This window comes from Paenibacillus chibensis, from assembly GCF_004001045.1.
GTDB lineage: Bacteria > Bacillota > Bacilli > Paenibacillales > Paenibacillaceae > Paenibacillus_AQ > Paenibacillus_AQ chibensis.
This window is the reverse complement of record NZ_BIMK01000001.1, coordinates 230687-288357: the sequence shown is the minus strand read 5'-3', so window position 1 is coordinate 288357 and position 57671 is coordinate 230687. Positions and strand designations below refer to the sequence as shown.

General features: G+C 52.2%; 47 protein-coding genes, 1 tRNA gene and 2 pseudogenes (1 of these 50 cut by a window edge). 35 read left to right on the top strand and 15 right to left on the bottom strand.

All coding sequences use genetic code 11. The features are described from left to right. The 4 genes from yjbM to PCH05_RS01295 form a co-directional block, all read left to right on the top strand. On the top strand, nucleotides 1-488 hold the 3' portion of the coding sequence (yjbM, locus tag PCH05_RS01310; protein WP_127599848.1) for a GTP diphosphokinase. The gene continues 334 nt to the left of window position 1, outside the view; only the last 488 of its 822 coding nucleotides appear in the window; the start codon falls outside the window, past its left edge; the stop codon is at nucleotides 486-488. Nucleotides 489-708: 220 nt separating this feature from the next. Next, entirely contained in the window at nucleotides 709-2259 is a 1551-nt protein-coding gene (locus PCH05_RS01305; RefSeq protein WP_127599845.1) for an RsmB/NOP family class I SAM-dependent RNA methyltransferase, read from the top strand. Continuing rightward, nucleotides 2256-3008, top strand: coding sequence for a pseudouridine synthase (locus PCH05_RS01300; RefSeq protein WP_127599843.1), 753 nt, complete (start codon nucleotides 2256-2258; stop codon nucleotides 3006-3008). The genes PCH05_RS01305 and PCH05_RS01300 overlap by 4 nt, the downstream gene beginning before the upstream one ends. A gap of 92 nt (nucleotides 3009-3100) precedes the next feature. After that, nucleotides 3101-3901 (top strand): Cof-type HAD-IIB family hydrolase, encoded by an 801-nt coding sequence (locus PCH05_RS01295; RefSeq protein WP_127599841.1) that lies wholly within the window; start codon nucleotides 3101-3103, stop codon nucleotides 3899-3901. 128 nt (nucleotides 3902-4029) lie between these two features. Here the strand turns inward: PCH05_RS01295 and PCH05_RS01290 are convergent, their stop codons facing one another. Together PCH05_RS01290 and PCH05_RS01285 are read right to left on the bottom strand one after the other, a co-directional pair. Next, nucleotides 4030-5379: an RsmB/NOP family class I SAM-dependent RNA methyltransferase gene (locus PCH05_RS01290; RefSeq protein ID WP_127599839.1), complete on the bottom strand. Its 1350-nt coding sequence runs from the start codon at nucleotides 5377-5379 to the stop codon at nucleotides 4030-4032. A gap of 93 nt (nucleotides 5380-5472) precedes the next feature. Further along, nucleotides 5473-6618: a GGDEF domain-containing protein gene (locus PCH05_RS01285; RefSeq protein WP_246049314.1), complete on the bottom strand. Its 1146-nt coding sequence runs from the start codon at nucleotides 6616-6618 to the stop codon at nucleotides 5473-5475. Between the two features lie 115 nt (nucleotides 6619-6733). Between PCH05_RS01285 and PCH05_RS01280 the strand changes: the two genes are divergently transcribed. Genes PCH05_RS01280 through PCH05_RS01270 form a run of 3 tightly spaced genes read left to right on the top strand, consistent with a single transcriptional unit; the run spans nucleotide 6734 to nucleotide 12362 of the window. Further along, complete coding sequence (locus PCH05_RS01280) at nucleotides 6734-7858, top strand: glycosyltransferase family 4 protein (protein ID WP_127599837.1); 1125 nt, start codon at nucleotides 6734-6736, stop codon at nucleotides 7856-7858. A 12-nt stretch (nucleotides 7859-7870) separates the two neighbouring features. Continuing rightward, nucleotides 7871-9187: a metallophosphoesterase family protein gene (locus PCH05_RS01275; protein ID WP_127599835.1), complete on the top strand. Its 1317-nt coding sequence runs from the start codon at nucleotides 7871-7873 to the stop codon at nucleotides 9185-9187. After that, nucleotides 9177-12362, top strand: coding sequence for an AAA family ATPase (locus PCH05_RS01270; protein ID WP_164766500.1), 3186 nt, complete (start codon nucleotides 9177-9179; stop codon nucleotides 12360-12362). The genes PCH05_RS01275 and PCH05_RS01270 overlap by 11 nt, the downstream gene beginning before the upstream one ends. Here PCH05_RS01270 and PCH05_RS01265 read toward each other — a convergent pair. After that, the gene (locus PCH05_RS01265; RefSeq protein ID WP_127599831.1) at nucleotides 12349-13377 is read right to left on the bottom strand and encodes a YkvI family membrane protein; all 1029 of its coding nucleotides are present in this window, start codon (nucleotides 13375-13377) and stop codon (nucleotides 12349-12351) included. The genes PCH05_RS01270 and PCH05_RS01265 overlap by 14 nt on opposite strands. Before the next feature lie 159 nt (nucleotides 13378-13536). Between PCH05_RS01265 and PCH05_RS01260 the strand changes: the two genes are divergently transcribed. From PCH05_RS01260 to PCH05_RS01240, 5 genes are all read left to right on the top strand, one after another. Next, the gene (locus tag PCH05_RS01260) at nucleotides 13537-14127 is read left to right on the top strand and encodes a DedA family protein (protein ID WP_127599829.1); all 591 of its coding nucleotides are present in this window, start codon (nucleotides 13537-13539) and stop codon (nucleotides 14125-14127) included. 105 nt (nucleotides 14128-14232) lie between these two features. After that, nucleotides 14233-14805 (top strand): xanthine phosphoribosyltransferase, encoded by a 573-nt coding sequence (locus tag PCH05_RS01255; RefSeq protein ID WP_127599827.1) that lies wholly within the window; start codon nucleotides 14233-14235, stop codon nucleotides 14803-14805. An 82-nt stretch (nucleotides 14806-14887) separates the two neighbouring features. Further along, nucleotides 14888-15217, top strand: a complete 330-nt coding sequence (locus PCH05_RS01250; protein ID WP_127599825.1) for a hypothetical protein — start codon at nucleotides 14888-14890, stop codon at nucleotides 15215-15217. A gap of 108 nt (nucleotides 15218-15325) precedes the next feature. Then, nucleotides 15326-15541: a hypothetical protein gene (locus PCH05_RS01245; RefSeq protein WP_127599823.1), complete on the top strand. Its 216-nt coding sequence runs from the start codon at nucleotides 15326-15328 to the stop codon at nucleotides 15539-15541. 118 nt (nucleotides 15542-15659) lie between these two features. After that, a complete protein-coding gene (locus PCH05_RS01240; RefSeq protein ID WP_127599821.1) occupies nucleotides 15660-16004 on the top strand; it encodes a carboxymuconolactone decarboxylase family protein in 345 nt (114 codons plus the stop codon). A 115-nt stretch (nucleotides 16005-16119) separates the two neighbouring features. On the opposite strand, the gene PCH05_RS01235 is transcribed toward PCH05_RS01240, so the two are convergent. Continuing rightward, nucleotides 16120-16560, bottom strand: a complete 441-nt coding sequence (locus tag PCH05_RS01235) for a YhjD family protein (RefSeq protein ID WP_174806212.1) — start codon at nucleotides 16558-16560, stop codon at nucleotides 16120-16122. 204 nt (nucleotides 16561-16764) lie between these two features. On the opposite strand from PCH05_RS01235, the gene PCH05_RS01230 reads away from it, so the two are divergent. Both PCH05_RS01230 and PCH05_RS01225 read left to right on the top strand, forming a co-directional pair. Further along, nucleotides 16765-16849: transfer RNA gene (locus tag PCH05_RS01230), tRNA-Leu, on the top strand. A 128-nt stretch (nucleotides 16850-16977) separates the two neighbouring features. Continuing rightward, the gene (locus PCH05_RS01225) at nucleotides 16978-17880 is read left to right on the top strand and encodes a divergent polysaccharide deacetylase family protein (protein ID WP_246049313.1); all 903 of its coding nucleotides are present in this window, start codon (nucleotides 16978-16980) and stop codon (nucleotides 17878-17880) included. On the opposite strand, the gene PCH05_RS01220 is transcribed toward PCH05_RS01225, so the two are convergent. After that, nucleotides 17855-18559 carry an N-acetylmuramoyl-L-alanine amidase gene (locus PCH05_RS01220; protein ID WP_127599819.1) on the bottom strand — a complete coding sequence of 235 codons (705 nt, stop codon included), beginning with the start codon at nucleotides 18557-18559 and terminating at the stop codon, nucleotides 17855-17857. The two genes, PCH05_RS01225 and PCH05_RS01220, sit on opposite strands and share 26 nt — an antisense overlap. 238 nt (nucleotides 18560-18797) lie before the next feature. Between PCH05_RS01220 and PCH05_RS01215 the strand changes: the two genes are divergently transcribed. Further along, nucleotides 18798-18983 carry a YqzE family protein gene (locus tag PCH05_RS01215; protein ID WP_127599817.1) on the top strand — a complete coding sequence of 62 codons (186 nt, stop codon included), beginning with the start codon at nucleotides 18798-18800 and terminating at the stop codon, nucleotides 18981-18983. Between the two features lie 102 nt (nucleotides 18984-19085). Here PCH05_RS01215 and PCH05_RS01210 read toward each other — a convergent pair whose 3' ends face one another. From PCH05_RS01210 to PCH05_RS01200, 3 genes are all read right to left on the bottom strand, one after another. Then, nucleotides 19086-20072: a hypothetical protein gene (locus PCH05_RS01210; protein ID WP_164766499.1), complete on the bottom strand. Its 987-nt coding sequence runs from the start codon at nucleotides 20070-20072 to the stop codon at nucleotides 19086-19088. Between the two features lie 130 nt (nucleotides 20073-20202). Further along, nucleotides 20203-21132 carry a YqhG family protein gene (locus tag PCH05_RS01205; RefSeq protein ID WP_127599814.1) on the bottom strand — a complete coding sequence of 310 codons (930 nt, stop codon included), beginning with the start codon at nucleotides 21130-21132 and terminating at the stop codon, nucleotides 20203-20205. 1 nt (nucleotide 21133) lies between these two features. Beyond that, entirely contained in the window at nucleotides 21134-22876 is a 1743-nt protein-coding gene (locus tag PCH05_RS01200) for a DEAD/DEAH box helicase (protein WP_127599812.1), read from the bottom strand. Nucleotides 22877-23393: 517 nt separating this feature from the next. Here PCH05_RS01200 and PCH05_RS01195 point away from each other — a divergent pair. The 3 genes and pseudogenes from PCH05_RS01195 to PCH05_RS01185 all read left to right on the top strand — a co-directional run bounded on the left by PCH05_RS01195 (nucleotide 23394) and on the right by PCH05_RS01185 (nucleotide 27661). Beyond that, on the top strand, nucleotides 23394-25982 hold the full coding sequence (locus tag PCH05_RS01195) for an adenosylcobalamin-dependent ribonucleoside-diphosphate reductase (RefSeq protein WP_127599972.1): 2589 nt from the start codon (nucleotides 23394-23396) through the stop codon (nucleotides 25980-25982). Nucleotides 25983-26328: 346 nt separating this feature from the next. After that, nucleotides 26329-26710 (top strand): annotated as a pseudogene (locus PCH05_RS27590) (IS4 family transposase); the annotation flags it as partial. Nucleotides 26711-26818: 108 nt separating this feature from the next. Beyond that, complete coding sequence (locus tag PCH05_RS01185; RefSeq protein WP_246049312.1) at nucleotides 26819-27661, top strand: aldo/keto reductase; 843 nt, start codon at nucleotides 26819-26821, stop codon at nucleotides 27659-27661. 325 nt (nucleotides 27662-27986) lie between these two features. Here PCH05_RS01185 and PCH05_RS01180 read toward each other — a convergent pair whose 3' ends face one another. Further along, nucleotides 27987-28274, bottom strand: coding sequence for a helix-turn-helix transcriptional regulator (locus PCH05_RS01180; RefSeq protein ID WP_164766498.1), 288 nt, complete (start codon nucleotides 28272-28274; stop codon nucleotides 27987-27989). 186 nt (nucleotides 28275-28460) lie between these two features. Here PCH05_RS01180 and PCH05_RS01175 point away from each other — a divergent pair, with 186 nt between their 5' ends. The 9 genes and pseudogenes from PCH05_RS01175 to PCH05_RS01135 all read left to right on the top strand — a co-directional run bounded on the left by PCH05_RS01175 (nucleotide 28461) and on the right by PCH05_RS01135 (nucleotide 37130). Beyond that, nucleotides 28461-29585 carry an NADH-dependent flavin oxidoreductase gene (locus tag PCH05_RS01175; RefSeq protein ID WP_127599808.1) on the top strand — a complete coding sequence of 375 codons (1125 nt, stop codon included), beginning with the start codon at nucleotides 28461-28463 and terminating at the stop codon, nucleotides 29583-29585. A gap of 614 nt (nucleotides 29586-30199) precedes the next feature. Continuing rightward, nucleotides 30200-30625: an Rrf2 family transcriptional regulator gene (locus PCH05_RS01170; RefSeq protein ID WP_127599806.1), complete on the top strand. Its 426-nt coding sequence runs from the start codon at nucleotides 30200-30202 to the stop codon at nucleotides 30623-30625. A gap of 80 nt (nucleotides 30626-30705) precedes the next feature. Continuing rightward, nucleotides 30706-31581, top strand: coding sequence for an SDR family oxidoreductase (locus tag PCH05_RS01165; RefSeq protein WP_127599968.1), 876 nt, complete (start codon nucleotides 30706-30708; stop codon nucleotides 31579-31581). A gap of 840 nt (nucleotides 31582-32421) precedes the next feature. Then, nucleotides 32422-32711 (top strand): annotated as a pseudogene (locus tag PCH05_RS27585) (reverse transcriptase domain-containing protein); the annotation flags it as partial. Beyond that, complete coding sequence (locus PCH05_RS27580) at nucleotides 32668-32874, top strand: hypothetical protein (protein WP_246049311.1); 207 nt, start codon at nucleotides 32668-32670, stop codon at nucleotides 32872-32874. The pseudogene PCH05_RS27585 and the gene PCH05_RS27580, both read left to right, overlap by 44 nt. Before the next feature lie 202 nt (nucleotides 32875-33076). Next, nucleotides 33077-34534: a spore germination protein gene (locus tag PCH05_RS01150; RefSeq protein WP_127599966.1), complete on the top strand. Its 1458-nt coding sequence runs from the start codon at nucleotides 33077-33079 to the stop codon at nucleotides 34532-34534. Next, nucleotides 34531-35508: a spore gernimation protein gene (locus PCH05_RS01145; RefSeq protein WP_127599964.1), complete on the top strand. Its 978-nt coding sequence runs from the start codon at nucleotides 34531-34533 to the stop codon at nucleotides 35506-35508. Before PCH05_RS01150 ends, PCH05_RS01145 begins: the two co-directional genes overlap by 4 nt. Before the next feature lie 2 nt (nucleotides 35509-35510). Beyond that, nucleotides 35511-36581 carry a Ger(x)C family spore germination protein gene (locus PCH05_RS01140; RefSeq protein WP_127599804.1) on the top strand — a complete coding sequence of 357 codons (1071 nt, stop codon included), beginning with the start codon at nucleotides 35511-35513 and terminating at the stop codon, nucleotides 36579-36581. A gap of 192 nt (nucleotides 36582-36773) precedes the next feature. Next, nucleotides 36774-37130, top strand: coding sequence for a DsrE family protein (locus PCH05_RS01135; RefSeq protein WP_127599802.1), 357 nt, complete (start codon nucleotides 36774-36776; stop codon nucleotides 37128-37130). A 213-nt stretch (nucleotides 37131-37343) separates the two neighbouring features. On the opposite strand, the gene PCH05_RS01130 is transcribed toward PCH05_RS01135, so the two are convergent. Then, the gene (locus PCH05_RS01130; protein ID WP_127599800.1) at nucleotides 37344-37733 is read right to left on the bottom strand and encodes a winged helix-turn-helix transcriptional regulator; all 390 of its coding nucleotides are present in this window, start codon (nucleotides 37731-37733) and stop codon (nucleotides 37344-37346) included. 148 nt (nucleotides 37734-37881) lie between these two features. On the opposite strand from PCH05_RS01130, the gene PCH05_RS01125 reads away from it, so the two are divergent. The 5 genes from PCH05_RS01125 to PCH05_RS01105 all read left to right on the top strand — a co-directional run bounded on the left by PCH05_RS01125 (nucleotide 37882) and on the right by PCH05_RS01105 (nucleotide 43805). Then, a complete protein-coding gene (locus PCH05_RS01125; protein ID WP_127599798.1) occupies nucleotides 37882-38400 on the top strand; it encodes a DJ-1/PfpI family protein in 519 nt (172 codons plus the stop codon). 1014 nt (nucleotides 38401-39414) lie between these two features. Further along, the gene (locus PCH05_RS01120) at nucleotides 39415-40413 is read left to right on the top strand and encodes a S41 family peptidase (protein WP_127599796.1); all 999 of its coding nucleotides are present in this window, start codon (nucleotides 39415-39417) and stop codon (nucleotides 40411-40413) included. A 273-nt stretch (nucleotides 40414-40686) separates the two neighbouring features. Then, a complete protein-coding gene (locus PCH05_RS01115) occupies nucleotides 40687-41550 on the top strand; it encodes a type II CAAX endopeptidase family protein (RefSeq protein WP_127599794.1) in 864 nt (287 codons plus the stop codon). A gap of 144 nt (nucleotides 41551-41694) precedes the next feature. Continuing rightward, on the top strand, nucleotides 41695-42150 hold the full coding sequence (locus PCH05_RS01110; protein WP_127599792.1) for a hypothetical protein: 456 nt from the start codon (nucleotides 41695-41697) through the stop codon (nucleotides 42148-42150). Nucleotides 42151-42464: 314 nt separating this feature from the next. Further along, nucleotides 42465-43805 (top strand): sialidase family protein, encoded by a 1341-nt coding sequence (locus PCH05_RS01105; protein ID WP_127599790.1) that lies wholly within the window; start codon nucleotides 42465-42467, stop codon nucleotides 43803-43805. Nucleotides 43806-43950: 145 nt separating this feature from the next. Here PCH05_RS01105 and PCH05_RS01100 read toward each other — a convergent pair whose 3' ends face one another. From PCH05_RS01100 to PCH05_RS01080, 5 genes are all read right to left on the bottom strand, one after another. Then, complete coding sequence (locus PCH05_RS01100; protein WP_127599788.1) at nucleotides 43951-46008, bottom strand: class I SAM-dependent methyltransferase; 2058 nt, start codon at nucleotides 46006-46008, stop codon at nucleotides 43951-43953. A 322-nt stretch (nucleotides 46009-46330) separates the two neighbouring features. Then, nucleotides 46331-48847 (bottom strand): glycoside hydrolase family 38 N-terminal domain-containing protein, encoded by a 2517-nt coding sequence (locus PCH05_RS01095; protein WP_127599786.1) that lies wholly within the window; start codon nucleotides 48845-48847, stop codon nucleotides 46331-46333. Between the two features lie 99 nt (nucleotides 48848-48946). Further along, complete coding sequence (locus tag PCH05_RS01090; RefSeq protein ID WP_164766497.1) at nucleotides 48947-49912, bottom strand: ROK family protein; 966 nt, start codon at nucleotides 49910-49912, stop codon at nucleotides 48947-48949. Between the two features lie 5 nt (nucleotides 49913-49917). Beyond that, entirely contained in the window at nucleotides 49918-51813 is a 1896-nt protein-coding gene (locus PCH05_RS01085; RefSeq protein WP_127599782.1) for a class I mannose-6-phosphate isomerase, read from the bottom strand. A gap of 91 nt (nucleotides 51814-51904) precedes the next feature. Then, complete coding sequence (locus PCH05_RS01080) at nucleotides 51905-52834, bottom strand: AraC family transcriptional regulator (RefSeq protein WP_127599780.1); 930 nt, start codon at nucleotides 52832-52834, stop codon at nucleotides 51905-51907. A gap of 191 nt (nucleotides 52835-53025) precedes the next feature. Between PCH05_RS01080 and PCH05_RS01075 the strand changes: the two genes are divergently transcribed. Genes PCH05_RS01075 through PCH05_RS01065 form a run of 3 tightly spaced genes read left to right on the top strand, consistent with a single transcriptional unit; the run spans nucleotide 53026 to nucleotide 57572 of the window. Then, nucleotides 53026-54099, top strand: coding sequence for an autoinducer 2 ABC transporter substrate-binding protein (locus tag PCH05_RS01075; protein ID WP_127599778.1), 1074 nt, complete (start codon nucleotides 53026-53028; stop codon nucleotides 54097-54099). Beyond that, complete coding sequence (locus tag PCH05_RS01070) at nucleotides 54089-55960, top strand: sensor histidine kinase (protein ID WP_127599776.1); 1872 nt, start codon at nucleotides 54089-54091, stop codon at nucleotides 55958-55960. The genes PCH05_RS01075 and PCH05_RS01070 overlap by 11 nt, the downstream gene beginning before the upstream one ends. After that, nucleotides 55932-57572 carry a response regulator transcription factor gene (locus PCH05_RS01065; RefSeq protein WP_127599774.1) on the top strand — a complete coding sequence of 547 codons (1641 nt, stop codon included), beginning with the start codon at nucleotides 55932-55934 and terminating at the stop codon, nucleotides 57570-57572. The genes PCH05_RS01070 and PCH05_RS01065 overlap by 29 nt, the downstream gene beginning before the upstream one ends. Nucleotides 57573-57671 lie beyond the last annotated feature (99 nt).

Below are 57671 nucleotides of genomic sequence, written 5' to 3'. Positions count from 1 at the left end.
ACAAGGAAAGCGGCTACCGCAGCTTCCATATGATTGTCGAGTATCCCGTGCAGACTGCACTGGGTCAGAAGCAGGTTCTGGCTGAAATCCAGATTCGGACGCTGGCGATGAATTTCTGGGCGACGATCGAGCATTCCCTAAGCTATAAGTACAAAGAGAGCCTGCCGGGAGAAATGCGCAGACGACTTCAGAAGGCGGCGGAAGCGGCCGCGGTTCTGGACAATGAGATGTCGAGTATCCGCGAAGAAATTTTGGAGGCCCAGAAGAAGTTTGAAGATGATTCCAACGTGACCTCCCGCGTGCTGACCTTGATTCATCAGCTGTACTTTTATCATCTTGTCAACGAGGCAATGGAGTTCCAAGAACGGTTTAACCGCATTTGGCTTAACCAGAATGAAAACCGCGATATGGAGGACATGAAGGAATTGCTGGATGATGTGCAGAAGCTGATGAAGGCTTACCGGAAGGATGACTCGCAAGAGGATTAAGGGATAAAGAGTATTGCATTATAGGACGTGAACAGCCTGCAGGTCCTCGCGGATCGCAGGCTGTTTTCGTTGATTCCGCCGTTGCCGACATGCTCTGTATAATCACTGTATCGATGGATTCGTTCCTTATGGATAGGTGCAGGATAGAGAGCTTTTTCGCCAAATATGGTAAAATGGGACGGGTTCAATTAAGCCAAGACAGAACAGGATGATGAATGACATGGCGCTGCAGCTGCCCGCCGCTTTCGAGGAGCGGATGAAGTCGATATTACAAGATCAATACGACCGCTTCATCGCATCGTACGACCATGACCCGTACAGCGGGATCCGGGTTAATACATTGAAAATTTCCGTGGAAGACCTGCTATCGCTTAGCCCTTGGCGGCTCAAGCCGATCCCATGGTGTCCTACGGGATATTATACGGAAACAGGAGAAAGACCGGGAAGGCATCCTTATTACCATGCCGGTCTTTACTATATACAAGAACCGAGCGCTATGGCTCCGGTAGAGATGCTGGATGTGAAGCCGGGGGAAAAGGTGCTTGATCTCTGCGCCGCTCCGGGAGGGAAATCCACGCAAATCGCGGCCAAGCTTCAGGGGCAGGGGCTGTTGATCAGCAATGATCTGAACTCGGAACGCACAAAGGCGCTGGCCAAAAATCTGGAGCTGTACGGCGTGCGCAACGGCGTTGTTTTGCAGGAGCATCCCGAACGGATCGCCGGGAAATTCCCTGGCTTCTTCGATAAAATTCTCGTCGATGCCCCCTGCTCCGGAGAAGGCATGTTCCGCAAGGATGAGGACATGGTCCGGCAGTGGGACGCTCAATCGCCGCTCAAATATGCCGCCATGCAGCGGGATATTCTGAAATCCGCGGCAAAAATGCTGAAACCTGGCGGCCGCATCGTGTATTCCACCTGCACCTTCTCACCGGAAGAAAATGAAGCGATCATTGCGGAATTCATTGCCGAGCATGAGCATTTCCATGTACGGACGCCTGAGCGAAGCGGATGCTTCGCTCAGGGAGAACCGGAATGGCTCAAGGGAAATGAAGAACTAGCCCGGGCCATCCCCGCAGAGATCTGGGAGCAGACGAAGCACACCGCCCGGCTGTGGCCCCATCTTATTGAAGGAGAAGGACATTTTCTGGCCGTGCTTCAGCATGATGGCACGCGGGAAGAGGAGCCTGAGCTTCTGCAAACCACGCCTGCATCCCATGCGGACGGAAGAGAACGGCTTCGCAGCAAGGAACAGATGCGTCCCGAACGGGGGCGAAGCAGCGGTAAAAAGGGCAAGGGGTCACCGAAAGCAGCCGCAGCGCCAATGGCCGATCCTCTGGAAGCCTACGAGCAGTTTATTAAGAGTCATCTTGCCTTTGAGCCCGGAGGATATACCATCGTGTACGGCCAGCATATCTATCAGTCCCCGCTGCCAGCCGAAGCGCTGGACGGGCTGAAAGTGGTGCGTCCCGGCTGGTATATGGGAGATGCCAAAAATGGACGCTTCGTGCCTGCACATCCGCTGGCCACAGCACTGCATCCGGAAGAGTTTCACCGCGTGCTTTCTTTGACATCTGAAACCGGTGAAGCCGTCCGTTATTTAAAAGGCGAGACGCTGGATGTGGAAGCACAGCGCATTGCATGCTCCGAAGGCATGGCGGCAAAGGGCTATGTGCTTGTATGCATTGACGGCTATTCGGCTGGCTTCGGCAAATGGCAGGACGGATTTTTGAAAAACGAATACCCTGCAGGGTGGAGGTGGACCTCGATATGAGCGGAAAAGGAAGAACGACGCTGAGGCTCGACAAGGTGCTGACCCATATGGGGTACGGCAGCCGCAGTGATATCAAGAAGTACGTGAAGCAAGGACTGATTACTGTAAACGGCATCCGGGCCAAAGACAGCGGAATGCATGTCCAGCCTGAATCGGATGTCATCCTGCTGGAGGGGGAGCAGATCGTATACAGAGAATTTATTTACGTGATGCTGCATAAGCCGCCGGGCGTGGTATCGGCAACAGAGGACCGGCGCGACCGGACGGTGCTGGATCTGCTTGCTCCCGAGCTGCTCGCATTCGAGCCTTTTCCAGTAGGGCGCCTGGATAAAGATACGGAAGGTCTGCTGCTGTTGACCAATGACGGCAAGCTGGCGCATGAGCTGCTGTCCCCGAAACGGCATGTGCCCAAGACGTACACGGCGCTGGTCTCCGGGGATGTGGGCGAGGAAGATGTGCGGCAGTTCGCCAAGGGCGTCACGCTGGACGACGGCTATGTCACATTGCCGGGCGAATTGACTGTTCTGGACAAGGAACAGCAGGGAGAAGAGGTGCTGTCCCGGATCGAACTGACCATCCATGAAGGCAAATTTCATCAGGTCAAACGGATGTTCGAGTCGGTTGGCAAAAAAGTCCTTTATTTAAAACGAAACCGCATGGGCAATCTGAGTTTGGATCCTTCACTCAAGCTCGGGGAATACCGTGAGTTAACAGATGATGAGCTAGGGCTTTTGAAGGGGAATGAGTAAGCATATCCGACTTGGTAAAAAAATACAGGTTACACTTCGATAACACACCTGTATTACAATAGACGAAAAGACATAAAAGGATGGATGGAGAAGTGAAATACAAGCTGATCGCACTGGATGTTGACGGAACCCTGCTGAATGACAATCATGAACTGAGCGAACGGACGAAACAGACGATTCAGGAAGTTTCCCGGAGCGGAGCCGAGATCGTGCTCTGCACTGGTAGAGGCCCGCAAAACTCAATTCCGTTCATGGAACAAATCGGACTGACCGGTTATGTGATTAGCCATAACGGAGCTGCCACGGTAGATGTCGTGACGAAGGAAGTCGTGCATCAGTTTGCGATGGATACCCAGGCGCTGATCCCGTACATGGATTATTTCCGTGAGCAGCGCATTCATTTCGATGTGAATACCGCTTTTCATATGTATGTAGACAGCGTGGAAGGCATGGCCGTCGAGGTACGCAGCATGTACGAAAATTTCCTGATGCTGCCCGCAAACCTGCCGCGTTTGCAGGAATTTAAGGAGCCTGTCGTGAAAGTGACGGCCTTTGATCATGCCGATGTTCTGGATAAGCTGTATGAGGAGATCGTGCAGTGGAAGCCTGAGTTCAACATTTTGCGCAGCGGCGAGTATTTCGTGGATCTGATGCATCCCGATGCGTCCAAAGGCAACGCGCTGAAGCAGTTGGCCGAGCGCCGGGGCATTTTGCCGGAGGAAGTGCTCGCGATCGGCAATTATTTTAACGACATTACGATGCTCACCTTTGCGGGACTCGGCATCGCCATGGACAACTCCCCGCTGGAGGTCAAGGCAGCCGCCAATGAAGTGACAGCCTCCAATAATGAGGATGGCGTGCACGAAGCGCTTCTCAAATACTGCCTGTCCTAAACATAAAAGGTTACCCCGGCCGGATATTCGGCTGAAGGGTAACCTTTTTTGATATATGGAATGATTTCAGGGCTTCCGCCTAGTACCTGAATAGGCTTTGGAGCAGGGCCGCGATTTGATGGATTGCTTTATACCTGCCGCAGTCCTTTGGGGACATGATTCTTCAACTGTCCGCCGCTGGCTTTGCCCCAGCCCAAAGGAAGGCCGTCGACGGTAACCAGGGTCCAGCCCCGCAGGGAAGGATCGACCGGCAGGATTTCTCCGCGCAGATACAGGTCCACATGCGGATCATCTGCCATGAGCTGGACCGTATTTTTGGCTTGCTGCGGGCTAATCGCCATCGCAAGGGCATGCGCGGGCTCGATCCGGTTTTTCTTCATGTGAGCCAGGTGCAGACCGGCCCTTGGAAGCTTGAGTCCGGCGATATCAAGCATCTCTGGCACAGGGACGAGATAAAGGGCATCGCCGAACAGAACCGGGCTGCCTGCCGGCACTCGGTAGCCGGGAAGCTCTTCAGCCGCCCATGAAGCAAAATCACGCAGCGCGGCTTGCTCCGCCGTCGTTCTCCCTTTATCCTGCGTCTTCCGCGGCCGTTTCCGGTCTTTGCCGCCGCCCTCCGGATCAGAAGCTTCCTGCTTGCTCAGCAGAGCTACGAAATGTCCTTCTCCCGCCTCGTGATGCGGCCATAGCCTTCTCATCTCCACGAGCGTCATATCCGGATAGGCTGTCGTAAAATGCTCCATCATATCTTCATTTTCACTGCGGTTAAAGGTGCAGGTCGAATAGGCCAACGTTCCGCCGGGTTTGAGCATCGCATAGGCATGATACAGAATGTCCCGCTGACGGGTGGCGCATAGATCGACCATGGCCGGGGACCATTCCTCCATCGCTTTCGGATCCTTGCGGAACATGCCTTCTCCCGAGCAGGGAGCATCCAGCATAATCCGGTCAAAGGCTGCCGGGAAACGCCGTGACAGCTCATCGGGAGCCGCGCAGGTGACGAGCGCATTGGAGATGCCCATCCGCTCCACATTTTCCGCGAGAATTTTGGCGCGATCGGGATGTATTTCGTTGGAGATGAGCAGGCCCTCTCCATTCATTTTGGAAGCGATATGGGTGCTCTTACCTCCAGGTGCGGCAGCGAGGTCCAGAACGGTTTCGCCCGGCTTGGGATCCAGCAGCTCGACGGCCGACATCGCGGAAGGTTCTTGGATGTAATAGAGGCCTGCCTGGTGATAAGCGTGTTTGCCTGGTCTTGAGCCCTCGGGGTAATAATAGCCGCTCGGGCACCACGGAACGGGCCTCAGATCAAACAGGGATATAACGGCTTGCTTGAGCTCCGGTGTGGCTTTCAGGTTATTAAAGCGCAAACCCTGCGTGCGCGGAAGGTCATAGCTGTGCAAAAAGGCGGGAAGATCCCCGCCAAGTATCGGTTTCATTTCTTCAATGTATGCTGAAGGCAGTTTTTCTTTGCCCATGCTTCAAACTCCTTTGTGAATCATTGATGTAAGGGGAATATAAATTCCCTATGTATGGAAGCATTTCGTTGTAATATGTCTTATTTCTTGATGTCATGTTCCTGTTTCTTCGATTTCTTTTTTGGAGGAAGGGCTCCGGTAAGGGGACACCTTGTTTTTTCCGGTGGTCTTGGAGCGGTACATGGCCTGGTCGGCCTGTTGTACCAACTCTTCCCCTGTTACGTTCTTGCGCAGGGTGCTGTAGCCTACGCTTATGGTGACGATCGTTTCTTCGGCTACCCGGGCGCGGATGCGTTCAGCGATTTGTGCAACCTTCGCCCGCTTGTCGACGACAAGCGCCACAAGCTCCTCCCCGCCAAATCTGCCGCTTAACCCGACCTCTGCGACTTCCTCGTCAATGATGGCGGCGACTTGCTTCAAGACAAGGTCCGCCTGATGGTGGCCCTGGGTATCGTTCAGCTTCTTGAAATTGTCGATATCGCAAAAGATCATCGATACTTTGGCGCCTTGATCCACGTAACGGTTAAGCTGCTTCGTAAAAAATCTCCGGTTGTACAAGTTGGTCAGCCCGTCTGTAATGGAGGAACGGTAAATGGATTGCATGAGCTCCACAATCCGCTCGAACAGAATCAGAAAGATGACAGTGTAATAGACGAGCGGCAGCCATACCTCAGTCGATTCCATCCAGGAGCTGTGATGCTCCGTATAACGGGACAGCATCCCAAGAGCGATGTAGACGAAGTAGACCGCCATTCCTGCAGCGAATTTCCCTCGTTGGCCGATCCGCCGCCAGATAAAGGCAGCTCCTACGACTAGAATACCCAACGGGTAGACATCCAAGTAAATCGACTGCCAGCCAGTCCCCATGGAAGGAAAGAAATCTGAAAGCAGCGGCAGCAAAAACAGCAGCAGCATCGCCGAAAATATCGCATAAGCCGCCTTGTTCATCCGCCTGTACAGCTGATAAACCGATATATTCAGCAGCAGGAAGGAAATAATCCGGATATCCGCGGCCCATTCGAAGCTTCTCCCCGGATGGTTCGAAAAAGCAAAATGGATGTTCAGACTTTCGTATGTCATAATGAAAAGAAAGGCAGTCACCATCGACAAATAGGCTTTTTTTCGCTGTTTGCTGTACATAATGAGGCACATCAGCGTCATGATGAGTATGATGTACAGACTGCATGCTGACGCAATGCCCGCCGCAGCGGAAGGAAATGATACAGAAACGTAAGGCATGATCATAGATCGGCTCCCGATAATGGTTTTCCTTTACTGAAACATATGTTCCAATATATCATAATTCCAAAGATCCTGAAACGAAAAAGAGAATACGGAAAGGGGCGTTTTCCCCATGAGATTACTGCAAGCACTCTTCTTTCCACCAGAGCAGCCGGGTGGTGTATCCTCGATGATTCCTTATATGCAGGAGAGATTTCAATCATCGAGATGGGATATGGAGATGTTCTGGCTGCCGAAGCGCATCCGCAATAAAGGGCAGGAAGAAATCCGATTCGAAACCTTCGATTGGAGGGAGTACGGGGACAGTCCCACGGTGCAGAAATACATCCAAACCTACAGGGATTACTTGTGGTGGACGAAGCTTCGTATACAAAAGCCGTACGATCTGATTCACGCCCATCATCCGATCGCGGGCCTGGCCATGAAGCAGGTGTTTCCGGAAGCGCCGCTGATTCAAACCATCCACTCGAGCTACGAGAAAGAGCTGATATTGAACGGGAAAATCAAGGCTGATGGTCCGGAACACCGCTTTCTCGTCTCCCTGTACCGGGAGCTGGAACTAAAAAGCGAACGGATGCTGACCGTGTCGCGGTCATTCGCCGACTATTTGAGCCCTTATGTGGAGCATCCCGAACAGATCGGCGTGACCCCAAACGGATTCGACGAAAAACGTTTCAAGCCTGTACCGCATGAGAATGAAGTGCCGCAGCTGATTACGGTTTGCCGCCTGGTGCCGGCCAAGGGACTCGACATTTTACTTAAAGCCTGTGCGGAACTGAAAAACAAAGGCCTGGACTATGTACTTCATATTATCGGCGACGGCCCGTACCGCACGGAGCTTGAAACGCTGGCCAAGCAGCTTGGCATTTACAACGAAACCATTTTTTACGGATATACGCTTCATCCCGAGGAATTTATGCCATTCTTCGATATCTTCGTCCTGCCGTCGCGTGCGGAGGCATTCGGCTCCGTATTCGCCGAGGCGGCGCTCAGCTGCCTTGCCCTGGTCGGTACGGATGTCGGAGGCATTGCCGAGCAGATTGAGGATGGCGTAAACGGTCTGCTGGTGCCGTCTGAGGATTACATCGCGCTTAGCGAGGCTTTGGAGAAGGTCATCACGGATCCGCTATACCGCTACGATCTGGCCCGGACGGCCTGGGATAAGGCGAAAAGCCAATATTCCCTGACTTATGCCGTCAACGAGCTGAAGAAATTATACTTACAATATTCTTCATGAAAGAGGGATTGAATGGTTCCTTTTAAATTCATCCATACGGCGGATCTCCATCTCGACAGCCAATTCAAAGGGATCAGCGGGCTGTCTGAAGGGATCCGCTCCTTTCTGCGCGAATCGACGTTTGCAGCGCTGGAGCAGCTGATTCGTTTGGCGATTTCCCGGCAGGTCGACTTTATCGTGATCAGCGGCGATGTTTACGATGCCAAGGATTCCTCTTTGCAGGCGCAGCTCCGCTTTCACGAGGCACTGGACCGCTTGGGGGATCACGGCATCGGGGTGTACATCATCCATGGAAACCATGATCCGCTGGACAGTCCACGCATGACGACCGCCAAGAAGGAGCATGTGCATGTATTCGGGCCCGAATTCGAGCGCGTGACCGCTTTCAGGAGGCAAGACCACAGGCCGGTAGCCGTCATCGGCGGCATATCGTACCCGACGGCCAAAGTCATGGATAACACCTCGCTGCGCTTTCGGAGGGACAAGGATCAATCCTTGTTCCATATTGCGCTTCTTCACGCCAATGTGGACGGGGATCCGGCTCATGAAACCTATTCACCCTGCACCCGCCAGGATTTGACCGAAACGGGCTATGATTACTGGGCCTTAGGGCATATCCACAAAAGACAGATAATGCAGGAATCTCCTTACATCGTGTACCCCGGGAACATTCAAGGGCGCAGTATCCGCGAGACCGGAGCGAAAGGCTGCTATGTGGTCGAGGTCGATGAGGCCGGAACGGTTCACATGCGCTTTCATGAGCTCGACGCTGTAAGGTGGTGTCATGAAACGCTCCCGATCGACGGCCTGGCAGGGGAAGAAGCGTTCCAGCAGCAGGTGGAGGACAGGCTGCAGTCGATTGGAAGCGATAGTCCCGACCGCATGAGCGTTGTCAGGTTTGTTCTTACGGGACGGGGCCCCCTGCACGAGAAGCTGGAGGATGGCCGGGCTGCGGAGGACCTGCTGCACGAGCTGCACCGCAAAGCCATTCGCATCGCAGCAGAGACAGGCGGCTGCGAAGGGCTTGTTTGGGTGGAAAGCTTTGAAATCCGTTCGGGTCCATGGCTTGACCGCGAGGCGCTGCTGCAGGAAAACAGCTTTCTAGGCGAGTTGCTGCGCTACGGCCGGCAGGCCAGAGAGGAGAAGAGCATCCGGGATGATATTTATCGCAGGGCGCTGGATCCTTTAATGACCAGCCGGGAGCTGAGAAAACTCCTGAATGAGACGGATGATGAAGAACAGGCAGGCTGGCTGGATCGTGCCGAGGAATTGGCGATGCTGCTTTTATCCGGACATGGTGAAGAAGGAGGCGGGCCGAATGAAGATTAAGCGCCTGCAAATTCACGGTTTCGGCAAAATGAAGGATCAGGATATCCAATTCAGCTCGCCGGTCACGGTTCTGGCCGGCCCGAATGAAGCCGGAAAGAGCACCGTTCTGCAATTTGTCCGTTCGATGCTGTACGGCATTCCGAGCCGTGCTTATCCTGCTGAAAGATATGAGCCGCCCGGGGGCGGCCGCCATGGCGGCGTACTGACGGCCGAATCGGACGACGGCTCGATCTGGAGCGTATCGAGGCATGCTTCCGCGGATCAACGGGCAGCCTCCGGCCGCGCAGAGCAGCTGAGCATCGTCAAGACGACTCCGCAGGGCGCGGCTATACCTATGACCCAAAGCGATCTGGAAAGAGAACTCCTGGGCGGCATGTCGCGCGACATGTTCAAGCAGCTGTTTGCCGTTACCTTGACGGAGCTGCAGGAAATCAGGACGCTGCAGTCCGAGGAAATGGGCAGCTATCTTTTTCATGCCGGCTTCGGCGGAGGCGGCGAAATCATGCGCGCGGAACGAAAGCTTATTCAAGGGATGGAAAAGCTGTACAAGCCCCGCGGCCGCGTTCAAGAAAGCGCCAAAGTACTGCAGGCAATTGAACAGCTGCAGCGGGAAATTGCGGAAAGCCGTTCTTATCTCGGCAAATACATGGAAGCGGAAGAGCGGCTGCTTGAAGCGGACCGGAACTTAAAAGAGTCGGACAACTTAAGAGAAGCCGCATCCGGGCAGCTTGCCATACTCCGTAAGGCATTGGAAATCCGCCCGCAGTGGCTCGCATGGAAGGAAGCAGCGATGGAACGTGATGCCCTTCCCGAGCCCGCGCCGTTCCCCGAGGAAGGGATTCAGCGTTGGCAGCGGCTGCAGGAAGATCAGACCAGGGTAGAGCTGAGGCTGCAGGAGCTGGAACACTCATCCGAGGAATGCATGCAGCAATTGAACCTCCTTCCGCTCGATAAACGGCTGATCGGCCAAGGCCCTCTGATCGACAAGCTTACGTCACGGCGCGAATACGTGGAAATGCGCCTGAAGGAACAGCAGGAGTTATCCGGAGAAGCGTCTGCGCTGACGGACCAGCTGCAGCGTCTGCTCCGGCAAATTCATGCGGGCTGGGAAACGGCTGAGCTTAGGGAATTTTCCGGATCGGTATCCGAGAGGGAAGCGGTTCGGCGGTATGCCGGAGGATTTGCCGGTTATGACCGGCGCATGGAGGTGCTTGCGCAGGAACGGGAGCAGAAGACCCGGCAGCTGGAGTCTGCAGAGCTTGAGCGCACCCAGTCCGAAGCCGCATACAAGGCTGTGGAGGAAGCAGGACGAGAGCGATTCCGCATGTTCATCCCGCAAACCAGGTCCGAGCTGATGTCCGCCTGGACTGAATTGCAGCTGGAGTCGGACAACTGGCGCGAAACAAGGTTGAGCAGCCGTACTTGGCATGAGCGCGAGGAGCGGGAAGCCCTGGTACGCCAGGGTATGAAGGCTCTATACGGGAAGCTGCTCTGGGGCAGTGCGGCCTTCACGTTGATATTGCCGGCTGTATTATGGCTGCTTCACTCCGTTTGGGGAGCGGTCGCGGCTTTACTGTTATTGATCGTTGCCGACATCATGCTGTGGCGAGGGAGCAGAGCCTCAACGGACAGCCGGCGTGCACGCAGACGGAGGGAGCCTTCATTGGATGAAACGAATACCGCCGAAGAGCGCATATCCAAGCGGATGGCGGCCCTCGTTAATCATCCGTTAGCAGCCGCTGCCTCTGAGGCAGGGGAACAAGGGCGAAGATCATCGAATACTGCCGAGATCATTGAGTCTTCGCTGCGTGAGCTGCGAAAGCTGGTTGATGCAAGGCTATCTTGGCAGGATGAGCTCGATCGGACCCGAATCGTTGCCGAGAGCACGGCTCAGCGCTCCGATGCATTGCGGTCCGAGGTATCGGCACTGGCAGGCAAAATGGACGAAGAGCAACGGTTCTTTACGGAGCTGGACGCCAAATGGCGGCGGTGGCTTGCGGAGCGGAAGCTGCCGGAAAGCTGCTCACCGGAGACGGTTATGGATATGTTCGTTTTTGCCGAGCAAGGGATGGAGCTGGTGCGAAGGCTGGATACGCTTGAACGCAAACAGGAGGCGCTGGCACAGGAAATCGTTTCCTTCGAGAAGGAATGCCGGCAAATAGCAGAGGATCAAGAGGTGTACGAAACCGGGGAGCTCTTGCGTTTGCTGGAGCTCCGAAAAACGGACTGGGAGCGGCAGCAGCATCTCCTTCGTCAAAAAGAAGCGATTCGTTCGAAGCTGGAACCGATGCAAGCGGGGATCTTCAGGCTGAACGAAGAAAAAGGCAGACTGAAGCGGGCTGCCCTGACATTATTGGAAGAAGCGAGAGCTCTGGATGGAGAATCGTTCCTGCGTGCCGGCGCGGCGGTGGAACGCGGGAAGGAACTGGACCGTATCATCCGCCAGCTGGAGATCAGCATGTTCAGCGGCTGGTCGGGCGACCGGCTGCAATCGCTCCAGGATACGCTGGAGCAGATGGATGCCGCTGCATTGGAGGAAGCATTCCGGCAAGCGTCTGAAAGGCTGGAACAGGCTGATCAGCGTTGGAACGAACTGCAGCAGCAGCGTGGCCGGCTGCTCCAGGAACGGGATCAGCTGGTCAAGCTGTGCGCTCATGATACGGCACTGCAGCAGCTCGAGGAACAAAGGTCGCTGCTGAAAGAGATCACGGCGGAATATGCCGTGCTGTCTCTGTGCGCGGAATTGATTGCAAGCACGCGCAGCGTCTATGAGCGGGATAAACAGCCGGAAGTGCTGAAGCTGGCTTCAGCCTATTTCCAAGAGCTTACCCGCGGAAGCTACAGCCGGATCGTCATGAAAATCGGGGAGAAAAAACTGCTCGCCGAGCACCGCGATTCGGGGTTGATCGACAGCTCGCTCCTGAGCCGGGGAACGGCAGAGCAGCTGTATCTTGCGATGCGGTTTGCCTTTGCCTCCAGCATGAAGGATAAAGCCCCCGTGCCTCTGCTGCTTGATGATCTTTTCGTTAATTTTGATGAAGATCGCATGTGCGCAGCCCTCGATTTGGCGGGGAGCCTGTCTCAGGACCGGCAGATCATTATGCTGACCTGCCACCGGTATGTGGCGGAGCAGGCGATGCATCGGATTCCGGAAGCAGAGGTCATTCGGATTTGAGCACCAGTTTGACGGCCCAAATCATCGCCAGGCATCCGAACAGCGGATAAAGCACGGATAGAAGCGAACTGAAACCGAACTGGCTGAGCATAAAACAAATGAACATCACCCCGACCGAAATCAGCTTCGGGGACAGCTGCAGATGCTGCTGGAGCTGAAGCGTGATGCCATAGATATCGGCGACAAACGTGCTGAATATTTCCATGAATATAAGCACCACATAAATCAATTGCACGGCCGCTCCCAGATGGGTGGCAATACTGCCCATCGGGATTTCGTATTGGCGTATGCCCGGCATATGCGCGGATATGGCCACATGCGCCGAAAGCAGCATCAGTCCGACGCCAATGCCTCCCAGAATCCCTCCCCATTTGACCGCAGAGGCGCTATCGGTCTTGCTTCCGAGCGGGACAAGCACCGCCTGGGCCATGACCAGATTAAAGGCGGTATAAATGAGGGGCGAAAGCCAGATTACACCCATAGACTGGTCGGTCGACAAGTTGAGGAAACGGTCGGACGTGGGAAGATGGAGCGTATTCATGACGATCAGCACCGAGAGCGTCAGCATCATCGGCACGACAATGCTGTTGATTTGCAGGATCGCGTGAATTCCCCGGTTCAGTAAAAGATAAGTTCCGATGATGGTCAGCAGAAGACCGGTTTGATAATGCATGTTCAGATGCTCCATGAACACTGAGCCCGCGCCGGCCAGCATGACGCTGTTCACGCCGATCAGGATGACCAGCATGACCATGCTGATGACGGCTCCGGCTTTCGGACCGAAGAGATGCTTGTTCAAATCCTCATAGGATTTGGCTTCAATCCGCCGCGACATGATCATCATTTTCGTGCCAAGCCAGATGAACAGAGCGGTCGCCACCAGGATGGTCAGCGTCCCCCATTTACCGTATTGGGTGAAAAACTGGATGATTTCCTGGCCGGTCGCAAATCCGGCTCCGACGATCGTTCCGATGTATGTAAATGCGATTTGTAAAATGCGTATCCCGTTTTTCATCTTGATCCTCCCTGCTTTAAAGCGGCGCTATTGTGTACTTCGCATAGTACAGGTTATGATGGGGACAGGAAGGACATGACTCAACATGTCCAAAAAACGGTTAGACCTCGGTGGGGATGACGAACTTCACAACCGCTAGAGAAAAGAGAGGTATAACGCTTGACAGAAATTATGGTTTATCTGACACAATACGGTTACGTGGCGCTGTTTATTCTGCTTGCCCTGGGCATTTTAGGGATACCGGTTCCCGATGAAACGCTGATTGCGACATTCGGGGGGATGATCGCGCAGGGGCATTTCCATTTTGCCGGGGCGCTTACGGTAACCTTTTTCGGCAGCATGACGGGCATGATGATCAGCTATACACTTGGAAGAAAAGTGGGAAAGCCTCTTCTCGACCGCTATGGCAAATGGATCAGAATAACGCCAAGCCGCCTGCAGTCCACGGAAGCCTGGTTCAAACGCTACGGACCCGTCAGCATTATTCTCGGTTATTTCGTACCGGGGCTTCGCCACTTGTCTTCTTATATGGCAGGGATCTCCAAAGTGCCTTTAAGCCGATATCTGCTTTACGCCGCTGCAGGTGCCTTGCTGTTTTGCACGACATTTTTGCTGATCGGACATGCGGTGGGGTACCACTGGAATGAAATCGCGGTCATGATGGAGCGTTCGACGCTGCGGATCGGAGTTCTTGTTATCGCCATCATCGCGCTTGGAAGCGCCGGGATCATCTGGTGGAGAAAACGCTGAATGTCATAAACAGCATCAATGCGGATGGAGTTCTTGAATCGCGGACAAGGATTATGTTATTTTTTAAGTCAAACAAGAAGAAGTGCGGTCATGGGGGTTGATGGAATGGATAAATTGAAGCAAAGAATTATTGAAGAGAGCTCGGTCATGTCGGAGCAGGTCCTGAATTTGGACGGTCTTCTGAATCATCAGGTCGACCCGCAGCTGACAATGGAGATGGGCCGCGAGTTTGCCGCCCGTTTTGCGGATGCAGGCGTGACGCGGGTCATTACGGTTGAATCCTCAGGCATTTCCGTCGCTTTTGCCACGGCGCTGGAGCTGGGGGTGCCCCTGGTGTTCGCCCGCCGCAAAAAAACGCTGCTCGCGGATCCGGATGCCTTGTGCGAGCGCGTTCCTTCCTTTACCAAAGGAATTGTCACCGATATCATGCTTTCGCGTAAATATATCCAAGAGCAGGATAAGGTATTGTTTATCGATGATATTATCGCCAACGGGGATGCCGCCAGGGGGCTCGTGAAAATTATCAGCCGCTCGGGTGCGGAGCTTGTCGGGCTGGGCGTAGTCGTGGAAAAATGCTTCCAGGCCGGCGCGAAGGCCATACGCGATCAGGGTATCCGGCTGGAATCCTTGGTGCGGATCGAGTCGCTGGATAACGGCAGCATCACCTTTGCCGACTAGTCCAAATATAAACAATTCCTTTCAAGTAGCGTCATTTTCGCTTATAATAGTCTTGAGATCACGTAGAGGGGAGGCAGCACAAATGGGGAAAGAACCGGTAACCGAGCAGTATTTCGTCGATAAACTGGCTGCAGCGAAAGATCATTTTGAACGCGCATTGGATTGCAAGCATACGGAGTTTGATGATCTTTATCCCTATATGATGGAGCATCCCCAGTTTTTCTGGTACAAACGCTATGTCGCCTGGTCAGAACTGCTGACTATCGTGCGTATGTGTGATGAGCTTGACTTTTCCTGGAAGGAATTGTTTACCCCTCATCAAGTGGAGTATGTTGAAAAACGGGTGATGTCTTCGACCGTGCTCGATTTTTGGTTTGAAAAAAACGACAGCAGAGAACATGCACAACGTTAATTTGCCGTTTAGATAGCGAATCAGGCAGGAACCTGCTGCAAAGGATATGACCTAAATGAGCCCATTTAGGTCTTTTTTTGTGAGAAGATCAGAAAGGAGGCCAGGATCATGATTACCGACGATCAATTGAACAGCTACCGGCTTTCCGGCGAAATGGTCCGGGTGGTCCGCGATCAGTTGGAAGACAACGACGTCAAAGGGATTGTCGTCGCCTGGAACGAGGAGCAGGTAATGATCCGGAGACGCAACCGTAAAGTCGTCAAGCTCGACCGGAACTATTCGTATCAGCCAGCGGACGAGCCCCGGAAAAATCCCGGGGAGTAAAGCCAGAACCGGCATATTTTAACCTCGGCCAGGAAAAAGTAAGGGGACACGCCAGCATGCCAGGACAAGGCATACACAATGGTGGCACCATACTTCCAGGAAAGAGGATGAGCGACGGATGGACCTGATGAACGATAAAATACAGGCTTACAAAAATGAAATCAGCCAATTGGGAGAACGCCTGCCCGATATCGCACAGGCCTATCATCAATTCACGGGTCAATGCATGGCGGAAGGGGCTCTCGATGCCAAAACGAAGCAGCTGATCGCGCTCGGCATCAGCCTGGCGTCCAACAATGAAGTCTGCACGTATTACCATCTTGGAGAGGCGCGTTCCAAGGGGGCTAGCGAGCAGGAAATCATGGAAGCCGTTGCGGTAAGTGGAGCGGTAGGGGCGGGACATGCTTTCTCGCAAGGGTTGACGCGGGTTCAGCATGCCATAGCTGAAGGAACCGTGCAGTAACGGAAGAACCGGAGCTTATACCAAAAAAAGACAGCCGCCGTGACCCGTCCCGCTTTCAGGCGCGGAAGGGCCGGCGGCTCTTCCATTTCGCGGGTGTGTCCCTTGACGAGTGCTCTCACCATACGGACTCGGGGACGGGAGGTGTCTGCGCATGCGGGTCGCCGGCAAAAGAGGTCGCAGACGGCGAGCCCGAAGAGAGTCCGAGATAGGCTTTCATTCTCGCCATCATTTCGCCGCGGAAGGCCGGCCAGACGATATTCATGTCTCCTGAGTAGCCCCGGCATACGTACTCCGCTTCGACGCCGTTGTCGTTTTGTCCGATGCGGTAAATCCGGATCCGGCGCGACGCGAATTCACGTTTAACCTCCGACAGCAGCATCTGCGTCTGGAGATCCCCTTTTTCAAGCACCTCCATATACAGCTCCGGTGTTTTGAATACGCCGCTGTCCTTCATGATTTTCAGGTCCCGCTCAAACATTCTATGAATGAACTGCAACAGCAAATAGCTCTTGATCAAGGATAACTCCTCTGAAGTGATGCCGGGAACCGTCATCATGAACACCGCCTTTGAATGGGAACTTATGTTCTTATTTTAACCTCTCAGACGGTTTTTAATCAATCCCTCCGGCACTGGCATTTACTCCCGTTTGATGTGGGATCCCAAAAATACATAAAAAGTGTTGACTAATTTTTGAGCGCATGGTATGATCTATCTTGTCGCCGCGAAAGAGTTTGAAGCGCGGAAACGACAACTACATATGCGGTCGTGGCGGAATTGGCAGACGCGCACGGTTCAGGTCCGTGTGGGCTAACCCCCCGTGGAGGTTCGAGTCCTCTCGACCGCATCCTATCAAAAGACGCTTTGGACTTTTTGTCCGAAGCGTCTTTTTTCGTGCGGATACATATTTCCTCCTGCTTTCTCAAACACTGAGGGTATTGAGAATTAGCCTGCATCAATAAGGAGGAGTAGCTTTTGAAAACGACAGACGATTGGCGTATGTGCATCAAGGCGGCAGGACTGGCTCTGCTCCTTGCGGCAGGATCTATGCCTACCGCGTTTGCCGAACACTCGGGTTCGGAAAGCCTCGGGACAAATTTCACTGAGCCGCCAAAAACAGGTCAGCATTCGCCAGTGGATCAGAACCAGACCGTGAAGAAGCAAAAGAAGGTCGCTGTGATTATTGATGATTTCGGGAATGGGCAGGGAGGAACCGAAGAAATGCTGTCGATGCCCATCAAATTGACCGTCGCGATCATGCCGTTCCTGCCAACCACCCGCAGCGACGCGGAGCTGGCTCATCAGAAAGGCCATGACGTCATTGTTCATATGCCGATGGAGCCCAAGCAAGGCAATCCCAAATGGCTGGGACCCGGGGCGATCACGTCCAGCATGAGTGACGAGGAGGTGCGCCGGAAAGTCGAAGAGGCGATCGATAACGTCCCTTACGCGGTCGGAATGAATAATCACATGGGCTCGAAAATTACGGGAGATGAGCGGATTATGGCGATCGTGCTGAAGGTATGCCAGGAAAGGGGCCTTTTTTTTATTGACAGTAAAACCAATTATCACTCCGTTGTCGGTAAAATCGCGGTGAATATGGGCATGCCGCCGGTAGCCAATCATATATTTCTGGACGATCTCCATACGACAAGCCATATCAGCAAACAGCTGCAAGCGGTCGAGCAGTTTGCCAACGAGCATGACAACTGCGTGACCATCGGTCATGTCGGAACCCAAGGCAAGAAGACGGCTGAAGTTCTGCGAAGCGGCACAGCCAGCATGCAGAGCCGCGTGACCTTCGTTGGCATCAGCGATTTGGTCCGGGATATCTGGGGCTGGCAGCCTTCGCCTATATTGCCGTCAAATAATAATTGATGCCGTTCGCGATCGCCTCGGCAATCTGAAGCTGTCCCTTGCGGCGCGTGAGCATATCGCGGTCCTCCGCATTGCTGAGAAAGCCTGTCTCGACGATGACTGCCGGATCGGCAACCTGATTCAGAAGATAAAACGGTCGTCCATGCTTGATGGAACCTTTGGTACCGTATAGCTGGTCGAGCTGCTGTTGAATGGCCGAGGCAAGCAGGACGCTTCGGCCTTCATCCTGATAGAGGACCAATCCGCCGCGCTTGGACGTGTTGCGGTCCCAGTTCACGTGGAGGCTGACGACGATCAGCGTGGGAATTTGCTGGCTGAGCTCTTTTCGTTGGGCCAGATCGCGCTGATGCCTGGATCTGCTGTTGAGCCAGTGATTATCGTCGCTGAGCGCATAGTCGCCCGTCCGGTTGAGCACGGCATGATAGCCTTGGCTGCGCAGAAGCATGAACACCTTTTTGGCGATCGCCAGATTGATGTCTTTCTCCAGAATATCTTTGAATGAGGTGCCGCCGTCGATGCCGCCATGACCCGCATCCACGATGATGACGTCCCTCGGGAATGCCGGATGTTCCTTTACCTCTTCTTTCGGAGTTGCGCTAGACATGGCCTGTACAGGACAGGTGAGGGCAAGGGATGCCGCGATGATGGCGGAGACGGTCAACTGCAGAAGCTTGTTCATGACGTAAAGGCCATCCTTTCCTGATGTAATTTGGTGATCCAGGTGTTAGTGCAATATTTCCAGAAAGCTCTATTACAGCATTATGATGTGCAAAAATCGGAAATAAATGCATTTACCGGGAATGAAAATGAATGCTTCTGACCGTGGGGCTTAGGGTTACGGTCAAAAGGTGCTTCGTTTAAAATACTGCTAAATTGCGCATGCTAGGTGTATCACAGCTGCGGAAGGGGACCTGCGGATGGCAAGTGGAGATGAACTCGTAAAATATATTACTGAACGTGTCGTGACGTATATAGAGACGCCGAAGGAAGAACGGCGACGTAAATCGCGTCCGAAGGAGCCTTGGGCGGAAAAGTGGTTTGGCATGATACCCCTTGGGCTGACGCTGATGAAGAGGGAGCCGGGAAGAAAACGCAAACGATAGGGCAATCCAAAAGGACAGGTCCTATATTAGATACATGCATATAAAAGACGCCATGCCTTTTCAATAGGCAATGGCGTCTTTTCTCGTGCAGGAAGCATTTGTTTAGAGCTGGGATAGGTTGAGGCTGCGGAATTCGCCATGAGCCATCAGGGATGCGGCAGGCAGGAAGCGGTTGCCGCCATTTCCGGATGCGGCATAGAGAACGGTTCCGCCTTGATCTCCGGAGGACCAGGCATGAAGTCCGGTAATGGCAAAGGGAGCTCCATAATTCGCGTTATGTCCGGGTGAAGTGAACACGAGGCTTTGCTCCTCGGTTGTAACAAACCGGATGAGATCGCCGCTGCCTGTGAACGTCAGCTTCGGGGACGTCAGCCATAACAAATTATCATATGGATCGCTTGTCCGCTGCTGCTTGGGCAGCGTCGTCGCCGTGAGGTGAAGGCCGCTGCGCGGCGTAAGACCACCAGAAACGGGATCGCTGGCGACAGCGCCCAGGGGCAGCTCCTCGGCCGTGATGCCATGAATGTATACCGCAGCCTTCTTGCCCGGCAGGGTCACCTTCCAAACGGGAAGGAGGGCGGAATACTGGGCGGATATCGTGACGCCGGCAGGAAGCTTGCCCCCCGCCGTCAGAATGCCGAGCTGCTTTAATCGGTTATACAAAGCCTGCGTATTGTAGGGCATGGACTCATCCTGTCCATACTCGCTTAACATGTAGCCTCCATCATCCGTCGATGTCAGGATCAGGTAGCCCACGGGCTTACCGTTTTGGCTGACCGTCGCCAGCCAGCTGTGCGTACCCGGACCCAGAGGGTCATAGGTTAGGGTTGCCTGTTTCCAATTTTTGAACGAATCCTGCTCGGATAATTCGCTGACCGCTTGTTCCGCGAAGCTGCGGAGCGAAGCCGGGGCTGCGGCGGCTTTGGTGCTGAATACGACATATTTCAAGGCGGCGGCTGTAGGGATCGTTACGCTCTGTTTAACGGACGGAGCCATGTCGGCGGCTTTCGCTGATCCAACGCCTGACAACAGGCATTCTGCCAAAAAAAGCATGGCGGCCGCTTTCGCGGTGAAGGAGAGAATGTGCATTCATTTCACCTTTCTTGTGTTTCAGGGTTATTACCAGTGTAGCGGACAAGCTTTGAAAAGGGTGTTGCAAGCTGTCGCGCGCTATGACGGTCAAACGGTTCTATTTTTGCCTGCTTTTGTCTAATGTCATCTACCGGGAAGAGCGAAGATGAAAGAGACCGCAGGTTATGGCGGACAATTGCACCTTGGGCTCGTACTGCCATGTCGTTTCGCTGCGCCTGCTCGCGTATTGCTCGCGAATCGCAGCCAGTTTTTCTTCATCCGGCTCCTTGAGCAGGTCTTCGTAGTAGACATCGATCACGGCCAATTCCTCATTCAGGCGCTCTCTGGCAAGTTCGGCCCATCCGTAATCCATATCCGCAAGCATCCGGGTCATATGCTCCTCAAGCAAGGAGGCAGCCTGCGGGAGGGCTATGGAAGCTGGCTGGACGTGGATGTTTTCCGGAAGGCGCGGACTTAAGGTGAGGCCTCTTAATTGTTCAGGAAAAGGGGAGACGATTCTGCCGGTGACGAGGGAAATTCCGATGAAATGAAGTTCTTCCTTTTTTACATCACAGGCCATCTCCACCTTGTAGCAAACGCCTAGCCAGGGCTCATAGGCCGCGGAGAACAGCGTTTCGCGCTGCAGCGCCGCCGGCTGCTCGAACAGGTACAGGCAGGAGCCTTCCTGACGGGCGGCGTTCCAGATCTGCTGCAGTCTGCTGCTTCCATATAGAACGTCTTCGCGCTGAATCCGGCCCGGGCCGATTTGGGGCACGAGAGGTGCAGTGCCGAAATAACGGGACAGGATGCTGTCCTGCTGTGGCTGCTGAGGGCTTGCGAGCTGCGCCTTTTGGTCATATTGCTCCGGATCAAATACGAAGGTGAAAGAAAGCGTCTCAGGCTCTACTCCCGTTCTTTCGACAAAACCCCAATAATAAGGCCGGTTGGTCAATTGTTTGTCGGCCTGCGGCGACAGCTTGACCGTAACATGATGGGGGGATTTTTCAATGATCTGGCATTCCGTGCTCTCGAGATAGGCCATCATGTGCTCCTGAACCTGCTGCGGCGACATGCTCATGCTAAGCCTCTTCCTCCCTCATGGATTCGGATTCGAAATCGACCTGCTGCTTGATATGATCGAGCGTTTGTCCAAGCGTGCTTACCTTCTGCCGGATTTCCTCGTCGGATTCGGATTCCAGGAACAGTTTGTACAAGCTTTTTTCCAGGGATTCCTGCTTTTCGAAACGCTCGAGAATGACATCCAGGCCGCCGATGACCATTTCAAACATATTGATCTTTTCATGCAATAGATGCAGGATATGTTCTTCGATCGTTCCGGAGGTGGACAGGTTGTAAATCTGGACATCCTTCTGTTGGCCGAGCCGGTGAACCCGCCCGATCCGCTGTTCTACCCGCATGGGGTTCCAAGGCAAATCGAAGTTGATCATATGGTGGCAGAACTGCAGGTTGATGCCTTCGCCGCCAGCCTCCGTGGCAATCATGACCTGGGCGCGTCCGCGGAACAGATCCATCATCCAGTCTTTTTTGCCCCGGTTCATGCCGCCGCGGTAAGGGACACAGATCAGCCCATGCGTTTGAAAATACTGAAGCAGGTATTCCTGGGTTGCCCGGTACTCGGTAAAAACGATGACCTTCTCGTTCATTTGCTTGATCAGCTCGATGGTTTTCTCTGCTTTCGTGTTGGCCTTGATGGCCTTGATGGCGGTTACGAGCTCCCAGACCTTGGCCGTGAGCGGCGACTCGTCGGGTATTTTTTTCGACAGATTCACGAGCGTCAGGAACACGGCATCGCGGCTGCTGCATACTTCCCGCTGCAGGGTAACGAGCGAGAGCATGCTGCTCAAATTTCCTCCGGACGCCTTATATTGGTCTTTGACAAAGGCCGTTACGCCGTCATATAAAGCTTGTTCTTCAGGCGAAAGCTGCAGGCTGACATTACTTACATGCCGCTTGGTAAAATGGACCGGTCCTTCGCCCCGGCGGTTGCGGATCATGACCTTGGCGAGCTCGTCCTTGAGCTGATCCTGATTTTTGGGCTGCCGTTTACCGACCACGAAATTGGTGGCGAAGTCGCCCTGCCGGCCCAGTTGTCCGGGCTTCAGCAGCGTAATGAGATTAAAAAGCTCGGTCATATCGTTCTGCACCGGCGTGGCGGTCAGCAGCAGACAATATTTTTTGCGGAGCTTTTGTATGAACTGATAGTTGGTCGTTTTTTTGTTTTTCAGCTTATGGGCCTCGTCGATGATCAGCATGTCGTATTCCTGCTCCAGCAGAAACTCCTTGTGCGGATCGCGTTTGGCCGTGTCAATGGATGCAACCACGACATCCGAATGCCAGGTATAGGCTTTCTTCTGGGCGACGGCGGGAATGCCGAACTTGCTGTTCAGCTCGCGAACCCACTGCAGCACAAGGGACGCGGGGACGAGAATGAGCACTTTGGATACAAGTCCGCGAATCATGTATTCTTTTAAAATCATTCCAGCCTCGATCGTTTTGCCGAGCCCGACTTCATCGGCCAAAATGGCTCTTCCGGACATCTCGAACAATACTTTGCGCGCGGTGTCCAGCTGATGGGGGAGCGGAGAGAGGCCCTGCAGGTGCTTCAGGCACTGCAGCTCATCGAAGCTGGTAACCAGGCGCGCTTCTTCACCTTGAATCGCCAGCTGCGCCAGCCGCCAGTCTCCCCAGGGTCCGCCTTTTTCCAGCCGGCTGCTCAGCTGCTCCAGCCAGCTGCGGTCGATATGCAGAGGAACCGGCAGGTTCTGCGGCGTTGCGCTTCCGCTGGTGTGGGAAGTATTCATGCCCGTACCTCCTTGATTATAGATATTCAACCTTTCGGGGCTGGCAATCGGCAGACTTATCGGATCGGATTCGGTTCTTGAAGCCTGCCGAGCCATACTCAGGAACGGATGTTATCGAATTTTGCAAAATCCTGGTATGTGTAGTATGCACGTAAATGAAAGAGTTCATAACCGGCATTCGGGAACGTTGAAGGAGAGACAGGAAGGATTTTCATAAAAGATTTTCAAAGCCGGGGTGTCAAAAAAGTGAGATTGATGGAGAAAAGATGAGGTTGTCCGCTACTCATGGGCTTACTTGCCTTAAATTTCAAAATCAGCTAGTAGAGTTACAATATGTAGTATAGTATAATGAGTAGCGCACACAATATATTGTACGAGATGAACGGAAAAGGGTTTGAATGCCATATATCTTGTTTAACGGAATGTAGCGATGTGAGGGCATCCTTTACGGGATGGCGCCCACTCCGTGATGTTCATTGAATAATACCAAGATCATGGGAGGTAGTTTCGTTTGGGTATGATTCATAAAAAGCAAAAGCTTGAAGGTTTGAGTGAAAAGATCTTTTTGGACCGTTATGCATGGAAGGATCCGGATACGAGTCATGCAAAGGTTGGGGACGTCGTTCTCGTGCTGACCAAAGACGATCCGAAGTTTCCTACCAAGGAAGTCGGTGAGATCGTGAGCCGTGAAGGCAGCGTCGTGACGGTTAAAACCCGCAGGGGCGAGCATGTCGAATCCCATGTGGATAAACTGACCTTAAATATAGAGAAAACACCGGAAGAAATGTGGGACCGCTTGGCGGGAGCCATGTCTTCCGTCGAGGAAACTCCGGAGCTGCGGGAAGAATGGCAGGACAAATTCCGTTACATTCTGGACGACTGGAAGCTGGTTCCCGGCGGCCGGATCGCGGCTGGCGCGGGGGCAAGCGACGAGCTGACGCTGTTCAACTGCTACGTGATTCCATCGCCAAAAGACAGCCGCGGCGGGATTATGGCCACGTTGTCTGAAATGACCGAAATCATGGCGCGCGGGGGCGGCGTTGGTATTAACCTGTCTTCACTCCGTCCGCGCAGATCCGTTGTGAAGGGCGTCAACGGTTCGTCCAGCGGCGCCGTATCATGGGGCGGTTTGTTCAGTTATACCACCGGCTTGATTGAGCAGGGCGGCAGCCGCCGCGGCGCGTTGATGCTCATGATCAACGACTGGCATCCCGACGTCCTGGACTTCATTACGGTCAAACAGACGATGGGACAAGTCACCAATGCGAACTTGTCCGTCTGCGTCAGCAATGACTTCATGAAGGCGGTCAAAGAGGATCTCGACTGGGAGCTCGTATTCCCGGATACGACGGAGCCGGACTATAACGAGGTATGGGACGGCGATCTCGACAAGTGGAAGAAGGAAGGCCGCAGCGTCATCCATTACCGTACCGTCAAGGCACGTGAAATTTGGCATACGATTATCGAATCGGCATGGAAATCCGCGGAGCCTGGCGTCGTATTCATGGAATACTACAACCAGATGTCCAACAGCTGGTATTTCAACCCGATCATTTGCACGAATCCTTGCGGCGAGCAGGGGCTGCCGGCATGGGGCGTCTGCAACCTGTCCGCGATGAATCTTTCCAAGTTCTATGACGAAGCGAAGCATGACGTCGCTTGGGACGAACTTGCGCTCACGACGCGTTATTCCGTGCGATTCCTGGATAACGTCATTTCCGCGACGCCGTATCATTTCGAAGAAAATGAAGCGAATCAGAAGAAAGAGCGCCGCGTAGGTCTGGGAACGATGGGGCTGGCGGAGCTGATGATCAAGCTGAACATCCGCTATGGCAGCAAGGAATCGATGTTATTCCTGGATAAGTTGTACGGTTTCATCGCCCGCGAGGCATATCTCGCCTCTTCGGAAATTGCTGCTGAGAAGGGCTCCTTCCCTGCGTTTGATGCGGAGCTGTACCTGCAAAGCGGCTTTATGAAAAATATGGCCGAGGTATACCCCGAAGTCGGGGATGCGATCCGCGAAAACGGCATGCGCAATGTTACCGTCATTACGCAGGCGCCGACCGGAAGCACGGGCACCATGGTGGGTACGTCCACGGGCATCGAGCCTTACTTTGCCTTCAAATACTTCCGTCAAAGCCGGCTAGGCTTTGACGAGCAGTTCGTGCCGATCGCCCAGGACTGGCTTGATGCGCATCCGGGCGAAGAGCTACCGGATTACTTCGTTACCGCGATGGATTTGTCTGCCGAGGATCATATCCGTGCGCAAGCGGCCATCCAGCGCTGGGTGGACAGCTCGATCTCGAAGACGGCGAATTGCCCGGCGGACTTTACCGTCGAAGAGACGGAGCGCCTCTATGAACTCGCCTTCGATCTGGGCTGCAAAGGCGTGACGATTTATCGTGACGGCAGCCGCGACGTGCAGGTGCTGCAGACGGAGAAGAAAGAAGACAAAAAAGAAGTCGCTGCCGTTCAAGAAGTGGCGAGCGCGAAAGAAACCGCGGTTCAAGAGCCGGCAGCCAAGCTGGAAGCCGCTGTGGCTGAGTCCGGCGCGAAGGTCGTCGATAAGCAGTATAAGCGCCGTCCGCAGGTGCTGCGCGGAGCGACTTACAAAATCAACACGCCGTTCGGTATGGCATATATTACTATTAATGATCTCGACGGTATTCCAAGCGAAATCTTCCTGAACGTCGGCAAAGCCGGTTCCGACGTATTCGCGATGGCCGAAGCCCTCGGACGCGTCTGCTCCTTGTTCCTTCGTTACGGGGATCACGGCCACAAGGTTGAGCTGCTGATTAAGCATCTCAAGGGCATCGGCGGTTCCGGAGCCATCGGCTTTGGCGCCAACCGCGTGGAATCCATCGCGGACGCCGTCGCCAAGGCACTCGAAACGCATGTGCAGGCAGGCTATGATGAAGAGCATGACCCGGCGCCGGTCGCTGCCACGCTGGCACCGGAAACGGCCGATCACGGCGGCGGCCATGACCACCGCTACGATGATCCGCAAGCTTCACGCGATCTTTGCCCGTCCTGCGGATCCGCGACGCTGATCAATATCGAGGGCTGCAAAACCTGCGGGAATTGCGGGTATAGCAAGTGCTCGTAAGCAAGCTGAAGTGATGAACGCTGCGAGATTTGTGTGTGTGGAATCACGAATACTGCAAAATCAGTCACAAATATTGATAACAATGGATCACTAATATTGAGAAGAGTTCATATTAATCATTAATTAAAATGCATAATTTTTAGTATAGTTATAATTATGAAATTGTAGTTTAATTCTCATGCAAGGTTGTCCATTTAACAGACGTTTAAAGTATGGGTTTTATGACAAAAAAATAAATATTTGACTAAGCGTGGTCACATAAACAAGCGATTATCGAGAAGGCGGTTTAAACCTTTTCTCGATTGATCGCTTGTTTTGTTATAAATACGAGTCCCAACCGTAGAAGATCATTCGGATTTACGCGATGCGTTGGGACATTGAGGTCTCTTTCAGTGCACCAAATCGCTGCTTCGCCTGCAAAAAGAGTTTCAAGGCCGTTCCTACAATTTGCTGACCAGCCACACGGCGATTGTGTTTTGCCGATACATACTGCTGGCGTGGCAATATCGGAAAAGCACCGATGCCGTTCTTTTGTTGTGCGACGTGGTCGGTACTCTCGATTGGGTCGTTGCCCTGCAACAGCTGCTGGATTTGATCAACCAAGTAGCCCAAAAAGCCGGTAAGAAGATTTCCGCTCTTATTCTTATTCAGCGTCACTCCATCAATGGATTGCCGCTTTGCCCAGTTACATCAAGGCTTGTTTGCCGATTTCATGCTGCGAAAGTTGAGTTAAAATGTATGGGAGACCACAGCAAAAACATCGCCCAATATATTAGCTATGGAGAATAGGACGGGGCGCAGCGGGAAAAATATTAAAAAAATAAGGGGGTGGGTGCGTGGTAACCCTTCCTGATGGGACAACTTTGCCCAGAATCGGTCAAGGTACGTGGTATATGGGGGATGAGCCGTCCAAGAAAAATGAAGAGCTTCGAACGTTAAGACGCGGTGTGGAGCTTGGATTGAACCTGATCGATTCGGCTGAAATGTATGGCGATGGCAGATCTGAGTCTTTGGTTGGAGAAGCGATCGAAGGGATACGAGATCAAGTGTTTTTGGTATCCAAAGTGTACCCGCACAACGCGGGTCTGAATCGCATCGTCGGCAGCTGCGAACAAAGCTTGAAGCGGTTAAAGACGGACCGTCTCGACCTTTATCTTCTTCACTGGAGAGGAAGTATTCCTCTAAGCGAAACGGTAGAAGCGATGGAGCAATTGGTCGAAGCGGGGAAAATTTTGCGATGGGGCGTCTCGAACCTGGACACGGACGATATGAAAGAACTGTTCGACGTGGTGCGAGGGACGCATTGCATGGTCGATCAGGTGCTGTATCATCTCGGTTCCCGCGGCGTAGAATACGACCTGCTTCCTTGGTTGAGAGAGCAAAAAATCCCGACGATGGCCTACAGTCCGCTCGCCCAGGCGGGCACTTTACGAAGAGGGTTGGTTGAGCACCCAGCTGTTAAGGAAATTGCCGATCGACATGGTGTGAAGCCGCTTCAGATTCTTTTGGCTTGGTGCATTAGAAGCGGTGACGTAATTGCCATTCCTAAGGCTTCGACAGCAGCACATGTCGAAGAGAATGCGGAGGCGGAACGTATTAAGCTTACCGAGGAAGACTTGGGGATGTTAAATGAGGCGTTCCCCCAACCGACTAGAAAGGTTCAGCTCGACATGATTTAAGAAAGCATGAAAGTTCCCCCAGGTTAGACTTGTTTGATGGATCCCCGAATTTCATGCCAATCGTTATTCCGGAGGCATGCGAATTGGAGGATGAGAAGCTTCTGTTCCTGTCCGACGTGTTGCCGAACTATGCGGAGGATGTGCCATGGGGGATTGTACCCTGAGGGACGGACAGCCCCATGTGTTTAGCCGATTTGTTGTCAATATTAGTGGGACCAAGTTTCATTCTCGAACTTGGCCGGGCGCTGGATCGCGGCCGGAAAAACTGAGCCGAGCGAAACCGATTGGCTGGATCTATCCTCGGATCATCCTGCGCAGCTTTGCGTCAAGATCTTTTCTTCATGCGGGCGCAGATGTCAGTTGTTGACATGCCGAAATGAGCGCGAAACACCCTGGCAAAAACCGAAGATGAGGAAAATCCGCAATGCAGGGCGTTCTCCGTCACGGGTATGTCCGGCCGGCACAAGAGAATGCTCGCGGCCTTTTCGACACGTTTCCGCTGAATGAAATTATCAAGCTTCTCGCCCACGATTCCTTTAAAAATCCGATGAAAATGATAGGGAGAAAAGCCCGCCACCGCTGCAAGAACCTGCAGGCGCAATTCGGTGTCCAAGTGTGAATGGATGAGATCGATCACATTATTGAAGAGTGGAAACATTTTCGTTGTGGCTCATGCGCTCACCTTCCGTACCCGATTGGTCAAGGCGTACCGTATCCCGATCTCATTTCCATCTTCGCTGATTTTCCCGTTGTTCAACAAACTTATTGAGGTGTAATCATTCACAGGGAGGATATACGCATGAACCCCAAATATAAGCCATTATTTGAAGACTTTACGCTGCGAAGCGGCATCCGGCTGGACAATCGACTCGTCATGGCCCCGATGACAAACTGGTCGTCGAATGAGGACGGCACGGTGTCGGACACCGAGGTCGACTATTACATCCGCCGGGCCGGCGGCGTCGGCATGGTCGTGACCACATGCACCTACGTCACCCGCAACGGCAAAGGGTTCGCTGGCGAGTTCGGCGCCGACACCGACGACATGATCCCAAGCCTGCGGCGTCTTGCGTCCGCGATCAAGGAAAAAGGCGCCGCGGCGCTGCTGCAGATTTTCCACGGTGGGCGACTGTGCCCGTCGGAGCTGGTGCCGGGCGGGGATATCGTGAGCGCGAGCGACGTGCCGTCGGAACAGAACGAGAATGTCAGGCCAAGGCCGCTCCAAGATGACGAGATCGAAGCGATCGTGCGCAACTTCGGGGAGACGGCACGGCGGGCGATTGAGGCGGGCTTCGACGGGGTAGAGATTCACGGCGCGAATGGATACCTGCTGCAGCAGTTTTTCTCGCCGCATACGAACCGCCGCGACGACCGCTGGGGCGGGGATCTGGCGAAACGGCTGACGTTTCCGATTGCAGTGGTGGAGGAGGTGAAGCGGGTCGTCGCCGAGCATGCCAAACGGCCGTTTGCCGTCGGATACCGCTTCTCGCCGGAAGAACCGGAGGAGAACGGCATCACGATGGACGACACTTTGAAGTTGGTCGACGTGCTCGCAGGCCAGGAGTTGGACTACCTCCATGTGTCGCTCATGGACTTCCGGTCCAAACCGCGGGTCGGGGCGGATGACAGCAGGTCGCGGCTGCAATGGATTGTGGATACGGCTGGCGGAAGGACGCCCGTCATCGGCGTCGGCTCCGTGCATACGCCCGAGGAAGCGATGGAGGCGCTGCTGACGGGCGCACCGCTGGTTGCCCTCGGCCGCGAGCTGATCATGGAGCCCGATTGGGCCGCTAAGGTCGCGGAAGGACGGGAGGCAGAGATCGCGACGACGCTCAGCAAGCGGGACCAGCGCCGACTGGTCATCCCGGATCCGCTCTGGCAGGGTATCATGGGCACGCCGGGCTGGTTCCCGGTGATGGACTGAGCGCTTCGCCGCGCAGACGGCTTTTCCGTCACCAGTCTTAAGCCGATCCTCCATTTCGGTTCATAGATATTTAATATCTCAAACGGCGGCCGAACCACTGCCTGAAGATCGATAAATGGTTCATCAACGATCTGTACGCCAATCAGGCGGATCCGGAGATCGAGACAACGATACTGACCTTGGCCAGAAGGCCTTAACCTCAAATGATTGCCGAAGGCGTCGAGATGGAAGAGCAGGTCGCCTTCCTGAAGCGGAACAAGGGCGATGAAGTGCAGGAGTATTTCTTCGGCTGACCCGTGCCTGCCGGCGGAATTCGAAGCGGCCTGCCTCGCTCCCGATCATAAGCCGGCATAAAGGTACGATTTCACACCGGGGCCCACATACGCATTCCAGACGATCAGGTTGTAGGGTTGATTTGTCTCCTTCATCCGCGTGTCGGGAAAATCCCAATCCAGCCGTTTCCAGTGGAAGACAAATCTCATAATTCCGCATGGAGCAGCTTCCTCATCACCCTTATTTAAAGATAGTTATGTGCATGCGGCGGTGATGATAAAACTTGCTATTTGACATGGCGCACGGAAGTAACTAAAATGGTTACAACGGAGTGATGCGAAGTGAAGCAGATCAGCAGCCGCTTTTCCGTAGCGGTCCATATCTTATCCCTGATCGCCGTAAGCACGAAAGAATGCACCGGCGATTATATCGCGGGAAGCGTCAACACGAACCCCGTCATAATCCGCAAAATCATGGGCAACCTGAAGAAAGCGGGTCTGGTCGATGTGCGTCCAGGCGTGGGTGGCGCGTCTCTGCTGAAGGCCCCGGATGAGATCACGCTTCTCGATGTCTACCGCGCTGTGGACGTCGTCGATGAAGGACAGCTATTCCACGTCCACGACGGGCCGAACCCCGACTGCCCGGTCGGCGGAAGCATTGAAGCTGCGCTACGTGCGGAGTTCGCTGAAGCGCAGGCGGCCATGGAGCGACGGCTGGAGAAGACCACGCTGGCGCAGCTCGCGATGCAGTTTAAAAGCTCATCATGAGCTTTTATTATACATTAGTTGTAACTAATATTGTTATAACGATAATGATTACAACAAAACGAAAATTTGGAGGGATTCCGATGAAATTGTTGGTGACAGGCGCAACCGGTAAGCTGGGTTCGATGGCGGTGGAGAAGCTGCTCGAAACCGTGCCGGCGGAAAATGTGGCAGTGAGCGTGCGCGATCCGAAGAAAGCGGAGCATCTGCGCGCCCGCGGCGTCGACGTGCGTAGAGGCGACTTTGACAAGCCGGAGACGCTGGATCGCGCGTTCGCGGGCATCGACCGTGTGCTGCTGATTTCCACAGACGGCGACAACGAAACGCGCATTCGCCAGCATAAGGCTGCGGTGGAGGCTGCGAAGCGCGCGAACGTCGGCTTCATCGCCTATACCAGCATCGGCCGCGCGGACGACAGCAACATCTTTCTCGCCGAAGTTCACCGGGCGACGGAAGCGGCAATCCGGGACAGCGGCATTCCGTACTCGTTTCTGCGAAATAACTGGTACACCGAGAACGAGATCGGCACAGTTCAGGCGGTGCTCGGCGGCGCGCCCTGGCTGACCTCGGCCGGATCCGGCCGGGTAGGATGGGCGTCACGCCGCGATTATGCGCACGCGGCCGCAGCTGTGCTGGCTGGAAGCGGTCATGAGAACACCGTTTATGAGCTTTCGGGCAAGCCGCTCACGCAGGAGCAATTCGCAGCAGAGCTTGTCGGCGTGCTGGGCCGCGATGTTCCGATGCAGCAGGTGGATGACGAGACGTACGCCTCTATCATGGTGGGCGCCGGCGTGCCCGAGCCCGTGGTGCCGATTGTGGTGGCGATTCAGCGCGGGATCCGCGAAGGCAATCTGGACATCGAGAGCGGAGACTTTGAGAAGCTGCTTGGCCGCCCGGCCGAGCCGGTGGGCGGCGTGCTTCGCGGTATGGTGAGCGAGCTCCAGTCGGGAAATAATTGATTTTGCAGGGGTTATCCCAGGGCCGATTCGATGAAGGCCTGGGATAGCCTTTTTTGCATGGAAACAGGTGAGTAAACACGAAAAATCGTGTTCAGACGGGCAAGTGGGCGGGGAACGGTCTACTCGTCCCGGATAGAAGCTAGCGAGTAAATGAAAGGATTCTGCAACTTTTAGAGGCTTAGTACATCCATTTAGGTGCATGCCAGCCCTGGCATATCATGATGTTCCGCCAACCAATAACGGAAATATTCCAATTTTTTCGGCTGCTTGAGCCAGCTCTACACTTGTCCCAGTGCGAAGGTTGCATCGACCTCATCAAAAACGGGGACCAAATCCAAAACACTAAGTTTAATCGGTTTCACTGTGATAGGCGTCCTGTTCGTGGATTTCGGTAAAATTCAATCATATCAATAAACATAACCCTATATTCGCTCATTACCTTACCTAAATCATGCATTCGGCCATGACCTACGTAATAATTGCCCCGATCATCCTTAATCAGATCCTTAAACAATTCAACATTCAAAGTAATTGACTCCCTTCATAACTCCTATGTAGCGGTGATAATTCAGAAAAAGACCTAAGTCTTGCGCTTAGACTGATCGTTCCTGTTGAAGCATCGATTGTTATTTCATGTTCTTTACTCAATATGTTTTAAGCAGAATGGAGTCAGTATTCCCCGCTCGTCCAGACAACAAACATACATGTACGTAAACAGATCCATTTAGCCCCCACCTCTTTTGAAGACAGAAGCATAGATCCAAATCATAACAAGCAGAAGTTCTGGTTCATTGAACAATGAACCCAGGACCTTTTTTTATGATGATAACAGGGTGATAAGTAGATCTGGACTTGAAGAAGTTCTTCGACCAAGTGAATCACGACATGCTCATGGCAAGGGTGACGGAAGGTGAAGGACAAGCGAGTGTTGAAGCTGATCCGAGTTTACCTGAGTGCTGGGATGGAAAACGGATTTTGCCAAAAGACAGTGGAAGGAGCGCGTAAGGCGGCCCGCTGAGCCCACTCTTGGCAAACATTCTGTTGGATGACCTGGACCGAGAGCAAGAGGATTGTGGTTTGTCCGCTATGCAGACGACTGCAACATCATCGTTGCGAGTAAACGAGCAGGGGCGAACGCGGAAGCTGCCAAATTTCCGCATCGCATTCATCGCGATGTTGATCGGGCTGAGCGTTCCGCCAACCAGCTTGGCCATCTGCTCTTCTTCCTCCAATGGAGTCTTCTTGCCGTCCATTCCGACGCATTCGATGGACATCCGGACCCCCGCCCGTTAATTCTTTTATATGCAGCCTCATGTCTTTGAAATCTTCAAAGTTGAAGATTTCGACGTTATCTGGCGACAGATCTGGAGCTCTGTGTAGAGGACAGTAATTGAACCGGTGCGCTATCAGCAAAGCTTGCCGGTCGTATGATTTTTCGATTATAGGGCAAGATAATAACCACATGATTTTGATTACTTTAATAACGGAGAAGACTATGGATGAAAAATACGACCCTCAAATGCAAAATCATCAAATGTCCACATGGTTTGATGAATTAAAACGGAAATTAAACCATATGGATGATGCCGAAGTCGTTGAGCACAGAATGGGTAACTGTGCTTTAGTCCATCTTTTATACATAAAAACGTTGATCGATCAAGAGCGATTAAACGAGGCGATTATTCAGCCGTTACATCGATGTGCTGGCAATTCGCTTTCTTTAAGCATAATCAATGCCAAAGTGTCGGAAATTCTATCGATCGAAGATGCTGAGCAAAAAATAATGCAAGGATTCATTCTTCTAAACGATTCAGTCAATGATCAATGGTTAGGCGTTCAGCTGGAAAATTCTTTGGGTCGGGCAATTGAATCTTCCCAAACGGAAACGGTTATCTATGGAGCGAAAGACAGCTTCAGCGAACAAATCGATAAAAACATTACAATCTTGCGCAGACGTTTGCCTATAACGACATTAAAAACGGAGAGCTTCACTGTCGGTTCACTGAGTAAAACGAAAGTTGTGTTACTGTACATAGACGGATTAATTAATCCGGAATTTGTTTCCCTTGCAAGAAAGAAAATTGAAAGTGTGAATTTCGATCAATTTCTAGACTCCGCTCAGCTTGCAGCTTTTATTGAAGATCATCATCATACGGTCTTTCCGCAGTTACTACAAACGGATCGGCCGGATGCCTGCGCCTACGCCTTAGGTGAGGGAAAGCTGACGCTATTGGTCTCCAATTCACCTTTTGCCTTAATTGGTCCCATTACTTTCTTTCATCTATTCCAATCGCCGGAAGACTACTTCCTCCGTTGGCCGGTAGCTAGTTTTTTACGTTTAATCCGGTATGGAAGTTTTATTGTTTCTTTGACGATGATTCCTTTTTATGTTGCGTTAACGACATTTCATTACCAAATGGTTCCGCTACCGATTCTTTTCGTATTATTGGAATCGAGAAGCAAATTGCCCTTTAGTCCATTTGTTGAAGGATTTTTCATGATCGTAACGCTGGAAATCATCAAAGAAGCGAGTTTGCGAATGCCGACCAAAACCAGTCAAACGTTAGGGGTTATCGGTGGTATCGTCATTGGACAAGCGGCTGTAGAAGCAGGATTTTCAAGTAAAGTATTGATTGTTTTGATGGGTATATCCGCTATTGCTTTCTTTTTAGTTCCCAATTATCAAATGACAAAATCCATGGTGCTGATGCAAGTGCTTCTTCTTATCCTTGCCTCGTTTCTTGGATTGCCGGGAATCGTGATCGGGATAATCGGTATTCTTGCTCATCTACATGGATTAACGTCATTAGGCCAACCTTTTTTTGCGCCGATCGCTCCTTTTTATGGGAAGGATTGGATCGACCTCTTTATCCGCGGCCCATTAATTTGGATGAAAACGCGTCCGGGTTATCTAAAACCACTACGGAAATGGCGACAGGAGATGAAGAAATGAAGACTTTATCCTTATACAATCGAACTTCAAACCTTGGCGGCATCTATTTCCTTTTATTGGTTAATCGCACACAAATGCATTATTTTATTTTAATCATGCCGATTTATTTAGTTCATTCGTATATGTTTTGGGGAATTGTCGTCTTGGGGCTGCTGTCCCAACTTAATTTGATGATGCTGTCCAAATGGTTTACTTCCAGTTATGCAGCGAAAGGCTATCAAGGATTTGTACAGCTGTTCGGAAAACGGATGGTTCAAGTTTTCGCAATACTTGGTTTTTTGATCATATTGTTAAAAATTTCAATCATCACACTGGGGTACGTTGAAATGCTCCATAGTTTTATTTATCCATCTATGAATAAAAAGTGGCTGATCCTAATGATTCTTTTGATCAGCTTATTTGTGGCTTCACATGGAATGGAGAAAACATTGCGTTTTGTCGTCATCGCCTTTCTTTGCGGGGCATGGATCACAATCGTGTTTGTTCCTTTTTTCTTCTTTCCGTCGATTGCAAATTACCGCGATTTGTACCCTCTCCTTCCCACCGAATGGTCAGGACAATCATGGCAGGGTTTGTTGTTTATTTGGTCGGCATTTTCCGGTTCGGTATATTTGGCCTTTATGTTAGTATATATGGGAAGCTACATTCAAACGAGCTTTTTAGAACGAATCGATTACATCTTTATCTCTTTCCATATGTTTAATTATGTGTTTGACATCTCTATTCTTCTGTTGTGTTTTTATGGAGCCGGAAGAATCTTTATGAGAAAAATGAACGAACGAACGACCCGGATCGGATTATTGTCGAGTTGGTTCGTCATTTTGATAAGCATCATCTTAATGAATCAATGGTTATGGCAAACGATTCCGGGTCAAAAGATGTTACTGAACATTCAAATCTGGCTCGGCGCATTCGTTAATTTACTTGTTCCTACGATCCTTTTCACTGCAGTTAAACGAAAGGAGAGTATGTAGGCATGGCGTTATACAAGCACTATGGTTTATTGGTGATTGTAAGCCTTATGTGGATGGCCGGCTGTTCTTCTCAATATGTCGAAAACAGTAGGATCGAAGAGATCGCTCCGGTCGTTTTCTGGTCTGTTGACAAGGGGACGGAAGGAAAGTTGAAGATCAGCACTTTAGTACCACCGCTCATCCAAGAAAAAAAACGTCTTCTCTCCAAGGAAGTCGATCTGTTAAAGCAGGGAGGCAAGGAGTTTAATTTAATTTATTATCAGGAATTAAAGCAGGGGCAGCTGCGAATGTTATTAATCAATGAGGAACTGGCAAAAAAAGGAGGCATTGAAAAGCTGATCAATACGATATTGGTTGATCCCGATATTTCAATGCGTGTCTATGTATTGATTGTCAGAGGCGATTTTGATGAATACATAAAAAATCAATTGACGAAGCAAGAAAACCAAGATTATTTTCTTTATCGGATGTTAAAGCATTACGAAGAGCATAACCAAGGTGAAATGAGCATCGTCAATATTCATCAATTTATTCTTAAGGATCCGATCCTGCCGGTTTTTCATTCAGATAAGAACAATTTCAATTACGTAGGGACAGCCCTCTTCCAAAAAGATAAAGAAGTAATGGTCATTCAAGATATGGACGATGAAATTTTTCAACTTCTGGATAACGATCATTTTCTAAAAGTCTTGGCCATTCCAAAGTTATCTATCAGTTTAGGACGTGTTCGATCCAATGTTCACATGAAACTATCGAGGGACTATTCATCCTTGTCTTTACACGTGGGATTGAACGCAAGAATTGAGGAATACCAGGGAGAAAAGAATATTCAAAGTGAGGAACAATTGGAACATTTAATTCATGAGATTGAGGTCTACCTTGAGGAACAAACGTCAGAATTATTAAAAAGTATGCAACGGTTGAAAGTGGATCCCTTAGAGGTTGGAACACATTCGCTTAAGCCGTTTTCTAAAGAACTAACGGAAGAGCAATGGTTGGAATATTGGAGAAATATGAAAATTGATGTTGACTTCGACATCAAAATACAGCCTTTAATCAATGTGGATCGGTAGATGTGATTCAAACCAAGCAAATCGTTCCGAGCCGCTTGAAATAAGCGGTTTTTTGTTGCAATAAGATTCTCTTACAAAAATCCGCTCTACGAGACTCACAAATTGATTTATGCTCGGGGATCCATTGCCCAAATAAAATTATTGGAAAATGGTAATCATAAACAAGAATCCAAGCATAAGGAGTGATAGCAGATGAGTAAAATCGCGATTTTTGTACATGCAACCGAAGATGAATTAGGTAGAGCTTTACATTCACTTGTGTATACCCAAGAACTTCATGAAGCCGGTCATCAAGTTAAGTTGATTTTTGACGGGCAAGGTGTTTTATGGATCAGGAGATTCGAAGACCCAAGCCATGCCGCTAATCCGCTTTATAAAGCTGTGAAAAAACTTGGCGTTATCGAAGTGTGCGAGCATTGTGCGAATTCGTTTGCGGTCAAAGAAAGCACCGAGCAGTCCGGTATTTCTTTTGCACATGATCATGATAAAGATGGGCATGCCAGCATTTCGAAGCTAATCGGTGAGGGATATCAAATCATTACACTGTAAAACAGATGAACGATCTGGATCATCAAGGATAACAGAGCCTCCGAAAAAAGACATTACACGACTCGCCATTTGAGTTTTGTGCTGTCTTTCTTATTGTTATTCGAAAAAATAATTTTCGTGAAACGCATGTACTACTCTATTCGACAGTACATCCCCGAGTCCGACTACTATTGTTACTGCGGTATCGCTGTCCAAATGTATACTACCATATGCTTAATTGTTTAATTTCGAGATATCCATTTCTTTTAGGATTTCTGCTATCCGATTTTTTCCCCATTCATACATCATTTCAACGATAGGAAGTAAAGTCATCCCCAATTCAGTCATGGAATATTCCACTTTCGGTGGAACTTCTGGATAAACCTCGCGATGAACTATTCCATCTTCCATCAGTTCTCTTAATTGATTCGTTAATATTTTATGAGATATTTTTGGAAAAAGCCTTTGGAGATCACTGAATCGATGTGGTCCTTCTACCCCCAAATGCCATAATATAACAATTTTCCATTTACCACTTATAATTGATAGGGTAAGTTCTTTTTCACAATTATAATCACCATTTATGATCTTTTCTTTAACTTCATCTCTAAATGTATCTGGCATTAATTCTTACCTCCTTATTTGTTTCAATGGTAACCTGTCGGTAACCTTCTTACAAAAAAGTGCATTCTTCACAGTGAAGAAAACAAGCCGTAGAATGAAATGGTCGTCTTAACGGCAAATCTTTATCACTATTTAGGAGGAACTACAAATGAGTAAAAAAGCACTCTTTATTATACCACCAGAACGTTTCAATGAGGACGAATTATTTCAACCAAAAGCGGAATTGGAAAGCAACGGAATTGATGTGACAATTGCAAGTACAAAAACAGGTGAAATCATAGGGGATTATGAAGGTAAAGCAACTGCTGAGGTCATTTTCTCTGACGTTATTGCTTCTGATTATGATGTTGTATCAGTTATTGGTGGATCTGGTACGAACGATCATCTATGGGGCAATCAAGAATTACAAGATTACTTGAAACAAGCGTATACTGATAAAGTTCTGGTAACAGGAATTTGTGCAGGTGCGGTTACTGTAGCTAAAACCGGTTTACTTACCGGAAGAGAAGCTACTTGCTATCCAGTGGATGTACAAAAAGACCAATTAAATGCGAATAAAGTAACCTATGTTGAAAAACATGTTGTTGCTCATGATGATATTATCACTGGTGATGGTCCAGATGGCGCTAAAGAATTTGGAGAAGCTTTAGTAAAAGCGTTAAGTTAACGGCATTTGCTGGTGTTACAGTTGGAGCTTGAGGCCAACAAGAAATCAGAGCTTGTACCTTGTTCAGACAGAGTAAGGTAAGAAAATGAGAACCGTTTGGATTCAAGCACCAATGAATGATCCCAGTTAATTTTTACCTGAAGCGGACAAAACAGCAAACGGTATGTGGATATCGCAAGAATGTTGTGCCTTATCGGCAATACGAATGACCAATGAGTTGACTCATTAACGGATTTGCTTCCAACACTAATGCCAAAGAACAGATCTTGAATCGCTTCTCATTTTTTATGAGACATGTTTCGAAAAAAACAAGGGTTCTTATCCTTTTTAGCAACTTTTATGATCCATCATAGCAAGGTAAGTAGGTTAATCCACAAAAGGCGCCATTCCATTAGGAATGCGCCTTTTGTATGTTTAGGACGATTTTTCCGTTTTGGGAAACCACCAATAGTTGTCTAAAAACTTGGTTTTTGTGGACAAGGTAAGAAGGGAAAAGTGATTTTGTTTATAATTATTATAAATAAATATTGATTTTAAATTGATAAGTGTTATCATTTATATATGACCTAATGTTATTTAGCCGGTCTACAGTCCCCGATGCAAGCGGCATGAGCCGTATAGTTCGAGGCGCAGGCGAATGAATGGAAAGGGTGATCAGAGATGACACTGCATCAAAATGTATGCCCCATGTGCCACAAGCCAATTCGAAATTTGAAGCATACGATCCTGTGCGGCTGTGGGAGCAAAATGAAAACCAAAATCAAACTCAAAGTTTCCTGACGATGACGCATCGAATAGAGTAAGAGCGGCACGATGCCTGAAAATCCTGAGCATATGACCGAATCGAAGGAGAGCCTGTAAAAGGGCTCTCCTTATTTTATTTACCAAGGAATGCGGATGTGAATGTGTTCTAACGACAGGAGCTGTTCGTGCAGGATAGTGGAAATAACTTGAAGAAGTAATAGGGAAGTGGGATTTCGAAAAAAATAGATCCATCTGAAGGGGAGGATTCATGTGCAAGCTAACAAGTCGAGGGGTTGGGCTCCTGAAGAAATTATACTTTCACTAACCAAATCGTTAAATGAACATTATGTGTTTCCCGATATGGCTAAAGAAATGGGAAATTACCTGGAACGAAAGTTAACCAGAAAAGAATATGAAGACATTGAAAGCCCGGAAGCGTTTTGTGAACTAATCACGAATGATCTCCGGGAAAAAAGTAACGATAAACATTTGAAATTACGATACACGGAACAAGACAGGTCTATGGATCAAAAGACTGGTGAAAAAGAACGAAGGGAGGAGTATCTCCTACAAGCAAAGATCGATAATTATGGATTTCATAAAGTTGAACGACGTCCGGGGAACATCGGCTATATCGATCTCCGAGGTTTTCACGATCCTGAGTTTGCGGGCGATACTGCAGTGAATGCAATGAATTTGGTGGCTGACACGGACGATCTTATCTTTGATTTACGGAATAACGGAGGCGGAAGTCCTTTCATGGTTGCCTTTATCACAAGTTATTTGTTTGATTCCGAGCCTTTTCACTTAAACAGTTTCTATTCCAGGTCCAAAGATTCTTTAAGTCAGTCTTGGACGTTATCATATGTCCCTGGAAAACGGAATGGTAACAAGCCTGTCTACGTATTAACGAGCCACAAAACATTCTCCGCTGCTGAAGAGTTTGCGTATAATCTGACAAACTTAAAGCGGGCAACCGTCATTGGAGAGGTCACGGCAGGAGGAGCCAATCCGGGTGCCGTTCATCAATTAACGAAGCATTTTAGCGTATTCATCCCGGATGGGCGGGCAATGAATCCCATTACCCAAACAAATTGGGAGGGAAAAGGCGTGACTCCGGATGTGAAGACAACTCCAAACGAGGCAGATGATACGGCATATGAACTTGCTCTTCATCATGTAATTAATTACTACCAAGATCGTAAAGAATATGGATTTCTAGTCAAAGAAGCCGAAAATCAATTAAAAGAACTAAAAGGAAATGAATGAACGGTTAGTATACAGAATCGGGGCTTCGCTAAAGACGGTGTACGAATAAGATAGAGCGTCACGGAAAAAGGGGAATCGCCAAAAGCGGTTCTCCTTTTTTGCCTGCAATCAACCATAGATAGAGGGCTCATTCCGATACCACATTCCTGAGTCTGATTCATTCCTGGGCCTTGGTCCGGGGGAAAGACTGGACTTGGGCTGGTTCTGATCCACATAAGGCAGTTGCTATACTTCTAGATGGAAAATACATACACGTGAAAAGAGGTTATTCGGATGAAAATAAACAGGAGCGGCAGTCCTGCCGCAGGAACAAGAGAGGAGAGGGAACGCATCCGTTCGGCAAGGCGGGGACTTCTCGTTTACTTTGCCATGCTCGTCCCTCTCTCGACGCTGTGTTATGTTATGGTGCCGAAATCATCGCTTTTTATTTTACTCTTGATGTGGGCGCCGGGGTTGTCCTCCATCGGTGCCCGATTGCTGCTGCGCGAAGGGATTCGCGATATTTCCCTGCGGGTGAAGGGAAAGCAGCTGCTGAAGTCGCTTCCTTGGATACTGCTGTTTCCTTCAGCGATCGGACTGGTTGCCTATGGGATCGCCTGGATGACGGGGCTGGTGCAGTTCGCCGCTCCGGATACATTCATCAAGGCACCGCCTGCCATCTTATTCCTGGGATTTTTGCTCGTGCAAACGGTTGGCGGCACCGCCGTCGGTGTGATCAGCAGCAGCGGGGAGGAGCTGGGTTGGCGCGGTTATATGCTCACGAGGCTGATCGACGCCCGCGTCCCGTATCCGCTGCTGACCAGCGGGATCATCTGGGGGTTATGGCATTTGCCCGTGATGATGGAAGGACTCTACTATTCCGGTCCCTATCCGGTACTCTCCATCGCATTGTTCATGGTTTCGGTCACATCCTTCGGTGTCATCATCGGGCGTCTGCGGCTCGCAACCGGCAGCATTTGGCCTGCCATCCTTCTGCATGCCTGCTGGAATGCCGTGATTCAGGACGTCTTCGATTCTTTCTCTAAAGGTAAAAATGTGCTGCTATGGACGGGGGAATCGGGAATTTTGGTGGCTCTTGCCTTACTGGCGTCAGCATGGGTTATTTCGAGACGGACGATGAGCCTAAAGCGGCTGTAAATGGAATAGATGGTTAGATTCTATCCAATCGCAGGTGAAGGAAAAAAGTAGGAAGAGATTGGGTTCGACTCTCTCAAATTCGTCTACTCGGGTTCCCCAATCCTATCATAATATAAATCATCTGATAGGAAAGGAGTGAACAAGATGAGTATTCAGTTTGTAGATATGAGAATCTCGCTCGACAGCACGCAGGATACGCCTGGAGTAGAGATCACATCCTCTTCCCAGCCCTATGTTTTCGGAGATATCGGTTTGCAAACAGGTGGCGTTTTACCGGCCAATGCCGGATCGGTTCGTGTCACATTACACGCGTACGCACGCTTGCAAATGGGGATTACCGCTGCTCCGACCCTTGTTCCCAATGCCACTTTTATGATCTTTCGCAACGGGAATCCGATTTTCACCACGACGTATCAGAAAGCTGCAAGCCAAACCGATATCAGCTACGAAATGGCCGCAATTACGGCGGTGGATTACCCTCCGGCCGCCGAAGTGCTGAACGGATTGATTCAGTACACGATCAGTGTAACGACGAATTACGATGTGACGATCGGGGCGCGGAGCTTCAGCGGAATCGCCGCTGCTGGGAGCAATTTCTAAGCGATAAAAAGACGGCCAATGTAAACAGGCTGCCGAGATAACCCGGCAGTCTCTTTGGCATTTTATTTCCAAGAGACATTGAGTTAATGTTATATACCTGAGAAAAACATAGGATATTCATTCCAGAAGGCTGTTGATATAATAGGCTTTAATTTATGGATTCAGATGGACGGATTTCTTTTATCTGCAAAGAGGTCTGGATTGCGGCGAGGCAAGGCTTCCCTTGTTGCCGGTACCGCCATCCGAGATGGACCGCCTGATCCAATTGAACAAAAAAATACGAACGGAAATAGCCGTTGTATAGGGGGAAAACCATGTATAGCCAAACCGATCAGACCATGAAAATGGAGCCTGCGGCCGTGTTTGCCCCAGGCATGTTTGGATCCGCCGCTTACCGCATTCCGTCGCTGCTTAAGACGCGGAAAGGGACCTTGATTGCGGGGATTGACGCGAGATGGGCAGGAACCCAGGACAATCCGAACCATATTTCGCTTGCGATCCGGCGCAGCTTGGATCAAGGCGTGACCTGGCAGGACATGCAGCTGGTCGTCGAATATCCGGGCGAAGGGGCGGATGGAGCCGCCGCGATCGATTCGGCATTGCTGGAAGACAGAGTGACGGGAACGATCTGGATGTTGTATTCGCATACGCCCGGTGGCATCGGGTTGTGGTCGTCGCAGCAATCCCTCGGATTTAATGAGGAGGGCCTGCGCCTTCTTTATGACGATTCAGGCCAGACGTATATTCTGAATGCATCCGGTGAAGTGACCGACCTTCAAGGAGGCAAGACGGCCTATGCCGTAAAAGAAAACGGCGATGTGATGCATCACGGGCAGTACAGCGGCAACATATATTTGAAGGATGACAAGGTTCCGCGCAGCTTGCTAGAGGCGAGGACGTCGTTTTTACAGATGATCAAGAGCGAGGACGACGGTTTAACCTGGTCGAGACCGATGGAATTGAACCCTCAGGTCAAACAATCGTGGATGAAATTTATCGGAGCGGGTCCCGGCAAAGGTATTCAGATGACGGCGGAGGCTTACCCGGGGCGCCTTGTTTTTTCCGTGTATTTCACGAATGAGCAAACGACGATGTCGAATGCGGTGATTTACAGCGATGATCACGGCACCTCGTGGCAAATGGGCGCATCTCCGAACGACGGGCGGGTCTGGGAAGGACAGACGCTTTCAGCAGAAACGATGGACGCATTCTCCGCACAGCTGACGGAATCGCAGGTCATCGAAATGGATAACGGTGATCTGAAAATATATATGCGCAACCATTCCGGCACGAAGCGAACAGCTGCTGCCATCAGCAAGGACGGGGGGCAATCCTGGGGGGAAGTGACATTTGAACCGGAGCTGATCGATCCCATTTGTCAGGGAACCGTGGTGAGGTATCCGAAGCTTGGGGATGGGAAGGAGCGCCTGATATGGGCTAATCCTGCCGATGTGGAGAACCGGATCAACGGGACGGTACGGTTAAGCGTGGATGGGGGCAAGACGTGGAGCTATTCGCGGACCATCGAGGCGGGACCTTTCTGTTATTCTTGCCTGACTGTACTGCCGGGCGGTGAAGTCGGCTTATTATATGAGGGGGAGGACTTCGTCATTTATTTTACAAAGTTTAGTCTGGATTGGATCAAAGGCGAGTAATTTGGGGAGTATTCCGATATCGATATAGTGGTTCATATTCCAAAAACGGCGACTTGTTCACGATATTCAACCGTGGACAGGTCGCCGGTTTTCTTTTCAAGCTTGGCACGATCGCTTTGGCTGGCTGTTCTTTGCGGATGCAGCCTTAACGGCTGCCTTTTTCAATGACAATGAAGCAGGTACTGTCGGGTAATTGAACCTGATGATGATTCGTATCAAGTAGCGTCATTTTGGGAGCTAACGCCTCCTCGTAACCCTGCTGCAGATAATGCTTCAGGACGATAATATTTGCGCTATCGCCGCAAGCTTCCCCGATGGTTTCACGAAACTCTCGGGGCGTAAAATAACCGAACTGCTCTTGAACCTCATGAGCATAGGCCTCGGGTCCCCAGGTGTACGTATACAGGAACTCCATGGCATCGTTGACCGGAAGACGGACTTCAATAATGTCAGGGGCCGGTGTAAGAGTCTCGAACTTCATTTTTCTTCCCTTGAAGTCCCGTACGTACTGGTAGAAGATCTTCACGTCGTCCGGATTGCTGAAACGAATGATGCGTTCCTCATCTTCAGGTTCTGTTTTCACACCGTCACGAATGATAATTCTCCCGCCGCGCGCCAGGACGGAATAAGCTTCCTTCAGGATGCGCTTTATAACATTGGCATTAAATTTTGAGCCTTCGAATGGAATATATGAATAAAGCTCGTGAAGGACGGAACTGAAAATGAAGGTGGATACTTCACCTGCTTTAAAGGTATCCTCCAGATTCAGCGCATCCCCGCGTCTGATATTCCAGCTGCGCTCCTCTTCAAATTTTCGTTTATTCAGTGCCGCAATGACGTTTTCCGCAATATCCATTCCTATTATATTTTTCTCGGGGAAAGCGAGAGAAAGCTCATCCAATAAAGCCCCGCCGCCGGGGCCGATGTCGACGACCGTATCACCCACAACATAGTCAAGGATCATGCGTTTATGTTCTAATGAACCGTTCATATCATCCAAATAGCTTTCTTCATTCTGAAGCCGATCGTAGGCGTCACGCCGAAATTGAAACAGATCGTACAGCATGACTATCGCTTTCTCGAACAGCGGTCCTGAGTTTTCAGCCTCCATGCAGAAACGGAGCAGGCTCTCGCTCACATTGGAGAAACGGAAATTAAAACTTGTGACATGGCCATCCATATCAGTGACGCAATCCAGGCTGATATGCTCGTTTACGGGGAAGGTATGATTCAGAATGTCGGCAAAGGTCATTTGATCTATGTAGTGCTCAATAATGCGCTGCCGGTATACATTGATGGATTTTTTACCCTTTGACTGATAATAAAGTCCCACCATCAAATTTTCGAAGGAGATATGATTGCTTGACAGGCCGGCTTTCATGAGCGCAATCATCATAATTTTAATAAAAAGCTCGTCTGAAAAACCACTCAATGCCGCCTCGACATACCAAAAGGTTTTACCAGACATCCCATCATGAAAGCATCGTTTAATTTCAGGATTCTCTAACAACTCGGGCAGTTCCCCGGTATTGCCGCTCCGCAGCTTGACCAGGCGCTGAAAAGGAGTTTCGGCATCCAGGTCCCGGTTCAAGAGTTTATCCAGCGTCATCTTTACAGATTTATCGAGTCTTACCCAAAGATCCTCTGACACAGCCCGAATCATGCACTTATTATATATGTACAGCGTCTTCGCCAGTTCATCACGGCTTAAAAGCTTGTCATCTATAATATGGAGTAATGGCAGACTTTCATGAAGTTCTACTTCACCTCGTAAATACTGGCCGATTAAGCCATGTGTATAGATCATGGTGTAAATGATTTGAGAACGTTCATCCGGAAACCCGTTACTGCCCAGAGCTTTCTTATACAATTGAGCTGATCCAACGTTATGTACGACCAGATTTATTCCTTCGGCAGCCCATTGTTTCCGCCTTGGGGTTGAGCCAGCCTTGGCTGCGTCTGACCATAGCAGCACTTCTGCGAGCAAATCACGCTGCCAATAAGATATATGGTCCTCGGCTTGCAAGAGCTCGAGCGTTTGAAGAACATAATCAAGAACAGGATTCTGATAATGCTCGGCGCTTAGGGAGGAAATACGCTCAAAATTAATGATCGGTCGTTCAGCCTCAACCAAATATTGCAGTGCAGCGTTGGAATACGGTTGGTTGTTCTGGTATGCAGATATATCGCTTATTACGGACATGGCACATCCCACCTTTTGTCATGGATTACCCCTTAGGGTCATTCTATCATTTTTATCTGAATTGAAACGCAACTACCATCCACAACATTAGATTAAACTTACCCCTCAAACTGAAAAATACGTCCGCGATCACGAAAAAAAGTGCCCCATGAAAGAGGCACTTTATTTCTGCAGCTTTTAAAATATGATTTCCATCCGATCCAATCCGATCTGTTGGTTGTCGCCATTCCTCGTAAGCGTAAGCTTCCGGCAGTGCTTTGTAGAAGTTCGGATAGATCGCAGCGATCGTATGCTATCTACATATAACGCATTGCATATAACCCTAAAGCGTATCGCTCGGACGCATGCGGCATACGACAAACGGGTCATGCAGCGCACGGATCGCTGCCGCAAGTTCTGCCTCCGGCATGGCCGGCTGAGCGAATACATGGTATACGAATTCATAAAATCCGCCCAGCGTCGCTTTGAAATTGGTCTCCCAGTAGTTCGTCATCAGCCAAGCGTATGCTTCCGGTTTCTCTTCCTCGCCTTGCTGGGTGTGAACCCGTCTCGTACCGTACTCCAGCGGTCCCCACTGCATCAGGGGCGTATCCGGTGATGCCAGCAGCAGCGCGCTTTGCTCATCCTGCCAGGCGATGCCTTCCTGAACGCAGGCGTAATCGAGACAGGTTCCCGGAATTTGATCCTTCCACGGGCGAACCAAGCCTCCCGGTTTGTCGGCATACAGCGTATCTCCTGCCGCATCCCCGCTGGTAAAGGGCAGCGAGAGGTAAAGGTTCTCCGGGCTCCACACGCTGTCCTTGTGGAAGCGCGCCGACACGTCCACCCGGTTCCGGCCTGCATGCACCCGCAGAAACAAGGCGAAGTAGGATAATCCGTTTAATTGATACGTGATCTCCACCGTCGCGTACAGCGGTCCGTTCTCCACGGTGCGTGCCGATACGACCCGTCCGGCCGACCGCTCAACATGAATGCCTTTGCGGTTGCGTCCCATGCGGGCGCGTGTGCTCCATACCTGGGAAGCGTCCGTCGGATCGGCGGGCCGGGTCACTTCGTAGATCGGGGTGAACGCCCCGTACGGATCTTCGCTGCGCAGCATTTCCCGGCTCTGTTCCTTGTTGAACCAGGAGCGGATGCCGTTTTCGGACCAAGTCAGCCGCAGGAATGGAGATTCGATGCCGTTATGCGTGATGCGAATGGGCGGGTGTTCTCCCGCTGCGGATGCCGGCGGAACCAGATCGTCCATGTCGTATACCCGGTCGGCGCCAATCAGGCGGGTGTTGGACGTCGTTGTCCCAGGGCGATGTCCCCTGGTCAACGGGCGAAGGAACAGGAAGCAGGTTTCCTGCGCCCCAAGCTTCAGCTCCGTCACGATCGTTTGCGGATGGGCAGACTGCTGCGGAAGCACTTCTCCGGTATCCTCCCGCACGACTTCGACGCCTTCGCGGAGAGCGCCGGGCTCCCAGCCGTCCAGCTGGAGCGTGACGAGCTCCGTGACTTTACGCCCGGACAGGTTGCTGACCCGGAAACGGTAGGGGCGATCGGGATAGAGCGCGGCGCCGCCCTGTGCCAGCAGCACCTTGTCGAGGGCGCGATACGCGAGGCGGCTCGCCTCGGCGGCATGCGCCTGCTTGCGGACTTCCAGCAGCTGGACGTTTTTATGCCATGGTTCATAAATGGAGGAATGGTAACCCCAGGTATGCTCGGCGTACAGCGTGAGCTGCTGCTCGATGTTATTAAGCTCGGCACGGCTCGCCGAGCGCGCTTCAGGATCCAGCTTCTCTGCTTTGCGGAGCGTCCGCTGGGCATCCCGGTAGATTTGGGTATGCATCGGGGTTGAGCTGACGCCGTCCGTCCACCAGTCCGGCCAGTCTCCCCGGTGAACCGGCAGCGCGTCCAGGTCTTCCTGTTTCAAGCGGGCAAAAAAACCGCTCAGAGTGGTCATTTCGATCGATATTTGCTCCCCGTAGAGCTCGTTCCAGGCCGCGATCCATTCGATGATCCGGCTGTTGGGCGCGCCGTTGTCCGTGCCCAGGCCGGACAGCATCACGGGCACGAACGCATACGGATACTGCTCGGCTTCAAGCTGCGCCAAGTACCGGTGGATGCGCAGGGTGGCGATGGCGTCATGAATCGCCTCCGGCTCGACCAGCTGATGTTCAAATTCGTCGCGGATCATGTATTTGCCGAGCGCACCCGGGCAGAGACCCAGCTCGTTGCCGATCATGTAATGCTCGCCGTTCCAGACGAGGAGCCGCTTGCCGTCGCGCGTTTCCCACCAGAAGGGAGCCTGCTTGCGGCCCAGGGCATACATGCCGTGATGGGTGTGGATGCAGCTGAATAAATGCCGGATGCCGTTATTCAGCAGGCTGTCGGCATATCCCCAGCCGTAACCGTTGATGTCCGCGGTCATGGCGCTGTCCACGTGGCTGCCGATGGATGCGGCATAAGCCTGGGCTTTGCTGTGGATGCTGCCGAGCAGGCGCTCGTCCGGGAGCTCCGTCATGTTCAGGTAGGTGCCGGACAGCTCCAGGTCGCCGCGAAGCACGGCATCCGCAAACGATTGCTTCTCTTCGGCCGAAGCCGCCTTCAGAAACTGCTCGACGGCCCAGAACGTCTCGCATGTCCAGCGGAATCCCTTCCAGCTGGGCTTCGTGCCTTCATGCGCGGCACGGGCGATGCGCAGCGCCTGCCGGATGAAATCGACATGGTACTGCTCGATTTTCTCCTGACGTTCCGTATATCCGAGGTCGGTGTGGGAATGGTGAATCGCGTATATAGTCCACTTGCGTGTCGGCAATGGCGCTTCAGCCTGCTTGATTTGCTGTTCTAAAGACATGGTTTAGCCTCCTTGGGGAGATGGGATTATGATGGGTGTAGGCGATATCCGGCAGGTAATCCAGCGGACAAACCGGAAAGTCTGTATGTCCGGGCAGCCTCATTCCGTTAAATCCGTACCGGAAAAAAGCAGGCCGATCCCCTCGAAAACCTGCCGCTGCGGATCGTCTTCGTATTGAAGGGGCAGATGCATCGGATGCAGCGCATCCGTCAGAGAGCCGCCGAAAAGCGGCAGGCTCTTCGCGATTTGGCCGCCGAGAATCAGGCGGTGCGGGCGGAAGACGGCGGCATAGGGGCGCAGCATCCGCCCGAGCCGCTCGCCGTAAGCATGCCAGAGCCGGACGGCAGCATGATCTTCCAAGGCGGCCGCACGGGCGAGGTCGACGACATCCTCATCTGGCTGCCGCGCCTGCATCGCGTCGGCAAGTGCAAGGATGCCGCGCCGGCCGAACTGGTCGTCGGCCGGCATACCCTCGAACGGCTCGGCGTACAGCATGCCGCTGGCAGGCACGCCGTCCGAGCCGCGGATCACCTGACCGCGGTCGATGAAGACCGAGCCCAGGCCGGTGCCCAAGGTCAGGCACAGGAGCCGCTCGCGCGGATATCGCATGGCGGCGCCTAAGCCGAACAGGACGGCATCGTTGCCGAAGGCTATATCAGCCGCTGCCAGATCCCGCATCCATGGGGGGCTGCCTGCGGGAAAGGCGCGCCGCTTCAGTTCCTGGCGCAGCAGTGTCCCCACAGGCAGGCCGTACAGGTTCTCGTATTTGCCGAGTCCCCGGATGCGGCTGATGCCCCGTTCATAATCGAAGGGACCGGGAAACGCGGCTCCGACGCGGAAGTTTACCGGGGGAATCGGGGCCAAGCGGCTGCCCATATAAGCATCGGCAAGCCGGATGATCAGGTCTGCCAAACGGGCGATGATGGATTCCGCGTCCGCTTCCGAAAGCGAAGGCTGCTCCAGGCGAAGCTCGGGCCATAGGAGCCCGTTCTCAAGCACGCCGCCTTTGACGAAGGTTCCGCCCGCATCCAGGGCCAGGGTAACAACCGTACGGGCCGGCGACATGCCTTTCATCCCCGTTCACTCGGCTTCCAATGATGCGGAAGCAGCGGTGTATGCCATCCCGGCGATACCTGGGCCCGTATGAGCGTGCAGGGAGCGGGGCCGACCGGTTCAAGCCGGTAGCCGCAGGTCGAGGCAGGCACGATGTAGGCTTCGGCATATCCCCATTCCACGGCGGCGGCTTCATCGCCCTCAGGAATCAGGCGGACGCGGCTGCCTTCGACCAGATTGTACATGACGAAGCCCCCCTCGGTATGGTCTTCCCATGGTCCGGCAAGCCGCAGCCTTTTCACCTGAAACAGCAGGTCATCCCGCTCGCCGAGCAGTTCCTCGGTGCTGTTTCCCTGCTCGCGTGTAACGGCAGGCTTTGCGATCAGATGCTCCCGCACATAGGCGGTATCGAAACGGTCAATCATGTTGTGAGCCGCATGATCCCGGTTGATCGGCCGCGGTCGGCCGTCCTGGTCGAGCCGGAGATGGTCGTAGATTTTAAAGGTGAACCACCAGGTGGTGGACGATATTTCAAGCACCAGGTTATCCCGGCCGGAGAAATGGACCGCACCGGGCGGGATCAGATACAGGTCGCCTTTACGGGCTTTCCACACATTGACGTACTGCGCGATGTCCAGCGGCTGCTGCGTCTCGTGCGCACGGTCAACCGCCTGGAGCAAGCCATCACCGCTTGTTCCATCTTTGAAGCCGAGGGCGACGACGGGAGAGGAACCCGGCTTTTGTTCCATGATGTAATAGGATTCCTGCTGCGTCATCGTCTCGTTGAACGTCCGCTCGATATATTCCTGCTGCGGATGCACCTGCAGCGACAGGTTATCGCCATCGATCGTGTCCAGGTAATCGAAGCGGATCGGAAAATAATCGCCGAACAGCTCCACGTTCCGTCTTCCCAAGATTTCTTCCGGGTGGGCGGACAGAAGGAGAGGGAACGGAACTTCAATCACGATGCTGCTGCATTCGATCAGGAGCGTATTCTCGGGACCGATCGGCTCGAAGCTCCAGGCGCAGTTACGCCAGTCCGGGGGGAGCCCGCACAGCTCTTTCAGGTATTGCCCTCCCCAGATGCCGGGAGCGAAGAACGGCTTGACCCGAAACGGCCGGCGGGCAGCTGCGGCTAGCAGAGGGCGAAGAGCCGGGAGAGCTGCGCATACGGGCGCTTCCGGCTTGTTCATGTCGACGTAGACGTCGTATTCATGCAGATGTTGTCTTCGGTAGTTCTCCCACACCGGCCATTCGAGGAACAGCGCTTGTTTATAGGTCTCTACGGGATCGGCGCATTCGCCGAGGCCGAGGCTGCCCAGGCCTTGGCGGTGAAGCGCCTGCTGGTTCTCCCGGGACAGGTCGCAGTAGATGGAAGCATCCGGCGAAGGGCACAGGAAAAGGGCGCCGGGGCCGGCTGTCACGACGACCGGAATCGGTCCGGGTCGCTGAGAGCCGCTTTCGAACGCCGGCTTCAAGCCCGCTTTCTGCTGCCGGACGTCACATTGCCAGCTTTCTTGCGCGCCGTCTTGAAAATAACTCTCTTCGCGAACATCCGAAGCGATCCTGCCGAAGGCGCGATTATCGGTGAGGTAGGGCTGGAACTTGCGGAGCAGCTCCGCGGGCGGATGCATGTAATGAGCGGTCTCGATCAGGATCCAAGGGATCTGCCGGTCGCGGCAGTAGTTCTTTAGGCGGTTCACCCAATGTCCGTACGGGGCTCCGTTTGCTGCATCGATCGCCACGGCAAAGACCGGCGCGTCGTGATGTTTGTACATGTCGGCCAACCGGTGCATGATGGCTTCGTAGCCTTCGGAGAATCCGTTCAGGACGAGCTCCGGTTCGGGCAGCTCATGAAGGGGAATGGAATTGATGGGCAGCGGATTAAAGGATGGGGATGCTGTTGTATTCATGGCGCTTCCTCCCTCTTGTCTTCGGTATGTGTCCATTGTAAGGGGAGCGGGAGGGAGCGTCTTTAAACAATCGAGAACAGGTTTTGTACGATCAGGACATTTTGGTCGGGAAATGATCCTTGCCCGATCGTCCTTCGGTGAATTGGGAACGCCGGAATTTGGCGGGTGAAACCCCGAGCCGGCGGGTGAAAATCCTTGTGAAATAATGGACGGATTGGAAGCCGCATTGGGATGCGATATCCTTGACCGGCAGATCGCCCATAAGCAGCAGCTGGGAAGCCCGCCGTACCCGGCGTTCCTGAATATAATGAACGAAAGACTGGTTCAAGTTCGCCTGGAACAGTCTTGTTAAGTGGCGGGGGGAAATATGGAGATGTCCGGCGACAAGGCCGAGCGTAAGCTCTTCGCCGAGGTTGTCGTCAATGAACAGCCTGGCTTGCCGGAACAATGAGTTTTCTTCAATTCCTTCGCCCGGAAGGATGTCCGCCGCCTCTTGAAGCTGAGTTCCGTGCAGGGAGAGAAGGGACATGATCAAGGAAAAGGAACCATGTCCGAGCATCGGCAGGGAAACCGGCTTCGAACTCTGAAACATCGAAATGATCGCATGCCAAAGATGTCCCGTAGGCTGTCCGTCCGCGCCGTCAATCACCGGCTGTCCGTGTTCCGCCAGTCGCCGGAAAGACTCCAGGTACGAAGCGCCCGTGCGTTTTTCGTCCACTTCAAAGGCGACGTAGACCAGCGTGAGACCGGTCTCGCTTCGGATCTGATGCCAGAGGCCGGGAAGGGAGAGAAAGGCGGTTCCCTTCATGAGCGGGTATTCCCGTCCGCGTTCCGAATAGGAACCTTTTCCTTCCACGACATAGCAGGCCTCGAAGAAGGAATGACGGTGCATCGAATTGTCGTAATGGGTGGGCATGAACCCCCAATACATAATGGAGATGGACAGGCCGGATTGCTCCAGCCGGGTCAGCTCGCGGTTGCAAACCTGATTGGCCCGGCGGAAAACGGTTTGTATCGTCATTTGCGGGACTGCTCCTTTAGAAAAAGTGGTCGTGAGGCTGAGGCATACCATTCATTATATCGAAGTGATGAACCCAAATGAAGGACAATCCTCCAACTCCTGCAGCATGCCGCGCTTTTTTCATGCCTTCCTTAAATATCCGCATCTTTACCTAAGGATCGCCTCGTGCCATAATTACGTTACAACCATGTATGTGGACGGAAGGAGTGATCGACCTGCTGCGGCTGCTGTGCTCGCTATGTATGATTGTTATTTTTGTAAGCGCTTGCCAACCTGCCGGCAATCCGAAATTCGAGGTCGTGTATTCCATGGAGCCTTCTTCCGGGACAGATGCTGCTGAGCCGCCTGTGAAAAGCAGTGACCATCCCTGGACCATCGGCATCGTTCCCAAGCTGGTGGAGATTCCATACTTTAACCTGGTGGAGCAAGGGGCTTTGGAAGCGGCTGAGAGCCTGGGAGCGCAGGTGATTTATAAAGGTCCCCCGATTGCGGATACCACGCAGCAAATTCGGATTATTCAGGATTTTATCCAGGAACATGTGGATGCCATCGCGGTGTCGGCCATCGATCCCGAGAAGCTGCTTCCGACGCTGGTGCAGGCAAGGCAAGCCGGCATTAAGGTCATTACCTGGGATTCGGATACCTACCGTGAAGGCAGGGACTTTTTCGTCAACATGGTGGACAACGAGAAGCTGGGGCGCCATTTAATGGACACGCTCGCCTGGAACACCGGGGAAAAGGGAAAATTCGCTATTTTGACGGGACAAATGAAAGCGGCAACATTGAATGAATGGATTAAATGGATGAAAGTGCAGCAGAAAACCTATTATCCGGACATGGAGCTGGTAGAAATTGCGGCAACGGACGACGATCCCGGGAAGGCTTACGAAGAAGCGAAGCGGCTTCTGGCGGATCATCCGCATCTGGCAGGCATCATCGGCAATTCATCCGTGGGGCCTCCGGCGGCGGCTCAGGCCGTAAAAGAGGCGGGATTAACCGGGAAAGTCAAGGTGGTCGGGTTATCCATGCCGAATTCGATGGCACCGTATTTGCAGGACGGTTCGGCTCAAGTCGCAACCCTCTGGAGTCCGAAGAAGCTCGGATACCTTACGGTGGTCCTGGCCGTGCAGGCGCTGAAAGGGAACCCTCCGCAGGATGGGATGAACGTGCCGAATTTCGGCATCGTCCGCGTGGCCGGCGACGTGGTCGTGATGGGCGATCCCGTCGATTTTACGAAAGAGAACGTGAACCAGTATGATTTCTAAACTCCTTCAGAAGCTTGCATTCCTCCGGCTGCGCCTAAGCACGAAGCTGATGGTCACGTATATCCTTTTGACGGTCGTGCCCATGTCCATTCTGGGTTACGTCTCGTATTGGCAGTACACGAAGTCCATTGAGGAACAGATCGGCGAGTACATGCCGCGATTTCTCGTCCAGGCGAACGCGAACATCAAGAAGCATATGGATGAACTGTCCGCACTGCCGGAGCTGCTGTTCAATTCGGAGTCCACGGTAGCGATCCTGCGGCGGGATGTGTACCAGAGCCGTGCGGATCTGAACCGGGATCAGTTTGAAATGAACAGTTTTTTGACAAGAACCTATTTGACCAGCGGGAATCCTGACGTCATTGGCGTGTACCTGTTGTCCAAAAACCGGGTGTTCGAAAGCTCGAAGCTGAGTTATTCGGGCCTGGACTGGAGCCGTGCTTTTACTTACTACGGTCAGGATTTGAAGCTGCGCAGCAACGTGAAGGTCATTTTGCCGCGTGATATCGGCCTGCGGTTTATCGACAATGTGCCTTATGTCATGATCATGAAGCAGATCGAAGACGTCGATAACCGGAAAAATCTCGGTATGATGTTTATTGCGGTTCGCCTGAACTTTATCAGCAGCGTGCTGCGTGACCTGGAAAACAGCGATCAGGCCGATATGTGGCTGATGACGCGGCAGGGGCAGATCATATATCATTCGAATCCGGCGAAAATCGGCATGCTTGACGAGAATATTTCCCGGTATCCGATATTGAACGGGAGCTTTCGCACAAGCAGTGATGAGGGGCAAAGACTCGTCAGCGTCAACCGTTCGCAGGAGCTCGACTGGGTGCTCGTCCACAGCGTCCCGCTCAAAAAGCTTACCGCCCGCACCGATTTCGTGAGAATGGCGACCATTTTCGTATTCATCGGGCTGGTCGTCGTCAGCATCATCATGTATTCGCTCTTCTCGCAGCGGGTCACCCGGCCCTTGAAGCGCTTGAACCGGCTGATGAAGCATGTAGAGATGGGCAAATTCAACGTGGATCTGAAGGTGGAGAGCAAGGATGAGATCGGGGCGCTTGCAGGCAGCTTTAATTCCATGGTCTCGACCATCCGGGAATTGATCCAGAAAAATTATCACATCGAAATCCGTCAAAAGGAAGCGGAGCTGTACGCGCTCCAATCGCAGATTAATCCTCACTTCATGTACAACACGCTGGAGACGATTTCTATGGCGGTGGAAGAAGACGAGAAGGAATCCGTGGTGGAGATGGTTACCCTGCTAGGCCGGATGCTGCGGTTCTCCGTCAATAACAAGTCCAAATTCGTGACGATTGCCGAGGAAGTGCAGCATGTGAGAGATTACCTGACGATACAGAAATTCCGCTTCGAAGACCGGCTGACCTTCTCGATTGTCAACAGCCTGCCTCCTTCGGCCGGGGAGACGCTGTACGCGGCCCATTTCCTGCTGCAGCCGATTGTCGAAAATGCGATCAAATACGGGTTAGAGGCCCGCAAAGGCGTTAATATTCAAATCACGGTCAGTCAGGAATACAGCGCGCGCACCGGGAAGCAGGACATGGTTTTCCGCGTACGGGATAACGGTCCGGGTATCACGGCTGAGCGTCTGGAGCAGCTGGAAAGAACGATGAGGGAAGATGCTTGGGCCGGCAAAGATGCCAGCTTTGGCCTGAGCAACGTCAACGCCCGTATCGGGCTTCTGCATGGCGGAGATTATGGCGTCCAGCTGCACAGCATCGAAGGCGTGGGAACGGAAGTCTCCGTCCGCTTCCCGGTGCTGGACGCGGCCGACGTGGAGCGCATTGAGAAGGAGGGGAAGCAGCATGAGTACAATCCGGACATTAATCGTTGATGACGAGCCGCGGATCCGCAGAGGGATCGAGCGCCTCATTCTCTCCTGCGGGGAAGATTTCGAGATTGCAGCCGTTCTCTCGGATGGCAAAGAAGCGCTCGACTACATGCATGCCTGCGGGGGAGCCGTCGATTTGGTCATCAGCGACGTGAAGATGCCGGAGATGGACGGTTTGTCGTTCGTGAAAGAAGCGAGGAGACATTATTCGTTTTTTGCACTGTTCATCAGCGGATATGACGATTTCGCCTATTTGCAGGCAGCGCTCCGGGAAGGGGCGATCGATTATGTGCTCAAGCCTGTGGACCGGGATCAGTTTCGCCTTCGCCTCGGCGAAATCCGGGAACAGATCCATCAGCACTCCGCACGCAGGTTTCGTCTTGGCGAGCTGGAACAAAAGGCCGGCCAGCTGAAGAAGACACGCCAGACGCAAATTCTGAGCTACACGACCTCGATCGGAGTCGATTTATCCCGTCTCGGCTATTGGGTGGACGATTTTCCCCATGGATGCTACCAGCTGATGTACGTCAGCCTGGATACGCCTCCGGTCAAAAGCCGCAGCTTTACCGCCAAGGACTGGGAGGCTTACTCCTATGTACTGGAGAACATTATTGAAGAATTGGTTCATCAGCATGCGGCTGCAGCCGATGCTTCCGGATGGTGCTGGCGCGGGGGCCAGTCGGAATTTTGGGCCCTGCTGCGGCTACCGGAGGATGAAGAGGCGGCCAGCCAATGCTGGAGGGAGCTGGCGGAACGGATACGCCTGGCCATCACGATGTACACGCCCTTCACGGTATCGATTGCCTGTGCGGGAGTGCTGGAAGACTTATACCTGCTTCCCGATGCCAAGCGGGAATGCTTGTCGCTCATACAATACCGATTAATCGAGGGAGGAAACCGGTTATTCGTGCCTCAACAGGTCACGGAAGCCGTCGCGGCAGAGGATCGGCAGGGGAGAATGTACGCCGCGGCCAGCCGTCTCAAGCAGGCGGTGGAACAGCTGCAGCTGGAGGATGCCATGGCACAGGCCAAGCTTTATTTTGCGGAAATCGAGCAAGGAAGCTCGCCGGAGATGATTTTGCGGGAGGTTCAAAACCTGATCATTCAAGTGCATGCAGCTTCGATGGAAGGCAATTCCGTGATCGGCTCTGCCGTAACATTGGAGGAGACCTTCGAAAAGCTGCGGCGTGCAGCACACTGGCAGGAGTTGAAGCAGGCGGTACTCGAGCAGGTTCAGGAAGCCGTCCGCGGCATGGAGCAGATGCGAAGCAGCCGCAAGCTCGCTACGCCCGTCGAGCTGGCCAAAGCATGGATCAAAGGACAGTTATCCGGAGATCTGACCATCAAGCGAATCGCCGATCAGGTACACATGAATCCTACGTATTTCTGCGAATGCTTCAAAAATCAGACCGGTGAGACGGTACTCGACTATATTACCCGCGAGCGGATGGAAGCGGCCAGCGAAAAGCTGCGCGACCCGGGGCTCAAGCTGACCGAGATCAGCCAGGGTGTCGGTTATCAGGACGTCAAATACTTCAGCCGTCTGTTCAAGCAGTGGTCAGGAGTCACGCCGACCCAGTATCGGGAGCAGAAGTTTTCCCATCCGGCCAGCTAGACGTTAACCATGATGCAACAGAATAGCAGCGGAGCAAAAAAAGCTTTGTCTTCGGACAAAGCTTTTTTGCTGATTGCCGAAAATCGTCCCCCCGAACCG

Coding starts and splice junctions, on each gene's coding strand:
- PCH05_RS01305 (WP_127599845.1), top strand. CDS start 709: ATGGCGCTGCAGCTGCCCGCCGCTTTCGAGGAGCGGATGAAGTCGATA.
- PCH05_RS01300 (WP_127599843.1), top strand. CDS start 2,256: ATGAGCGGAAAAGGAAGAACGACGCTGAGGCTCGACAAGGTGCTGACC.
- PCH05_RS01290 (WP_127599839.1), bottom strand. CDS start 5,379: ATGGGCAAAGAAAAACTGCCTTCAGCATACATTGAAGAAATGAAACCG.
- PCH05_RS01285 (WP_246049314.1), bottom strand. CDS start 6,618: ATGCCTTACGTTTCTGTATCATTTCCTTCCGCTGCGGCGGGCATTGCG.
- PCH05_RS01280 (WP_127599837.1), top strand. CDS start 6,734: ATGAGATTACTGCAAGCACTCTTCTTTCCACCAGAGCAGCCGGGTGGT.
- PCH05_RS01275 (WP_127599835.1), top strand. CDS start 7,871: ATGGTTCCTTTTAAATTCATCCATACGGCGGATCTCCATCTCGACAGC.
- PCH05_RS01270 (WP_164766500.1), top strand. CDS start 9,177: ATGAAGATTAAGCGCCTGCAAATTCACGGTTTCGGCAAAATGAAGGAT.
- PCH05_RS01265 (WP_127599831.1), bottom strand. CDS start 13,377: ATGAAAAACGGGATACGCATTTTACAAATCGCATTTACATACATCGGA.
- PCH05_RS01255 (WP_127599827.1), top strand. CDS start 14,233: ATGGATAAATTGAAGCAAAGAATTATTGAAGAGAGCTCGGTCATGTCG.
- PCH05_RS01250 (WP_127599825.1), top strand. CDS start 14,888: ATGGGGAAAGAACCGGTAACCGAGCAGTATTTCGTCGATAAACTGGCT.
- PCH05_RS01245 (WP_127599823.1), top strand. CDS start 15,326: ATGATTACCGACGATCAATTGAACAGCTACCGGCTTTCCGGCGAAATG.
- PCH05_RS01240 (WP_127599821.1), top strand. CDS start 15,660: ATGGACCTGATGAACGATAAAATACAGGCTTACAAAAATGAAATCAGC.
- PCH05_RS01235 (WP_174806212.1), bottom strand. CDS start 16,560: ATGATGACGGTTCCCGGCATCACTTCAGAGGAGTTATCCTTGATCAAG.
- PCH05_RS01220 (WP_127599819.1), bottom strand. CDS start 18,559: ATGAACAAGCTTCTGCAGTTGACCGTCTCCGCCATCATCGCGGCATCC.
- PCH05_RS01215 (WP_127599817.1), top strand. CDS start 18,798: ATGGCAAGTGGAGATGAACTCGTAAAATATATTACTGAACGTGTCGTG.
- PCH05_RS01210 (WP_164766499.1), bottom strand. CDS start 20,072: ATGCACATTCTCTCCTTCACCGCGAAAGCGGCCGCCATGCTTTTTTTG.
- PCH05_RS01205 (WP_127599814.1), bottom strand. CDS start 21,132: ATGAGCATGTCGCCGCAGCAGGTTCAGGAGCACATGATGGCCTATCTC.
- PCH05_RS01200 (WP_127599812.1), bottom strand. CDS start 22,876: ATGAATACTTCCCACACCAGCGGAAGCGCAACGCCGCAGAACCTGCCG.
- PCH05_RS01195 (WP_127599972.1), top strand. CDS start 23,394: ATGATTCATAAAAAGCAAAAGCTTGAAGGTTTGAGTGAAAAGATCTTT.
- PCH05_RS01175 (WP_127599808.1), top strand. CDS start 28,461: ATGAACCCCAAATATAAGCCATTATTTGAAGACTTTACGCTGCGAAGC.
- PCH05_RS01165 (WP_127599968.1), top strand. CDS start 30,706: ATGAAATTGTTGGTGACAGGCGCAACCGGTAAGCTGGGTTCGATGGCG.
- PCH05_RS27580 (WP_246049311.1), top strand. CDS start 32,668: ATGCAGACGACTGCAACATCATCGTTGCGAGTAAACGAGCAGGGGCGA.
- PCH05_RS01150 (WP_127599966.1), top strand. CDS start 33,077: ATGGATGAAAAATACGACCCTCAAATGCAAAATCATCAAATGTCCACA.
- PCH05_RS01145 (WP_127599964.1), top strand. CDS start 34,531: ATGAAGACTTTATCCTTATACAATCGAACTTCAAACCTTGGCGGCATC.
- PCH05_RS01140 (WP_127599804.1), top strand. CDS start 35,511: ATGGCGTTATACAAGCACTATGGTTTATTGGTGATTGTAAGCCTTATG.
- PCH05_RS01135 (WP_127599802.1), top strand. CDS start 36,774: ATGAGTAAAATCGCGATTTTTGTACATGCAACCGAAGATGAATTAGGT.
- PCH05_RS01130 (WP_127599800.1), bottom strand. CDS start 37,733: ATGCCAGATACATTTAGAGATGAAGTTAAAGAAAAGATCATAAATGGT.
- PCH05_RS01125 (WP_127599798.1), top strand. CDS start 37,882: ATGAGTAAAAAAGCACTCTTTATTATACCACCAGAACGTTTCAATGAG.
- PCH05_RS01115 (WP_127599794.1), top strand. CDS start 40,687: ATGAAAATAAACAGGAGCGGCAGTCCTGCCGCAGGAACAAGAGAGGAG.
- PCH05_RS01110 (WP_127599792.1), top strand. CDS start 41,695: ATGAGTATTCAGTTTGTAGATATGAGAATCTCGCTCGACAGCACGCAG.
- PCH05_RS01105 (WP_127599790.1), top strand. CDS start 42,465: ATGTATAGCCAAACCGATCAGACCATGAAAATGGAGCCTGCGGCCGTG.
- PCH05_RS01100 (WP_127599788.1), bottom strand. CDS start 46,008: ATGTCCGTAATAAGCGATATATCTGCATACCAGAACAACCAACCGTAT.
- PCH05_RS01095 (WP_127599786.1), bottom strand. CDS start 48,847: ATGTCTTTAGAACAGCAAATCAAGCAGGCTGAAGCGCCATTGCCGACA.
- PCH05_RS01090 (WP_164766497.1), bottom strand. CDS start 49,912: ATGTCGCCGGCCCGTACGGTTGTTACCCTGGCCCTGGATGCGGGCGGA.
- PCH05_RS01085 (WP_127599782.1), bottom strand. CDS start 51,813: ATGAATACAACAGCATCCCCATCCTTTAATCCGCTGCCCATCAATTCC.
- PCH05_RS01080 (WP_127599780.1), bottom strand. CDS start 52,834: ATGACGATACAAACCGTTTTCCGCCGGGCCAATCAGGTTTGCAACCGC.
- PCH05_RS01075 (WP_127599778.1), top strand. CDS start 53,026: ATGTGGACGGAAGGAGTGATCGACCTGCTGCGGCTGCTGTGCTCGCTA.
- PCH05_RS01070 (WP_127599776.1), top strand. CDS start 54,089: ATGATTTCTAAACTCCTTCAGAAGCTTGCATTCCTCCGGCTGCGCCTA.
- PCH05_RS01065 (WP_127599774.1), top strand. CDS start 55,932: ATGAGTACAATCCGGACATTAATCGTTGATGACGAGCCGCGGATCCGC.